Annotated in this window: 56 protein-coding genes and 1 pseudogene (2 of these 57 cut by a window edge); 16 read left to right on the plus strand and 41 right to left on the minus strand. The window is 62.0% G+C overall.

The window, feature by feature from the left end; all coding sequences use genetic code 11:
• Together DBR44_RS12190 and phnF are read right to left on the minus strand one after the other, a co-directional pair.
• Nucleotides 1-79: the 5' portion of a DUF1045 domain-containing protein gene (locus DBR44_RS12190; RefSeq protein ID WP_124644304.1), read on the minus strand. Its footprint begins 608 nt before the window's first position; the window shows 79 of its 687 coding nt (coding positions 1-79); it begins with the start codon at nucleotides 77-79; its stop codon lies off the left edge, out of view.
• The gene (gene phnF, locus DBR44_RS12195; RefSeq protein WP_124644305.1) at nucleotides 79-801 is read right to left on the minus strand and encodes a phosphonate metabolism transcriptional regulator PhnF; all 723 of its coding nucleotides are present in this window, start codon (nucleotides 799-801) and stop codon (nucleotides 79-81) included. The genes DBR44_RS12190 and phnF overlap by 1 nt, the downstream gene beginning before the upstream one ends.
• 160 nt (nucleotides 802-961) lie before the next feature.
• Here phnF and phnG point away from each other — a divergent pair, with 160 nt between their 5' ends.
• The 8 genes from phnG to DBR44_RS12235 are packed head-to-tail and all read left to right on the plus strand — an operon-like array spanning nucleotide 962 to nucleotide 7,242.
• Entirely contained in the window at nucleotides 962-1,402 is a 441-nt protein-coding gene (gene phnG / locus DBR44_RS12200; protein ID WP_124644306.1) for a phosphonate C-P lyase system protein PhnG, read from the plus strand.
• Nucleotides 1,399-1,977, plus strand: a complete 579-nt coding sequence (phnH, locus tag DBR44_RS12205) for a phosphonate C-P lyase system protein PhnH (RefSeq protein ID WP_199731038.1) — start codon at nucleotides 1,399-1,401, stop codon at nucleotides 1,975-1,977. The genes phnG and phnH overlap by 4 nt, the downstream gene beginning before the upstream one ends.
• Nucleotide 1,978: 1 nt before the next feature.
• The gene (locus DBR44_RS12210) at nucleotides 1,979-3,076 is read left to right on the plus strand and encodes a carbon-phosphorus lyase complex subunit PhnI (protein WP_124644307.1); all 1,098 of its coding nucleotides are present in this window, start codon (nucleotides 1,979-1,981) and stop codon (nucleotides 3,074-3,076) included.
• Complete coding sequence (locus DBR44_RS12215) at nucleotides 3,069-3,923, plus strand: alpha-D-ribose 1-methylphosphonate 5-phosphate C-P-lyase PhnJ (protein ID WP_124644308.1); 855 nt, start codon at nucleotides 3,069-3,071, stop codon at nucleotides 3,921-3,923. Before DBR44_RS12210 ends, DBR44_RS12215 begins: the two co-directional genes overlap by 8 nt.
• Nucleotides 3,920-4,693: a phosphonate C-P lyase system protein PhnK gene (gene phnK, locus DBR44_RS12220; protein WP_124644309.1), complete on the plus strand. Its 774-nt coding sequence runs from the start codon at nucleotides 3,920-3,922 to the stop codon at nucleotides 4,691-4,693. The genes DBR44_RS12215 and phnK overlap by 4 nt, the downstream gene beginning before the upstream one ends.
• Nucleotides 4,694-4,697: 4 nt before the next feature.
• Nucleotides 4,698-5,399: a phosphonate C-P lyase system protein PhnL gene (phnL, locus tag DBR44_RS12225; RefSeq protein WP_124644310.1), complete on the plus strand. Its 702-nt coding sequence runs from the start codon at nucleotides 4,698-4,700 to the stop codon at nucleotides 5,397-5,399.
• Nucleotides 5,400-5,422: 23 nt separating this feature from the next.
• Nucleotides 5,423-6,571: an alpha-D-ribose 1-methylphosphonate 5-triphosphate diphosphatase gene (locus tag DBR44_RS12230; protein ID WP_124644311.1), complete on the plus strand. Its 1,149-nt coding sequence runs from the start codon at nucleotides 5,423-5,425 to the stop codon at nucleotides 6,569-6,571.
• Nucleotides 6,571-7,242: a phosphonate degradation HD-domain oxygenase gene (locus tag DBR44_RS12235; RefSeq protein WP_124644312.1), complete on the plus strand. Its 672-nt coding sequence runs from the start codon at nucleotides 6,571-6,573 to the stop codon at nucleotides 7,240-7,242. The genes DBR44_RS12230 and DBR44_RS12235 overlap by 1 nt, the downstream gene beginning before the upstream one ends.
• Here DBR44_RS12235 and DBR44_RS12240 read toward each other — a convergent pair.
• The 16 genes from DBR44_RS12240 to DBR44_RS12315 all read right to left on the minus strand — a co-directional run bounded on the left by DBR44_RS12240 (nucleotide 7,206) and on the right by DBR44_RS12315 (nucleotide 19,645).
• Nucleotides 7,206-7,466: an acyl-CoA-binding protein gene (locus DBR44_RS12240; protein WP_124644313.1), complete on the minus strand. Its 261-nt coding sequence runs from the start codon at nucleotides 7,464-7,466 to the stop codon at nucleotides 7,206-7,208. The two genes, DBR44_RS12235 and DBR44_RS12240, sit on opposite strands and share 37 nt — an antisense overlap.
• Before the next feature lie 161 nt (nucleotides 7,467-7,627).
• Nucleotides 7,628-8,419, minus strand: a complete 792-nt coding sequence (locus DBR44_RS12245; RefSeq protein ID WP_124644314.1) for a hypothetical protein — start codon at nucleotides 8,417-8,419, stop codon at nucleotides 7,628-7,630.
• 27 nt (nucleotides 8,420-8,446) lie between these two features.
• Nucleotides 8,447-9,184, minus strand: coding sequence for a DsbC family protein (locus DBR44_RS12250; RefSeq protein WP_124644315.1), 738 nt, complete (start codon nucleotides 9,182-9,184; stop codon nucleotides 8,447-8,449).
• 15 nt (nucleotides 9,185-9,199) lie between these two features.
• A complete protein-coding gene (locus tag DBR44_RS12255; RefSeq protein WP_124644316.1) occupies nucleotides 9,200-10,348 on the minus strand; it encodes a UbiH/UbiF family hydroxylase in 1,149 nt (382 codons plus the stop codon).
• 10 nt (nucleotides 10,349-10,358) lie between these two features.
• Entirely contained in the window at nucleotides 10,359-11,555 is a 1,197-nt protein-coding gene (locus DBR44_RS12260; protein ID WP_124644317.1) for an FAD-dependent oxidoreductase, read from the minus strand.
• A 2-nt stretch (nucleotides 11,556-11,557) separates the two neighbouring features.
• On the minus strand, nucleotides 11,558-12,853 hold the full coding sequence (locus DBR44_RS12265; RefSeq protein ID WP_124644318.1) for an aminopeptidase P N-terminal domain-containing protein: 1,296 nt from the start codon (nucleotides 12,851-12,853) through the stop codon (nucleotides 11,558-11,560).
• A 168-nt stretch (nucleotides 12,854-13,021) separates the two neighbouring features.
• Nucleotides 13,022-13,747: a YebC/PmpR family DNA-binding transcriptional regulator gene (locus DBR44_RS12270; protein WP_124644319.1), complete on the minus strand. Its 726-nt coding sequence runs from the start codon at nucleotides 13,745-13,747 to the stop codon at nucleotides 13,022-13,024.
• 74 nt (nucleotides 13,748-13,821) lie between these two features.
• Complete coding sequence (gene fliR, locus DBR44_RS12275) at nucleotides 13,822-14,598, minus strand: flagellar biosynthetic protein FliR (protein ID WP_124644320.1); 777 nt, start codon at nucleotides 14,596-14,598, stop codon at nucleotides 13,822-13,824.
• Between the two features lie 11 nt (nucleotides 14,599-14,609).
• Entirely contained in the window at nucleotides 14,610-14,879 is a 270-nt protein-coding gene (fliQ, locus tag DBR44_RS12280) for a flagellar biosynthesis protein FliQ (RefSeq protein WP_103523979.1), read from the minus strand.
• On the minus strand, nucleotides 14,876-15,376 hold the full coding sequence (locus tag DBR44_RS12285; protein WP_124644321.1) for a GNAT family N-acetyltransferase: 501 nt from the start codon (nucleotides 15,374-15,376) through the stop codon (nucleotides 14,876-14,878). Before DBR44_RS12285 ends, fliQ begins: the two co-directional genes overlap by 4 nt.
• Nucleotides 15,377-15,381: 5 nt before the next feature.
• The gene (gene fliP, locus DBR44_RS12290) at nucleotides 15,382-16,125 is read right to left on the minus strand and encodes a flagellar type III secretion system pore protein FliP (protein ID WP_124644322.1); all 744 of its coding nucleotides are present in this window, start codon (nucleotides 16,123-16,125) and stop codon (nucleotides 15,382-15,384) included.
• On the minus strand, nucleotides 16,125-16,595 hold the full coding sequence (gene fliO, locus DBR44_RS12295) for a flagellar biosynthetic protein FliO (RefSeq protein ID WP_124644323.1): 471 nt from the start codon (nucleotides 16,593-16,595) through the stop codon (nucleotides 16,125-16,127). The genes fliP and fliO overlap by 1 nt, the downstream gene beginning before the upstream one ends.
• A complete protein-coding gene (fliN, locus tag DBR44_RS12300; protein WP_124644324.1) occupies nucleotides 16,595-17,044 on the minus strand; it encodes a flagellar motor switch protein FliN in 450 nt (149 codons plus the stop codon). Before fliN ends, fliO begins: the two co-directional genes overlap by 1 nt.
• Nucleotides 17,041-18,045: a flagellar motor switch protein FliM gene (gene fliM, locus DBR44_RS12305; RefSeq protein WP_103523974.1), complete on the minus strand. Its 1,005-nt coding sequence runs from the start codon at nucleotides 18,043-18,045 to the stop codon at nucleotides 17,041-17,043. The genes fliN and fliM overlap by 4 nt, the downstream gene beginning before the upstream one ends.
• Before the next feature lie 3 nt (nucleotides 18,046-18,048).
• On the minus strand, nucleotides 18,049-18,579 hold the full coding sequence (locus tag DBR44_RS12310; RefSeq protein ID WP_124644325.1) for a flagellar basal body-associated FliL family protein: 531 nt from the start codon (nucleotides 18,577-18,579) through the stop codon (nucleotides 18,049-18,051).
• Between the two features lie 106 nt (nucleotides 18,580-18,685).
• Nucleotides 18,686-19,645, minus strand: a complete 960-nt coding sequence (locus DBR44_RS12315) for a flagellar hook-length control protein FliK (RefSeq protein ID WP_158613607.1) — start codon at nucleotides 19,643-19,645, stop codon at nucleotides 18,686-18,688.
• A 223-nt stretch (nucleotides 19,646-19,868) separates the two neighbouring features.
• Here DBR44_RS12315 and DBR44_RS12320 point away from each other — a divergent pair, with 223 nt between their 5' ends.
• From DBR44_RS12320 to DBR44_RS12330, 3 genes are read left to right on the plus strand one after another with little or no spacing between them, the layout of a single operon-like run.
• Nucleotides 19,869-20,882: an iron ABC transporter substrate-binding protein gene (locus DBR44_RS12320; protein ID WP_124644327.1), complete on the plus strand. Its 1,014-nt coding sequence runs from the start codon at nucleotides 19,869-19,871 to the stop codon at nucleotides 20,880-20,882.
• Nucleotides 20,883-20,886: 4 nt separating this feature from the next.
• Complete coding sequence (locus DBR44_RS12325; protein ID WP_124644328.1) at nucleotides 20,887-22,497, plus strand: iron ABC transporter permease; 1,611 nt, start codon at nucleotides 20,887-20,889, stop codon at nucleotides 22,495-22,497.
• Complete coding sequence (locus DBR44_RS12330) at nucleotides 22,494-23,534, plus strand: ABC transporter ATP-binding protein (protein WP_124644329.1); 1,041 nt, start codon at nucleotides 22,494-22,496, stop codon at nucleotides 23,532-23,534. The genes DBR44_RS12325 and DBR44_RS12330 overlap by 4 nt, the downstream gene beginning before the upstream one ends.
• Nucleotides 23,535-23,557: 23 nt before the next feature.
• Here the strand turns inward: DBR44_RS12330 and fliJ are convergent, their stop codons facing one another.
• The 14 genes and pseudogenes from fliJ to DBR44_RS20090 form a co-directional block, all read right to left on the minus strand.
• Nucleotides 23,558-24,007: a flagellar export protein FliJ gene (gene fliJ / locus DBR44_RS12335; RefSeq protein WP_124644330.1), complete on the minus strand. Its 450-nt coding sequence runs from the start codon at nucleotides 24,005-24,007 to the stop codon at nucleotides 23,558-23,560.
• 11 nt (nucleotides 24,008-24,018) lie between these two features.
• A complete protein-coding gene (gene fliI, locus DBR44_RS12340) occupies nucleotides 24,019-25,410 on the minus strand; it encodes a flagellar protein export ATPase FliI (protein ID WP_124644331.1) in 1,392 nt (463 codons plus the stop codon).
• The gene (locus tag DBR44_RS12345; protein WP_124644332.1) at nucleotides 25,394-26,209 is read right to left on the minus strand and encodes a FliH/SctL family protein; all 816 of its coding nucleotides are present in this window, start codon (nucleotides 26,207-26,209) and stop codon (nucleotides 25,394-25,396) included. Before DBR44_RS12345 ends, fliI begins: the two co-directional genes overlap by 17 nt.
• Nucleotides 26,187-27,185 carry a flagellar motor switch protein FliG gene (fliG, locus tag DBR44_RS12350; RefSeq protein WP_059286226.1) on the minus strand — a complete coding sequence of 333 codons (999 nt, stop codon included), beginning with the start codon at nucleotides 27,183-27,185 and terminating at the stop codon, nucleotides 26,187-26,189. Before fliG ends, DBR44_RS12345 begins: the two co-directional genes overlap by 23 nt.
• Complete coding sequence (gene fliF, locus DBR44_RS12355; RefSeq protein ID WP_124644333.1) at nucleotides 27,178-28,938, minus strand: flagellar basal-body MS-ring/collar protein FliF; 1,761 nt, start codon at nucleotides 28,936-28,938, stop codon at nucleotides 27,178-27,180. The genes fliG and fliF overlap by 8 nt, the downstream gene beginning before the upstream one ends.
• A gap of 60 nt (nucleotides 28,939-28,998) precedes the next feature.
• Complete coding sequence (gene fliE / locus DBR44_RS12360; RefSeq protein WP_089085233.1) at nucleotides 28,999-29,319, minus strand: flagellar hook-basal body complex protein FliE; 321 nt, start codon at nucleotides 29,317-29,319, stop codon at nucleotides 28,999-29,001.
• A gap of 2 nt (nucleotides 29,320-29,321) precedes the next feature.
• Complete coding sequence (locus tag DBR44_RS12365; protein WP_124644334.1) at nucleotides 29,322-30,695, minus strand: sigma-54 dependent transcriptional regulator; 1,374 nt, start codon at nucleotides 30,693-30,695, stop codon at nucleotides 29,322-29,324.
• Nucleotides 30,696-30,704: 9 nt separating this feature from the next.
• The gene (locus tag DBR44_RS12370; protein ID WP_124644335.1) at nucleotides 30,705-31,394 is read right to left on the minus strand and encodes a chemotaxis protein CheB; all 690 of its coding nucleotides are present in this window, start codon (nucleotides 31,392-31,394) and stop codon (nucleotides 30,705-30,707) included.
• Nucleotides 31,395-31,476: 82 nt separating this feature from the next.
• On the minus strand, nucleotides 31,477-31,971 hold the full coding sequence (locus tag DBR44_RS12375) for a low molecular weight protein-tyrosine-phosphatase (RefSeq protein ID WP_124644336.1): 495 nt from the start codon (nucleotides 31,969-31,971) through the stop codon (nucleotides 31,477-31,479).
• A gap of 57 nt (nucleotides 31,972-32,028) precedes the next feature.
• Nucleotides 32,029-33,039 carry a 23S rRNA (adenine(1618)-N(6))-methyltransferase RlmF gene (rlmF, locus tag DBR44_RS12380; protein ID WP_124644337.1) on the minus strand — a complete coding sequence of 337 codons (1,011 nt, stop codon included), beginning with the start codon at nucleotides 33,037-33,039 and terminating at the stop codon, nucleotides 32,029-32,031.
• A 90-nt stretch (nucleotides 33,040-33,129) separates the two neighbouring features.
• Complete coding sequence (locus DBR44_RS12385) at nucleotides 33,130-33,846, minus strand: ABC transporter substrate-binding protein (RefSeq protein WP_124644338.1); 717 nt, start codon at nucleotides 33,844-33,846, stop codon at nucleotides 33,130-33,132.
• A 95-nt stretch (nucleotides 33,847-33,941) separates the two neighbouring features.
• Complete coding sequence (locus DBR44_RS12390; protein ID WP_158613608.1) at nucleotides 33,942-38,120, minus strand: PAS domain S-box protein; 4,179 nt, start codon at nucleotides 38,118-38,120, stop codon at nucleotides 33,942-33,944.
• A gap of 210 nt (nucleotides 38,121-38,330) precedes the next feature.
• Nucleotides 38,331-38,738 carry a methyl-accepting chemotaxis protein gene (locus tag DBR44_RS19630; protein WP_255424586.1) on the minus strand — a complete coding sequence of 136 codons (408 nt, stop codon included), beginning with the start codon at nucleotides 38,736-38,738 and terminating at the stop codon, nucleotides 38,331-38,333.
• Nucleotides 38,739-38,758: 20 nt separating this feature from the next.
• A pseudogene (locus tag DBR44_RS20090) lies at nucleotides 38,759-40,531 on the minus strand (methyl-accepting chemotaxis protein); the annotation flags it as partial.
• Between the two features lie 420 nt (nucleotides 40,532-40,951).
• Here DBR44_RS20090 and DBR44_RS12400 point away from each other — a divergent pair.
• A complete protein-coding gene (locus DBR44_RS12400; protein WP_158613609.1) occupies nucleotides 40,952-42,529 on the plus strand; it encodes a methyl-accepting chemotaxis protein in 1,578 nt (525 codons plus the stop codon).
• A gap of 166 nt (nucleotides 42,530-42,695) precedes the next feature.
• Here the strand turns inward: DBR44_RS12400 and DBR44_RS12405 are convergent, their stop codons facing one another.
• Together DBR44_RS12405 and DBR44_RS12410 are read right to left on the minus strand one after the other, a co-directional pair.
• Nucleotides 42,696-43,304, minus strand: a complete 609-nt coding sequence (locus DBR44_RS12405; protein ID WP_124644342.1) for a hypothetical protein — start codon at nucleotides 43,302-43,304, stop codon at nucleotides 42,696-42,698.
• Between the two features lie 72 nt (nucleotides 43,305-43,376).
• On the minus strand, nucleotides 43,377-44,312 hold the full coding sequence (locus DBR44_RS12410) for a LysR family transcriptional regulator (protein ID WP_124644343.1): 936 nt from the start codon (nucleotides 44,310-44,312) through the stop codon (nucleotides 43,377-43,379).
• A gap of 99 nt (nucleotides 44,313-44,411) precedes the next feature.
• Between DBR44_RS12410 and DBR44_RS12415 the strand changes: the two genes are divergently transcribed.
• The gene (locus DBR44_RS12415; protein WP_124644344.1) at nucleotides 44,412-45,395 is read left to right on the plus strand and encodes a bile acid:sodium symporter family protein; all 984 of its coding nucleotides are present in this window, start codon (nucleotides 44,412-44,414) and stop codon (nucleotides 45,393-45,395) included.
• Nucleotides 45,396-45,470: 75 nt separating this feature from the next.
• Here the strand turns inward: DBR44_RS12415 and uvrB are convergent, their stop codons facing one another.
• Entirely contained in the window at nucleotides 45,471-47,483 is a 2,013-nt protein-coding gene (gene uvrB / locus DBR44_RS12420; protein ID WP_124644345.1) for an excinuclease ABC subunit UvrB, read from the minus strand.
• 236 nt (nucleotides 47,484-47,719) lie between these two features.
• Here uvrB and DBR44_RS12425 point away from each other — a divergent pair, with 236 nt between their 5' ends.
• Nucleotides 47,720-48,589: a serine hydrolase gene (locus DBR44_RS12425; RefSeq protein ID WP_124644346.1), complete on the plus strand. Its 870-nt coding sequence runs from the start codon at nucleotides 47,720-47,722 to the stop codon at nucleotides 48,587-48,589.
• A gap of 117 nt (nucleotides 48,590-48,706) precedes the next feature.
• Nucleotides 48,707-49,189: a GNAT family N-acetyltransferase gene (locus DBR44_RS12430; protein WP_124644347.1), complete on the plus strand. Its 483-nt coding sequence runs from the start codon at nucleotides 48,707-48,709 to the stop codon at nucleotides 49,187-49,189.
• A 64-nt stretch (nucleotides 49,190-49,253) separates the two neighbouring features.
• Here DBR44_RS12430 and DBR44_RS12435 read toward each other — a convergent pair whose 3' ends face one another.
• The 6 genes from DBR44_RS12435 to DBR44_RS12460 form a co-directional block, all read right to left on the minus strand.
• Entirely contained in the window at nucleotides 49,254-50,483 is a 1,230-nt protein-coding gene (locus tag DBR44_RS12435) for a flagellar assembly protein T N-terminal domain-containing protein (RefSeq protein WP_233578523.1), read from the minus strand.
• Nucleotides 50,484-50,548: 65 nt separating this feature from the next.
• A complete protein-coding gene (locus DBR44_RS12440) occupies nucleotides 50,549-51,202 on the minus strand; it encodes an LPP20 family lipoprotein (protein WP_124644349.1) in 654 nt (217 codons plus the stop codon).
• A 104-nt stretch (nucleotides 51,203-51,306) separates the two neighbouring features.
• Nucleotides 51,307-52,230: a GlxA family transcriptional regulator gene (locus DBR44_RS12445; protein WP_124644350.1), complete on the minus strand. Its 924-nt coding sequence runs from the start codon at nucleotides 52,228-52,230 to the stop codon at nucleotides 51,307-51,309.
• The gene (locus tag DBR44_RS12450; protein ID WP_124644351.1) at nucleotides 52,220-53,128 is read right to left on the minus strand and encodes an EamA family transporter; all 909 of its coding nucleotides are present in this window, start codon (nucleotides 53,126-53,128) and stop codon (nucleotides 52,220-52,222) included. Before DBR44_RS12450 ends, DBR44_RS12445 begins: the two co-directional genes overlap by 11 nt.
• Before the next feature lie 60 nt (nucleotides 53,129-53,188).
• Nucleotides 53,189-53,734, minus strand: coding sequence for an isochorismatase family protein (locus DBR44_RS12455; protein ID WP_124644352.1), 546 nt, complete (start codon nucleotides 53,732-53,734; stop codon nucleotides 53,189-53,191).
• Between the two features lie 110 nt (nucleotides 53,735-53,844).
• Complete coding sequence (locus DBR44_RS12460) at nucleotides 53,845-54,459, minus strand: LysE family translocator (RefSeq protein ID WP_124644353.1); 615 nt, start codon at nucleotides 54,457-54,459, stop codon at nucleotides 53,845-53,847.
• A gap of 224 nt (nucleotides 54,460-54,683) precedes the next feature.
• Here DBR44_RS12460 and DBR44_RS12465 point away from each other — a divergent pair, with 224 nt between their 5' ends.
• A protein-coding gene (locus DBR44_RS12465; RefSeq protein ID WP_124644354.1) for a PLP-dependent aminotransferase family protein crosses the window boundary here: on the plus strand, nucleotides 54,684-55,867 show its 5' portion. Its footprint extends 286 nt past the window's final position; 1,184 of the gene's 1,470 nt are visible here — the first part of the coding sequence; its start codon is at nucleotides 54,684-54,686; its stop codon lies off the right edge, out of view.

A 55,867-nucleotide genomic window follows, 5' to 3' on the forward strand; every position in this document is an offset into this window, starting at 1 on the left:
CATCATGGCCCAGCCAGCTGCAGCCTGCCTGCCACCAGCGGCTGTCGGTGGCAGGTGCCAGGTAAACGGCGTAGCGCATCACTGATCCTCCATCACCAGCTGCACCAGATCACCATTGAAACAGGTGATGCCGTACTGCACCGGCTGGCCATCGGGATCGACATTCAGCGATTTGACATGCAGCACCGGGCGATTCTTGGGAATGCCCAGATAGTCCACCACCTCGCTGTCCGGCAGCCGCGCCGTCACCCGGGTAAAGCGCCGGGTGTAGTCCTGGATGCCGAAGTGCTGCAGGGTAAGGGTGACCGAGCGCTGCTGCTGGTAGATGGCCGGCAGATCGGGAAAACGCGCAGCTGGGAAGAACATGGTGGAGCAGTCCACCACCCGGCTTTCCACCCGGCTCAGCGTCTTGATGCGAAACAGCGTGTCGCCCACATTCACCCCCAGCAGCTCGGCAAGCTCGGCATTGGCTGGCAGGTTGTCACTGGCCACCACGTCGATGTCCGAACTGCGATTCTGCCTGGCCATATTCTGTGAAAAGCGCGTGCGCTTGCTGATGGCGTAGTCGATGGCATTGTCCTGCACAAAAGTGCCGCGCCCCTGCTCCACCCGCAGCAGGCCGCGCTCCACCAGCGTGGCCACAGCCCGCCGTATGGTATGGCGGTTGACGCGAAAGCGCTCCGCCAGCTGCAGCTCGGTGGGTAGTTGCTCACCGGCCTGCAGCTGGCCGCAGGCAATTTCCTCGGCCAGACTGTTTTCGATCTGACGCCATACCGCCACCCCCGAACCGCGTTCAATCATCTTTTTTCTCCGGCACCGCAACAGGTCTAGCGGCGCAATCCAAGCTTCACAAAAACTTCACGCTGGCGTGCTGTTCACTTATCGACTGCCGCTATTATCATGCAGTCGTCTATACGTTTATATGAATTTTTCTTGAAACCAGCACAGGTTCACCACCCACATGGAAACCAAGACAAGACAACACTGGCTCAGCCTGCTGGCGCACAGCCCGGCACCACGGCTGGCCGAACTGCTGCACCAGCATCTGCCGCCAGCTGGCGACATCAGCTGGCTACGGCGCGCCCAGACCGGCCTGGTGATGTTGCAAGGCCGCAGCGGTGGCAGCGGCAGCCGCTTCAATCTGGGTGAAATCAGCGTCACCCGCGCCAGCTGCCAGATCGCCGGCTGGCTGGGGCATGGCTGGGTACGCGGCAGCGATGGCGAGCATGCCGAGCTGATTGCCCAGGCCGATGCGCTGCTGCAAAACCCGCAACACTACCCGTCACTGCAGGCACAGCTGCTGCAGCCGCTGCAACAGGAACTGGCAGCGCGGCGCGAACAGAGCGCCCGTGCCGCAGCGGCCAGCAAGGTCGAGTTCTTTACCATGGTCAGGGGGGAATGATGCTGCAACAAGCTTTCGACAATATGGTGCAGGACTGCCAGCAGGTATTCCGCTGCGCCCTGTCGGCGCTGGCCGAGCCACTGCTGCCGCGCACCCTGCCCTGCCTGCCACCGGCACTGCCGGGGCTCAAGCCGTCCACCAGCGCGCTGCTCTACACCCTGATCGATCAGGATGTGACGCTATGGGCACCAACCCTGCCTGAGGCCACGCTGGCCAGCCTGCGCTTTCATTGCGCACTGCGCTTGGCGGACACGCCGGAACAGGCCGATTTCATCCTGCTGCCAGCCGGCAGCGCACTGCCGCCCTTGTCCAGCCTGCGCGCCGGCAGCCCGGAATACCCGGACCGCTCCGCCACCGTACTGCTGGAAGTGGACGACTTTGCCCCGCAACAGGTGGAAGCCAGCGGCCCCGGCTTCGCCAGCCCGCGCCGTTTTGGCGCAACAGGATTGCCGCCAGCGTTCTGGACGCAATGGCAGGCCAACCATGCCCGTTTCCCGCTGGGCGTGGATGTACTGCTGCTTTCCGCCACCCAGCTGGCCGGCCTGCCGCACAGCACCGTGGTACAGGAGGGTTGACATGTATGTAGCCGTAAAAGGTGGCGAAACCGCCATTGCCCGCTCCTGGGACTTGCTGGCCGCCGCACGGCGCGGTGACAGCGCACTGGCAGAACTGAGCCTCGGGCAAATCCGCCAGCAGCTGCGCCTGGCCGTGGCCAGGGTGATGCAGGAAGGTTCGCTCTACGACGAAGAACTGGCCGCACTGGCCCTGAAGCAGGCCGCCGGCGACACCGTGGAAGCGGTCTTCCTGCTGCGCGCCTTCCGTACCACCCTGCCACGCTTTGCCAGCAGCAAGCCGCTGGATACCGCCGCCATGCGGGTACGCCGCCGCGTGTCCGGCACCTTCAAGGATGTGCCGGGCGGCCAGATACTTGGCCCCACCGCCGATTACACCCAGCGCCTGCTGGACTTCTCGCTGGGCCATGGCAGCGATGTGCCGCCCTGCGCCCTGGCCGATAGCGGCGTACCGCAGCCACTGCCCAGCGTGCTGGAGGTGCTGGCAGCCGAAGGGCTGATCGAAGCCGAGCAACCCTTGCCCGGCGACCCGGAACCGGCCGACCTCACCCGCCAGCCGCTGATGTTCCCGGCCGACCGCGCCACCCGCCTGCAAAACCTGGCGCGTGGAGATGAGGGCTGGCTGCTGGGCCTGGCTTACTCCACCCAGCGTGGCTATGCCGAAAGCCACCCCTTTGCCGGTGAAATCCGCATGGGTGAAGTCAGTGTCAGTGTTTGCCCGGAAGAGCTGGGCTTCGACATCGACATCGGCGAAATCACCCTGACCGAATGCCAGATGATCAACCAGTTTGCCGGCAGCAAGACCGCCCCGCCGCAATTCACCCGTGGCTATGGCCTGAGTTTTGGCGAGGCCGAACGCAAGGCCATGGCCATGGCGCTGGTGGACCGCAGCCTGCGCGCGGAAGAACTGGGAGAAGCTGCCCATGCCCCGGCCCAGCAGCAGGAATTCGTGCTGTATCACAGCGACAATGTGGAAGCCTCCGGCTTTGTCCAGCATCTCAAGCTGCCGCATTACGTCGACTTCCAGGCCGAGCTGTCGCTGATCCGCACCCTGCGCGCCCAGGCCACCCCATCCTCTCCTCAAGAGGCCGCCCATGACTGAAGCCTGTCATAGCCAATGGCAATACAATTTTGCTTTTCTCGATGAAAACACCAAGCGCATGCTGCGCCGTGCCTTGCTCAAGGCGGTGGCCATTCCCGGCTACCAGGTGCCGTTCGGCAGCCGGGAAATGCCGCTGCCCTATGGCTGGGGTACCGGCGGCATCCAGCTGACCGCCAGCATCATCGGCCAGGATGATGTGCTCAAGGTGATCGACCAGGGCGCGGATGACACCACCAATGCCGTCAACATCCGCCGCTTCTTCGCCCGCGTCACCGGCGCGGCCACCACCAGCAGCACGGCGGCAGCCAGCCTGATCCAGAGCCGTCACCGCATACCGGAAACCCCGCTGCGGCCGGGGCAGATCATGGTGTTCCAGGTGCCGGAGCCGGAAGCGCTGCGCACGTTGGAAGCCAGCGAGGTGGAAACCCGCAAGCTGCATGCCCACCAGGAGTACGGGCTGATGCACGTCAAGCTGTACGAAGACATCGCCCGCTTCGGCCATATTTCCACCAGCTACGACTACCCGGTCATGGTCAATGAGCGTTACCTGACATCGCCTTCGCCCATTCCGAAATTCGACAACCCCAAGCTGCACCTGAGCCCGGCCCTGATGCTGTTTGGTGCCGGCCGGGAAAAGCGGCTGTATGCCATTCCGCCCCATACCCGGGTGGAAAGCCTGGCGTTTGATGACCATCCCTTCACCGTGCAGCGCTGGGAGCAGGCCTGCGCCCTGTGCGGCAGCCATGACAGCTATCTGGATGAAATCATCACCGACGATGCTGGAGCCAGGATGTTTGTCTGCTCCGATACCGATTACTGCCAGCAACAGCAGGAGGGCAAGGCATGAGCCAGCCAGTACTGAGCGTGAGCGGCCTGGCCAAGGACTATGGCAACGGGCAAGGCTGCTTTGATATTGATTTCGAACTGTACGAGGGCGAGGTGCTGTGCATTGTCGGTGAATCCGGCTCGGGCAAATCCACCCTGCTGTCCACCCTGGCCGGCCGCCTGAGTGCGGACGCCGGCAGCGTGCGCTTTCACGATCGCGCTGGCAGCAGCCATGAACTGACCACCCTGGCTGAGGCCGAGCGCCGCCGGCTGGCACGCAGCGAGTGGGGCTTTGTTACCCAGCACGCCCGCGATGGCCTGCGCATGAATGTATCGGCCGGGGCCAATGTCAGCGAACGGCTGATGGCGCTGGGCCAGCGCCATTACGGCCAGCTGCGCGAAACCGCCGCCCAGTGGCTGGAAAAAGTGGAAATCAGCCGCGAGCGGCTGGACGACCGCCCCACGGCCTTTTCCGGCGGCATGCAACAAAGGCTGCAGATCGCCCGCAATCTGGTCACCCAGCCGCGCCTGGTGTTCATGGATGAACCCACCGGCGGACTGGATGTCTCGGTACAAGCGCGCTTTCTCGACCTGCTGCGCCGGCTGGTTCACGATACCGGCATCGCCGTCATCATGGTGACGCACGATCTGGGCGTGGCGCGGCTGCTGGCCCAACGCACGCTGGTGATGCAACAGGGCCGGGTGGTGGAAGCCGGGCTGACCGACCAGATTCTGGATGATCCGCAACACCCCTACAGCCAGTTGCTGGTGTCTTCCATTTTGCAGGCCTGAAATCATGAAGCTACTGATTGATGCTCAACAGCTGAGCAAAACCTTTGTCCTGCACCAGCAGGATGGGCTGGCCTTACCGGTGCTGGCCGCTGTCTCGCTGCAAGTGGCGGCGGGCGAATGCGTGGCGCTGACCGGCCCATCCGGTGCCGGCAAAAGCACCCTGCTCAAGGCGCTCTATGCCAACTACCTGGTACAGGCTGGCAGCATCCGCATCCAGCACCAGGGCAGCTGGGTAGACATGACCACCGCCCGGCCGCATGAAATTGCCGCGGTGCGCCGCCACACCCTGGGCTATGTCAGCCAGTTCCTGCGGGTGATTCCGCGGGTGTCGGCACTGGATATCGTGGCCGAACCGCTGCTGGAATGGGGCTACTCGGTGCAGCAAGCCCAGCAGCAGGCAGGCGAATGGCTGGCGCGGCTGAATATCGGCGAACGGCTGTGGCAGCTGCCACCGGCCACCTTTTCCGGCGGCGAGCAGCAGCGGGTGAATATCGCCCGCGGCATGATCGCTCCCCGCCCCATCCTGCTGCTGGATGAACCAACCGCCTCGCTGGATGCGGCCAATCGCGCCGTCGTGGTCGAGCTGATGCGGGAAGCACGCCAGCGCGGTGCGGCACTGGTGGGCATTTTCCACGATGAAGACACCCGCGCCGCCGTCGCCAGCCGCATTTTCGATGTACCGCTGGCCCCCGCCCTGTGCGCCTGAGCCCCGATTGCGAAAGAAGCCCGATGAAACACATACTCAACAATGCCCGCCTGATCCTGGCCGACCGCATCATCGAGCGTGGCGCGCTGGAAATCGACAACGGCCTGATCAGCGCCGTGCATGAACAGCCACTGCCGCCAGCGACACCTGCTTGTGAAGACCTCCACGGCGACGATCTGCTACCCGGCCTGGTGGAAATCCATACCGACAATCTGGAAAAACACCTGATGCCGCGCAACGGCGTGCTCTGGCCTATGCTGCCGGCGGTGGTCACCCACGATGCCCAGTGTGCGGCTGCCGGCATCACCACGGTATTCGACGCGTTGGCGGTGGGCGATCTCGAAGGCGAAAGTGTACGGCTCGATACCCTGCACACCGCCTTTGCCGCCATCAACCTGGGCATGGAGCAAGGCGTATTCCGCGCCAGCCACCTGTTCCACCTGCGCTGCGAACTGGCCTACCCCGGCCTGCTGGAAGAATTGACGCCGCTGATCAGCCATCCCGCCGTGCGCCTGGTGTCGGTGATGGACCACACCCCGGGCCAGCGCCAGTATCGCGATATCGAGCAATACAAGAAGTACTACGGCAAGAAAAAGGTTGGCTGGAATGAACAGACCTTCCTGGAAGCAGTCAGCGAGCGCCAGCGCATGCAGCAGCGCTATGCCGGCCAGCACAAGCAGGCCGTAGTGCAACTGGCGCGCCAGCATGGCATTCCACTGGCCAGCCACGACGATACCGACCTGTCCCACATCAGCGAGGCCGTGCTGGACGGCGTGGCGATTTCCGAATTCCCCACCACGCGCGAAGCCGCCCAGGCCGCGCGCCAGCATGGCTTGCACACGGTGATGGGCGCACCCAATGTGGTGCGTGGCGGCTCGCACTCCGGCAATGTCGCCGCGCTGGAGCTGGCGCAACACGGCCTGCTGGACATCCTGTCCTCCGACTACGTGCCGGCCAGCCTGCTGCACGCCGCGTATTTGCTGGTGGCACAGGCCGGCTGGAGCTTGCCGCAGGCCATTGCCACCGTCAGCCACAATCCGGCGCAGGCCGTGGGGCTGAGCGACCGGGGCCGGATCGCCGTCGGCTTGCGTGCCGACCTGCTACAGGTACGCCGCCACCCCGAAGTACCGCTGGTACAGCAGGTGTGGAATGCTGGACGGAGGGTATTCTGATGCCGGATACCATCGCCACCCTGCGCCGCCTGCTGCAAGAACACGGCCAGCAGCACTATGGCGAGGCCATTACCCAGGCCGACCATGCCATCCAGGCCGCCACGCTGGCGCGCGACTGGGGCTGTGACGAGGAGATGCAACTGGCTGCCTTGCTGCACGATGTCGGCCATCTGCTGGAACACGACGGAGCCACCGCCATGGGTGAGTACGGCGTGCAGGCACACGACCGGCTGGGGGCAGACTACCTGCTGGAGCTGGGCTTCTCCGCCAGAGTCGCCCGGCTGGTGGGCATGCATGTGGCGGCCAAGCGCTATCTGTGCGCCATCGACCCGACCTATCTGCAACAGCTGTCCAGCGCCAGCAGCGCCACCCTGGCTTATCAGGGCGGCCCGATGAGCGCCGCCGAGGTGGAGGCATTCGCCCGGCAGCCGGACCTGCACGACATCCTGCTGCTGCGCAGGCTGGATGAAGCCGCCAAGGATGGCGGCTGGCAGTTGCAACAAGTGGAATGGCTGTGGCCCGTCATGGCAGCGCATCTGGCTGCGCAGCGCATGAAAAACCGCTGCCCGGTAAGGGTTACAGCGGTTTTTCTATCACACGCCAGCCTGGCTGGCGGTGCGGACAGCAGCGGCTGTTATTCAGCCAGCAGCTTTTGTACCACGTCGATATAGCCTTGCTTGGCTTCATCGCTGGACATGCCCTTGAGCTTGTCCCAGGCATCGTGCTTGGCGCGGTTGATGAAGTCCATCATGCCCGGGCGCTCGCCGCTGACATCGCCTTCGCTGGCCTGCTTGTACAGCGCATACAGCTGCAGCAGGGTCTGGTTGTCCGGACGCTCGGACAGCGAGGTAACGTCGGCCTGGGCCTGGGTGAACAGTGCATTCAGATCAGACATGCTTCTTCCTTCGTGATTACTTCGTGATCAGATAACAAGAGCGGTATGTTCCGCTGTCATGGCACGGGCGGCTGCCTTGCGCTGCCGGCCCGCTTCCCGGCTGTGCCGGGATGGCTGAATTTAGCACGAAACAGGCCCTGCTGCTTGAGCTGCGCAGGCCCTCAGTCGCCCGGCATCGCACCATCGCTTTGCGGGCCGATGCGGATCACCTTGAAACTCTTGACCGGATGACCATCGCGGATCGCCGGATAAAACTTCGCCTGACGGAACACTTCCAGCAACGGCCCCTCGACCCCGGCCGGCCGCGCCGACACCAGCTGTACCGCATCCACCCCGCCTTGCTCGTTGATATACACCCGCAAGCTTACCTCGACATCGTCCATGCCCAGGCCATAAGGCTCGACCAGCTGGATAGGCAGCTGCTCCAGCGCCAGCACATCCAGCTGGCGCGCGGCATAGTAAAAATCCAGTCCCAGCTGCTGCGCCTCGGCAGCATCGTCCAGGGACGCGCTGGCAGGGCTGGCTGCCAGCATCGGGCTAGCGTCTGACAGGGGTGGCTGAGGTGTTGCAAGCTGCGATGGCGTGGCAGACGGTGGCGTGGCTGGACTGGCCACGGCAGCGCTGGCCGCATGCGCCAGCCGCGTCTTGGCGGCGGCTGCCAGCAAGAGCTGGGCCCGATGGCGAGGCGCTGGTGGCGGCTGGATGACCAGCCTGGCCACGCTAGCCGGCTTGCTGGCTTGCGGTGGTGGCACGGCCTGCCGCGCTGCCTGCCCCAGCCGCACCGACATGGCTTGCGGCTGCCCGCGCAGACTGCCTTCATGCGTCAGCCGCATGAACAAGGGCAGGTGCAGCAGCAGCGACAGGCTCAGCACCAGTAGCAAGCGGTCGCCTTCCGACAGTGCGGCCCAGCGCCACTGGGCCGGCATCCAGCGCATGCCGGCGGGCAGCTTCATGAAACGGGCCACACTCCGCGATGAGCTTTACTTGGCATCCAGCAGTTTTTCGATGTCGTCCTTGGCAATGGCACCCGGCACCAGCCGGCCATTGGCAAAGATCAGGCCCGGCGTGCCGGAAATGCCCAGTTCATCACCCATGGCTTCGATCTTGTCCAGCGCGCTGGTATCGCACTTGTCGGTGCCGGTGAGTTCCTTGCCATCGCGCATGAACGCGGTCCAGGTAGCCAGACGGTCCTTGGAGCACCAGATCTGGCGTGCCTTGCGCGGGGCATCCGGGTGCAGCTGGGCCAGCGGATAGAGGAAGGTGTAAATGGTGACATTGGTGATGTCCGGCAGGCTTTCGCGCTCCAGCTGCTTGCAGTACGGGCAGTCCGGATCGGTGAACACCGCCAGCTTGCGGGAACCGTTGCCGCGCACTTCCTTGATGGCGTATTTGAACGGCAGCTTGTTGAAGTCGACGCGGTTAAGCTCGGCCATTTTCTTTTCAGTCAGGCTGGACTTGGCTTCGGTATCGATCAGGTCACCGACAAACAGGTATTTGGCCTCGGCGTCGGTATACACGATCTGCTTGCCCTTCACCACCACCTCATACACGCCCTTGACCGGGGTTTCGCTCACGCTCAGCACTTCACGGGTGGGGAAGCGGGTGCTGAAGGCTTTTTTCACCTGCTCGCTGCCATTGGGGGTGGCATTGGCATTGCAGGCGGTCAGGCTAAGCAGCATGGAGGCGGCCAGCGCCAGGGCTTTTACGGTGGTTTTCATTCAGATTCCTTGGGTTCAGAAGCCAATGGCATGACGGGCAAACTGCCGCTTCAGCGGTGTCAGCCGGTTGGTAAGCGTCAGGCCGGTATTGCGCAACCAGGACAATCCCGGCAGGTGTTCGGTGTGAAACAGCCGATACAGGCTGTCACAGGTAAACTGCATGGTTTTCACCGCTTCGCGGCGGGAGCGCTCGTAGCGGCGCAGCAGCATCCAGTCGCCGGCATCGCTGGCACTGGCCAGCATCGCGGCCAGCTGGGCGGCGTCCTGAAAGCCCAGGTTGACCCCCTGCCCGGCCAGCGGGTGCACGGTGTGGGCAGCATCTCCCACCAGTGCCAGCCGCTGGCTTACCACGGCTGCGGGCTGGATCAGGCGTAAGGGAAAAGCAGCGGCCGGACCGAGCAGGCTCAGATGGCCCAGCTGGTGATTGCCGGCTGCCGCTACCCGGGCGCACAGCTGCTCGCCGGAAAGCGCCATCAGCTCATCCGGACGCGGGCTGGACCACACCATGGAAATGCGATTACCCGCCATCGGTAGCCAGGCCAGAATGCTGTCACCGGTAAACCATTGGCGGGCGATATCGCCATGCGGTTTTTCACAGGCAAAATTGGCCACCACGCCGCTTTGGCCATAAGGCTTGATGCTGGCGGCAAGGCCGGTTTGCTGGCGCACCCAGGAATTGGCACCGTCCGCGCCCACCACCAGACTGGCCTGCAGCACACGGCCATCGTCCAGGCTCAGGCTGGCAGTAGTGGCCGTGGTATCCAGGGCCAGCGGCCGCACGCCGGTGAAGCAGTCGACGCTGCTGCTGGCCAGCCGCTGCCACAGGCTGGCCAGCAGCCAGCGGTTTTCCACAATCCAGGCCAGCGCACTGGCACCGGCATCGCTGGCGGCAAACTGGATGCGGCCGCCGGCATCGCCGCGCACATCCATGCTGGCGATGGTGCCGATGCGCGCCATGTCCGGCCAGGCCTGCAGTTGTTCCAGAAAACGGCGGTTGAGCGGGCTGACGGCGTAGATGCGCGCATCCCAGCCCTGTTCCAGATCATCAAAGCGGGCGGCTGATCCTTCCAGCAGGGCAATTTTCTTGCCGCTGTCGGCCAGCGCCAGCGCCAGGCTGGCACCCACCAGCCCGCCGCCCACGATGATCACGTCGTACTGTGTCATGAAGTGCTTTCTATAGCCCGAATACCAGATGGCGGGCAAAGGCGCGTCGCAGCGGCGGTACGCTGTCCAGCGCGCTCATGCCGGCTCCGCGCAGGGCGCTGACCAGGGTGGAGTCGCCGTCAAACAGTTTGATCAGCCCATGGGTAAAGCCGACCACGGCATGGCTGTCCAGCTTGCGGCTGGCGGCATAGACTGCCAGCGCTGCGGCATCGCCCGGATCGCGGATGCCTTCCAGTGCATCGGCCAGGCCGAGAGCATCGCGCAGGCCCAGATTCAAGCCCTGCGCCGCCACCGGATGCATGGTCTGCGCCGCATTGCCAATCAAGACCACCCGGCCGCTGCTGACGCGGTTGACCTGGCGCAGTGCCAGCGGAAAACTGGCACGCGGGCCAATGGCCAGTACCTTGCCCTGGCGCTCGCCAAACGCCTGCTGCAGCTCGGCCATCACCTGTTCGTCAGGCGCTTGTTGCAGGGCTTTGGCATCGTCGTGGCTGCGGGTCCACACCAGCATGTAGTGGTCGCCATGCGGCAACAGGGCAAACGGCCCCTGCCGTGAAAATCGTTCATAGGCAATGCCGGCCGGCGGCTGTTCGGTGGTGACCTCGGCCAGTACCGCGCACTGCTGATAATCGTGCACCAGCCGCTTGATGCCGGGCAGGCTGTCAGCCAGCGCACCGCCCTCGGCCAGCACCACCAGCCGGGCCGTCAGGCTGATGTCGCCATGCACGCCGCTGGTTTTCACCGAGGCATAGCAGCCCAGGCTGTTCACCGCTTCAACGCGGGTTTGCCACCAGACCTGCACGCCGGCCTGCTCCAGCTGGGCATTGATGGCCAGCGTCAGCGCCGGGTAATCCACCACCACGCCCAGGTGCGGCAGTTTCAGGTCGGCGCAGTCCAGCCGGGTACGGCCAAATGCGCCTTGTTGCGATACATGGACGGTGTCGATGACGCTGGCCGGCAAATCATCCGGCCAGGCACCCGCTGCGGCCAGCGCCGTCCGGCTATGCCAGGACAAGGCCAGTGCGCGCGCGTCGGTCAGCGGCGCATCCTTGGCCCTTGCCTCCACCAGCAGTACGCGGCGACCTGCTGCGGCAAAACGCAGCGCGGCCAGCGCGCCCACCGGCCCACCACCCACAATGATGATGTCGGCATGCTCGCCGCCATCGTGGCCACACGGGAGACCAGTTTGCTTGTCTGTAGCTTTCATGTTCAGACGCCCTGCATCAGTATTTCAATTTCGTCGATTTCTTTGGGTACGTCGGCGGTATACACCTCGCGGCCATCTGCGGTCACCAGCACATCGTCCTCGATGCGGATGCCGATATTGTGCAAGGCAGCGGGGACATTATCGGCCGGGCGGATATACAGACCGGGTTCGATGGTGGTGCACATGCCGGGCTGGTAGCTGCGCCACTGGCCGCCAAGCTTGCGCTGGCCGACATCATGCACGTCCAGGCCGATCATGTGGCCGATGCCATGCATGTAGAACTGGCGGAAGGCGCCGGATTCGATCACGCCATCCACCGTGCCGGTCAGCAGCTGCAAATCCAGCATGCCTTGCACCAGCACCTTGAGCGCGGCGTCGCCAGGGGCATTCCACAGCGCATCAGGCTTGACCGCAGCGATGCCGGCCAGTTCCGCCGCCAGCACGATTTCATACACATCACGCTGGGCAGCACTGAACTTGCCATTGACCGGAATGGTACGGGTAATGTCGCCAGCATAGCCGTTCAGCTCGCAACCGGCGTCAATCAGCAACAGCTCGCCATCGTTCAGCCGCGCATTATTGGCGGCATAGTGCAGGGTGCAGGCATTGGCACCGCCGGCAACAATGCTTTCATAGGCAGGATAGCGCGCACCGTGGCGGATAAAGGTGTGGAGGATTTCCGCTTCCACCTGGTATTCCATCATGCCCGGTCGCGTGGTACGCATGGCTTGCAGATGGCCCTGCGCGGACACCTGGCCGGCACGGCGCAGCATGGCACGTTCGCCAGCGTCCTTGACCATGCGCATCTCATCCAGCGGCCAGCGCAGGTCGTGATAGAGCGCCGGCGGCTGCTCGCCACTGCGATAGCGCTGGCGCACACTTTCCAGCCAGCCGTTGACGCGCACGTCAAAAGCCGCATCACGGCCGACATTCCACCACAGCGCCTGTTGACCGCTGAGCAGGTCGGGCAGACGCAGGTCCAGTTCGGCCAGCGGGTAGGCTTCGTCAAAGCCAAAGGCTTCGCGGGCACCATCCGGCCCGAAGCGGAAACCCTCCCACACCTCGCGCTCAATATTCTTTTCACGGCAGAACAAAATGGACTTGCCCAGGGCAGCATCCAGCACCAGCACGGCTTCCGGTTCGGCAAAACCGGTCAGGTAGAGGAAATGGCTGTCGGCGCGATAGGGATAGTGGTTGTCGGCATTGCGCACCGCTTCGGGCGCGGTGGGCAGAATGGCAATGCCCTCCCCCATCTGCAGCATCAGGCGGCGGCGACGCTCGGCATGGCTCTGGTACATGGAAGATTCTTTCGCAGGATGGTGAGCCGGCGCACAACGCCGGCATGGCTGAAGTTTACACTGTGGCAGCGCGGCTGCCGATGCTGATGCTGATGCTGATGCGCGGCAAATGACGGACATGAAAAAGGCTTGCCGGCAGGCAAGCCTTGCAGTGACAGCAGCGGCCGATCAGTCCAGCAGCGTGGCCGAGGTGTACACGTCCTGTACGTCGTCCAGGTCTTCCAGCGCATCCAGCAGCTTTTGCATGCGCATGGCGTCTTCGCCGGCCAGTTCGGTTTCGTTTTGCGGCTTCATGGTGACTTCGCCCATTTCCGCCTTGAAACCCTTGTCTTCCAGCGCCTGTTTCACATCGCTGAATTCGTAGGGGCCGGTAATCACCTCGATGGAACCGTCGTCATTGGTGATCACGTCTTCGGCACCGCACTCCAGCGCAGCTTCCATCAGTGCGTCTTCGTCCACACCCGGTGCAAACACCAGGAAACCGCAATGGCTGAACTGGAAGGCCACGCAGCCGTCGGTACCCATATTGCCGCCGTACTTGGAGAAGGCATGACGCACATCGGCCACGGTACGGGTCTTGTTGTCGGTCAGGCAGTCCACCATCACGGCAGCACCGCCGATGCCGTAGCCTTCGTAACGGCATTCAACATAGTCAACGCCTTCCAGCTGGCCGGTGCCGCGCTTGATGGCGTTATCGATATTGTCCTTGGGCATGGATTCGGCCTTGGCCTTGTCCACTGCCAGCCGCAGGCGCGGGTTCATGTTGACATCGCCGCCGCCCATCTTGGCAGCAACGGTGATTTCCTTGATCAGACGGGTGAAGATCTTGCCGCGCTTGGCATCCTGACGACCCTTGCGGTGCTGGATGTTAGCCCATTTGCTATGACCTGCCATAATTGCCTCAATCTCGTGTGGCCCGACCGGGCCGGTTTAATGCCAGAAAAGTTGGCCGCTATTCTAGCAGAAAGCTATTTCGCCTTCAGCATGGCCAGCATGAAGGTGAAGGCCTGGCCATAAATCTGTTCGATGGCCGGCACCATCAAGGGCAGCGTGAGATAGATGGTGATGAAACCTATCATCAGCGTCAGCGGGAAGCCGAAGGTGAAAATATTGAATTGCGGGGCCGCGCGCGTCATCACGCCGATGGCCAGGTTGGTGACCAGCAAGGCGGCGATCACCGGCATCGACAGCCACACGCCCCAGGAAATGATATGGCCGCCCCACAGCACCAGCGCCTTCAGACCCTGGGCCGGCATGCTCATGCCGATGGGCAGCACCTGGAAGCTTTCCACCAGCGTGGACAACACCACCTGGTGGCCATCGAAAGTGAGAAACAGCAGAAACACGAACATCGACAGCAGCTGGGACACCACCGGCACCTGGGCCGCGTGCATGGGGTCGAAGAACATGGCAAAACCCAGACCGGTCTGCGCACCCATGATGAAGCCGGCCATTTCCACTGCGGTCATGGTCAGGCGCATGACAAAACCCATGGCCAGGCCGATGAGCAATTGCTGGAACAGGATGGCGATGCCGGCTGCGGAAATCACCGGTACGGCGGGGGTGGGTGGCAGCAGCGGCACCACCAGTATGGTCAGCATCAGGGCGAAGCCGGCCTTGAAACGGCGCGGCACGCCACGGTAGGCATACAAGGGTTCGACCAGAAACAGGCCGATGATGCGGGCAAACGGCCAGGCAAACATGGCGACCAGCACATTGATCTGCGCATCAGAAATGCTGAACATGGCGCGCCGGCTCAGCCGATGACGCTGGGAATGCTCTGAAACAGCCGGGTGGTGTACTCCACCAGGGTGTTGAGCATCCACGGTCCGGCCAGCACCAGCACCAGGAACATGGCCAGCAGCTTGGGGATGAAGGTCAGCGTCATTTCATTGATCTGGGTCGCGGCCTGCAGCACGCTGACCAAGAGACCCACCACCAGCGACACCAGCAGTACCGGGGCCGAGACGATGATCAGGATGTACAGCGCATTCTGTACGATATTGATGACGAGTTCCGGACTCATGCTTCGCTCCTTGCTGCAGCAGGCTCTTGCCAGCCGCCCTTGGCCATCAGCCAGTTTTCCAGCGCAATACCGTCGCGCTCGACGCGATTGGGCCTGAGCACCGCATAGCCGGCCCGCTCCAGCACCGGTTTCGCAGCATGGCTGGCCCAGGCATGCAGGGCAGTCACGCCGGCAGTGGCAGCGGCGGTCTCAAGGTGGTGAATCATCTGCAAGGCCAGCCCGCGCCGCTGCGCCCAGGGAGCAACATAAAGCATGTCGAGCTCGCCCGCCTGTGTCAGCCAGGCAAATGCCAGCAAGTGGCCGCCATCGCGGATGCCCACGCTCCAGGCAGTTGCCAGCCGGCCTTCCCAGGCAAGGCGGCTGTCTTCATCCCAGATACCGGCCCAGGCCAGGCGTGCCGGCAGGGAATAACAGTCATCCGGCAAGTTCGCCACACAGTCCGCCAGCAGGGCATGACAGTCGGGCAGATGTTCGGGCTGCAGTGTGAAGTTTTCCATGTCGGCTAGCCGGTATAAAAGCTTTGTACCAGCGAACCCATCAGCAGGGTCCAGCCGTCCACCAGCACAAACAGCATCAGCTTGAATGGCAGGGAAATGGTGACCGGCGACACCATCATCATCCCCATCGCCATCAGGATGCTGGCCACCACCAGGTCGATGATCATGAAGGGAATGAACACCATGAAGCCGATCTGGAAGGCGGTTTTCAATTCACTGATGACATAGGCGGGAATCAGCGTCTTCATCGACACATCAGCCTTGCTGGCCGGCTTTTCCGAACGCGAAATCTCGACGAAGAAGGCCAGATCCTTTTCGCGCGTCTGGCTAAGCATGAAAGCCTTCATCGGCTTGCTGGCTTCGTCCACCGCCTGATTGAAGCTGATCTTGTCATCAGAAAACGGTGCCCAGGCCTTGCTGTATACCTGATCGAAGGTGGGCCCCATCACAAACAGGGTCAGAAACAGCGACAGCCCCAGAATCACCTGATTGGGCGGCGACTGCGTCACCCCCATCGCCTGGCGCAGCAGGGACAGCACGATGACGATACGGGTAAAGGCCGTGGTCATCAGCAGCATGGCCGGGATAAAACCCAGCGCCGTCATGAACAACAGCATCTGCAGCGACAGCGAATAATTCTGACCGCCACCAGCCCCGGGGGTACTGGTCATCAAGGGCAGGCCGGTGGCCTGGCTGAACAATGGCAGGACCAGCCACAAGAGTGGCAATAGTCTAAAGAAAGGTTTCATTATTTGTTTACGGCTTCGGATTGCTGACGCCCCTTGTCCATGGCGGCCTTCAGCCAGCGGGCAAAGGGTTCGCCCGGCGGCACGACCTCGGCACCGGCATCGGGCGGGCGGTCCATCTTGGTCAGCAGATTGACGCTATGGCTGGTGACACCCAGTACCAGCCACTCCCCCTCCAGCTCGACGATGACCACTTTTTCCCGCTGGCCAACCAGCACGCCGCTGACCACGCGCAGGCGGTTGGAGCCGCCCAGCATGCCGCCCGACATGCGGCGAAACAGCCAGGCCAGGCCGACAATCGCCCCCAGCACCACGGCCAGGCCAAGAATCACCTGCAACAGGCTGGAAAAAGGTGTCGGGCTTGAGGCAGCCACCAGCACCGCCGGAGCCGATGCCGCAGCGGCGGTAATGCCGGAAGCCGACAGCAGACAGAACGCTGCCAGCCGGCCTGACAGGCGGCAGGATAGGCGCATTACTTCTGCAGGCGGCGGATGCGTTCCGCCGGGGTAATGATGTCGGTCAGGCGGATACCGAACTTGTCGTTCACCACCACCACCTCACCCTGGGCGATCAGGCAGCCGTTGACCAGCACATCCATCGGCTCGCCAGCCAGCCCGTCCAGTTCCACCACCGAGCCTTGCGCCAGCTGCAGCAGGTTGCGGATGGCGATCTTGGTGCGGCCCAGCTCTACCGTCAGCTGCACCGGGATGTCGAGAATCATGTCCAGATTGCTGGGCACGTTCAACGAGGACTCGCTGCCGGCCCCCAGTTCCTGGAACAGATTGGTTGCCGGCTGCACCGAGGCCGCACTCTGTTCGGCATCGGTGGTTTCCTGCTCCGCCATGGCGGCGGCCCAGTCATCCATGGATACTTCGTCGTCGGCCGCCCCGGCGGTCTGGCCTTCTTCTAGCTGCTCAGTCATTGCTTGTTGTCTCCTGCGGGCTCGGCGAATTCACCAGCCCCGGCCAATACCTTGTCTACCTTGAGGGCGTATCGCCCCTGCACGGTGCCATAGTGGCACTCCAGTACCGGAATGCCGGACACGTCGACCACGACAGCCTCCGGCACATCCAGCATCACCACGTCACCGTTTTTCAAATTGAGAATCTGCCCCAGCGTGACCTTGGTTTCGGCCAGGGTCGCCACCAGTTCCACTTCGGCCGCCTGTACCTGGTGCGTCATCAGGCTGACCCAGCGGTTGTCCACTTCGGTACGGTCGGCCTGCATGGTGCTGGACAACACGTCGCGAATCGGCTCGACCATGGAGTATGGCAGACAGATGTGAAAATCGCCGCCCCCGGCACCCAGCTCGATATGGAAGGTCATGGCCACCACCACTTCGGTGGGGGTGGCGATGTTGGCGAACTGGGTATTCATTTCCGAGCGCAGGTAAACGAATTCGATGGGGTGTACCGGTTCCCAGGCTTTCTGGCATTCGGAAAACACCACCTCGAGCAGGCGGCGGATGATGCGCTGCTCTGTCGGGGTGAAATCACGCCCTTCCACGCGCACATGGTAGCGCCCATCGCTGCCAAACAGATTATCGACGATCAGGAAAACCAGATCCGGGTCAAAAATCAGCAGCCCGGTACCGCGCAGCGGTTTGACATGCACCAGGTTGAGGTTGGTGGGAACCACCAGATTGCGAATGAATTCGCTGTACTTCTGCACCCGTACCGGGCCCACGGAAATTTCCGCATTGCGCCGGATGAAATTGAACAGGCCTATACGCAGGTTGCGGGCAAAACGTTCGTTGATGATTTCCAGCGTCGGCATGCGGCCGCGCACAATGCGCTCCTGCCGCCCGATATCGTAGCCGCGGACACCTTGCGAGTCCTGCGCGCTGTCATCATCTTCGTCCTCGCCGGTGACGCCCCTGAGTAGGGCGTCCACCTCTTCCTGGGACAGGATATCGTCGCCCATCGCTTACTGCTTCTGAATGATGAAGGAAGTGAAGAGTACGCTTTGCACCGGCTCTTCTTCGCCAGCATCCATGGACTCGTTGATGATCTGCTTCACCTGCGCCTTCAGCTTCACCTTGCCATCCGGGGTGGCCAGCTCGGTGGCCGACTTGGACGACAGCAGCAGAATCAGCGCACTGCGAATCTTGGGCATGTAGTCAGTGAATTTTTTCTTGGCTTCTTCATCGCCCAGTTCAGCCTGCATGTCCACTTGCAGCAGGCTGCCATCACCACCAGACAGATTGACAACAAAGGTTTCCAGTTTTTCGAAGATAGGCGGGCCTTCTTTTTTCTTCTTCGGTTTTTCTTTGGTTTGTTCGGTCTGTGCGGCCCCGTCATGCGGCTTGTTCATATTGCTGAACATCACATAGGCGAGACCGCCCATGCCGGCCAGTACCAAGACCAGCAGGATAACCACCACCAGCATCAGCTTGTTGCCCCCGCCCGCTTTTTTCTCGCCCTTGTCCGCTTTTTCCGCTTTTTTGTCTTCTGCCATGGGTCATCAGTCCGTACGTTAGGTTTATAGGGAAAGCTTAAGCCATTTCCCTATTTTATTTTCCAGATTTCCGCACGAACTGAATAGAGCCCCCTTTTGAGCAAAATCAGGCAAAGATACTGAGTATCCCTCGTGCGGACTGGATGGCTGCCAGCGTGTCGTCTTCATCGTTGCCAGCGGCATTCTGGCGGCGGCCATTCTGGTTCTGGTTGAATTGCTGTTGCCGATTCCCGGATTGTCCGCTGGAAACCTGTGCATCGGCAAGAGCTATACCACTGGAAGCCATCATGGAAACCAGTTTCGGCATGTTGTTTTCGATTATTTCACGGGTTGCCGGCACGGCTGAGGTAAAAATCACCTGCGCCTGGTCATTGCCATTCATTTTCAGCGTGACTTCCACCGGCCCCAATTGCGGTGGATTGACCTGAATGGTGGCCTTGTCCATTTTCATGCTGACCATGGACATCACCTGATCCCCCAGGGCCTTTGACCAATTGGGGTCGGTCATCGGCTGGGAGATGGTCAACATCTTGGTCTGGCTGGCCTGTGCGGTCTGCGCCGCCTGGTTGGCACTTTGGCTGGCCGATGCCAGTTGATCGGCATTGGGCGGCAAGAATTGCTGCGCAGTGCCGTCATTGGCCGGCAATTCTTGCGCTGACAGGCCGTGCTGACGCTTCAGTGCCGCCGCACCCTGCAGCAGTGGATCAATAGCCACGTCCTTGATTGTGGCAGTCGCAACATCACCAGGCGTGGTACTGACGGCAGGCTTGTCCTGTACCGGCTGCACCGGCAAGGCCGCCTGCAGCATGGGCAAGGCGGCGAGCAGCATATTGGGAGAGGTATCGGCGGCACTTGCATCATCAGACGCCGCAGAATCCTTGCTCTGCTTGCCTTTGCTGTCGTCGCTGCTGCCAGCGGACTGGCCGGACAAGGCATTGCTCAGGTTGCCGATCTGCGCTCCCAGCAAGCTGGCAAACAGGCCGCCACCATCTTGCGGACTGGCGTCCACCTGCCCTTGCGGCATGGCAGTTTTGGCGCTGGTCGCCGGAATTACGGTAATCGTCATGGCCGAAACCCCTAGGAAAGATGCAGGCATAGCAGCAATTAGCATGCCAGCTGCAGACTGACAGCGCGCAGCCGGCCAAATCATCATCAATTAATTTTATTAATGCGAATCATTATCTTTTGCATTACAATGAGTGCCTTCCAGCGTCAGCGCCGACGATGAATCCAAGTATTGTCGCCGGCCCGGCCTTTCCTTTCAGTTTTCAGCAAGGAGCACCGTCCAGATGTCCAGCCCTTCCTCCCGCTTTGCCAAAATCACCCTGTTGCTCGCCAGCCTGTTTGCTGGCAGCGCCCACGCCGCCCCCAGCGCCGAAGGTATCGTGGTGTATAACGCCCAGCATGAAAGCCTGACCAAATCCTGGGTGGAAGGCTTCACCAAGGAAACCGGCATCAAGGTAACGGTGCGCAATGGCAGCGACAGCGAAATGGGCAACCAGATCGTGCAGGAAGGGGCTTCCTCGCCGGCTGATGTATTTCTGACCGAGAATTCGCCGGCCATGGTGCTGGTAGACAATGCCAAGCTGCTGGCACCGCTGGCACCGGCCACGCTGGCCCAGGTTGACCCCGCTTACCGCCCGGCCCAGGGCAAATGGGTGGGCATTGCCGCGCGCTCCACCGTATTTGTTTACAACAAGAACCGTCTGAACCAGAAAGAGCTGCCCAAGTCGCTGCTGGATCTGGCCAAACCGGAATGGAAAGGCCGCTGGGCTGCGGCTCCGGCCGGTGCCGACTTCCAGGCCATTGTCAGCGCCCTGCTGGAACAAAAAGGTGAGGCAGCCACGCTGGCCTGGCTGAAAGCCATGAAAACCAACGCCCTGCCCTACAAGGGCAACAGCGTGGTGATGAAGGCGGTGAATGCCAGCCAGATCGATGGCGGCGTGATTTATCACTATTACTACTTCGGCGACCAGAGCAAGACGGGTGAAAACAGCAAGAACACCGCGCTGCACTACTTCAAGCAACAAGATCCGGGTGCTTTTGTCAGCCTGTCCGGTGGCGGCGTGCTGGCTTCGAGCAAACACAAGGAAGAAGCCCAGGCCTTCCTGAAATGGGTTACCGGCAAGGGTGGTCAGGACATCCTGCGTACCGAGAATTCTTTTGAGTACGCCGTGGGCCTGGGCGCACAGTCCAACCCCAAGCTGGTGCCGCTGAAGAATCTGGATGCGCCCAAGATCGATGCTTCCCGCCTGAACAGCCGCAAGACGGTTGAGCTGATGACCCAGGCCGGCCTGCTGTAACACCATGCCCAGCTCGTCATCCAGCACATCGGCTGCCACCGCGGTAGCCGATGTTACCCACCCAGCCACCACTCCGGGCCTGCAGCTGCCGGGGCGGCGGCTGCCACTGTGGCTCAGCGGCAGTTCGCTGCTGGTCTCACTGCTGGCGCTGCTGCCGCTGGCCTTCATCATCGTCATTTCCATCCAGACCGGCTGGGAGACGGTGGCCAGGCTGGTATTCCGCCCGCGCGTGGGTGAATTGCTGTTCAACACCAGCCTGCTGGTGGTGCTGACGCTGCCGCTGTGCGTGGCGCTGGGCATTGCCATGGCCTGGCTGACCGAGCGCAGCGACTTGCCGGCCCGACGCGTGTGGTCGGCACTGGCCATTGCCCCACTGGCCGTACCCGCCTTTGTGCACAGCTATGCCTGGATCAGCCTGCTGCCCGCCTTCAACGGCCTGGCGGCGGCTGTGCTGTTGTCTGTCATCGCCTATTTCCCGTTTATCTATCTGCCGGCCGCCGCCGCGCTGCGGCGCATGGACCCGGCATTGGAAGATAGTGCCGCGGCGCTGGGCCTGGCCCCGTGGGCGAGATTCCGGCGTGTCACCCTGCCGCAACTGCGCCTGGCGATCTGGGGCGGTGGTTTGCTGGTCAGCCTGCACCTGCTGGCCGAGTATGGCTTGTATGCCATGACCCGCTTCGACACCTTCACCACCGCGATTTTTGACCAGTTCCAGTCCAGCTTTAACGGCCCGGCCGCCAATATGCTGGCGGGCGTGCTGGCGCTGTGCTGTCTGCTGCTGCTCAGCGCGGAAGCCGCCACCCGTGGCAATGCGCGTTACGCCCGCGTAGGTTCGGGCTCGGCACGCCAGACAGTACCAACCAGGCTGGGCTGGCGCTGGGGCCTGCCGGCCCTGCTGCTGTGCCTGGCAACGGCAGCACTGACCCTGGGCGTGCCGCTGCTGACACTGGGCCACTGGCTGTGGTCTGGCGGACGCGAAGCATGGCAGAACGATGCGCTGTGGCCAGCGCTGCGGCAGACCTTGCTGTTTGGCGCCGCCGGAGCCCTGCTCACGGTGCTGGCAGCCATCCCGCTGGCCTGGCTGTCCGTGCGCGCCCCCAGCCGCCTGCAACGCCTGCAGGAGGGCTGCAATTACATCACCAGCTCCCTGCCCGGCATCGTTACTGCGCTGGCGCTGGTGACCATTACCATCAACTTTGCCCGGCCGCTGTACCAGACAGTGCTGACCATCCTGCTGGCCTATTTGCTGATGTTCCTGCCACGCGCCCTGATCAGCCTGCGCGCCGGCATCGCCCAGGCACCGGCCGAGCTGGAATACGCGGCACGCAGCCTGGGCTGCACACCCGGCAAGGCATTGTGGCGGGTCACCCTGCGGCTGGCCGCACCCGGTGCGGCTGCCGGCATGGCCATGGTGTTTCTGGCCATCAGCAACGAGCTGACCGCCACCCTGCTGCTGGCACCCAACGGCACCCGCACCCTGGCCACCGGCTTCTGGGCCATGACCAGCGAAATCGACTACATTGCCGCTGCGCCCTATGCGCTGCTGATGGTGCTGCTGTCGCTGCCGCTGACCTGGCTGCTCCATCACCATTCCAAACGGACTGCTGGACGATGACCTCCCTGCATCTGCACGAACTGAGCAAACACTACGGCAGCGTCAAGGCTGTCGACCATGTTTCCCTGCATGCCACCGCCGGCAGCCGGCTGGCGATTGTCGGCCCTTCCGGATCGGGCAAGACCACCCTGCTGCGCATGATCGCCGGCTTCGAGTTTCCCGACAGCGGCAGCATCAGCCTGAACGGCCAGACCCTGGCCGCAGATGGCCGCGCCCTGCCCGCTCATCTGCGCCGCATCGGTTATGTGGCGCAGGATGGCGCACTGTTTCCCCACCTGACGGTGGCCGACAATATCGGCTTTGGCCTGTCAGACAAGGGACCTGCCCGCCAGCAGCGCATCGCCGAGCTGGTAGAGATGGTGGCGCTGGAGCAGCACATGCTGCAGCGCTGGCCGCATGAACTGTCTGGCGGCCAGCAGCAGCGCGTGGCGCTGGCCCGGGCACTGGCACAACAGCCACAGCTGATGCTGCTGGATGAACCCTTCTCGGCACTGGACACCGGCTTGCGCGCAGCCATGCGCAAGATGGTGGCGCAGCTGCTGGGCGAGGCCGGCATCAGCGCCATTCTGGTCACCCACGACCAGGCCGAGGCGCTGTCCTTTGCCGACCAGCTGGCCGTGATGCGTCAGGGAAGGCTGATCCAGTCCGGCACGCCACAGCAGCTATACAGCCAGCCGGCCGACGAGATTACGGCATTGTTTCTGGGCGAGGCACTGATCCTGCCGGCACAGATCAAGGCTGGCCGGGCGCACTGTGCGCTGGGGGAGATTGCCATCAATGACGGACAGTTCTGTGGCGAGGGCAGCATCATGCTGCGCCCGGAGCAACTGTCGCTGCAGGCCGAGGCTGACGCCGCGCCAGCGGTGATGGCACAAGTGGTGGAGTGTGATTTTGGCGGCCATTCCAGCCTGCTCAGCCTGCAATTGCCACAACTGAGCAGCCCGCTGCAGTTGCGTAGCGCCAGTTGGCCGCTGCCAGCATGTGGCAGCATGGTGGGGCTGACGGTGCAAGGCCGCGCCCATTTGCTGCAGGCCTGAGCCAGTGACAACAGCGGCGAGGCTCAGTCCTCGCCGTGGGTCTGGTCCCAGAAGCGGCGGGTGGCAAATTCATCGGTGGTTTTCTGCTCGCGCCGCGCCTGCACCAGCTGTTCGCGCTCGCGCTCCCGCTCCAGCAGCTTTTCATAGGCCTTGAGCTTTTTATGCTCGTTGCGCCAGGCCTGGCGTTCCATGATGAAACGCTGCTTGGCGAATTCGGTATCGCCCTGCTGGATACGTACGGCTTCGTCGAGCCGGCCAAGGAATTTCTGAAAGTCCTGCCACTGGGCAATGCTCATGCCCTTCATGCCGCCGGTGGTTAAGCGCTCGCGGTATTCATTGCGGAAATTTTCCAGCTGCTCCTGCCGGTTCATTGCCTCCAGCACCTTGGCCTGCGCCTGACGCATGCGTTCGGCGGCGGCGGCCTGTTTGTCCTCGGCCAGCTGGATCAGAAAAGTGTATTTGCTTTGCGCCATGGCTTAGCCGCTTACGACAGCACACTGTCCAGTTGCAACTGGCTGGTGGTGTAGTCCTGTGACTCGTGCATGGGCTGGGTCAGAAAGCTGGTCATCTGCAACTGGCGACGCATGGCTTCGTCCAGCACCGGGTCCGAGCCCGGTACATAGGCCCCCACGCTGATCAGGTCGCGATTGCGCTGATAACGCGAATACAGCTGCTTGAAATAGCGCGCCTGGTCCATCTGTTTGGGCGGCACCACATCCACCATCACCCGGCTGATGGACTGCTCGATATCGATGGCCGGATAGTGCCCGGCCTCGGCCAGTTCGCGCGACAGCACAAAGTGGCCATCCAGAATGGCCCGTGCCGAGTCGGCAATCGGGTCTTGCTGGTCGTCGCCTTCGGACAGCACGGTATAGAAGCCAGTGATGGAACCACCACCGTTGGCGGCATTACCGGCGCGCTCGATCAGCTGCGGCAGCCGGGCAAATACTGACGGCGGGTAGCCCTTGGTCACTGGCGGCTCGCCGATGGCCAGGGCGATTTCGCGCTGGGCCATGGCATAGCGGGTGACAGAGTCCATCAGCAACAGCACATCCTTGCCCTGCGCGCGGAAATACTCGGCCAGTGCCGTGGCATAAGCCGCACCGTGCAGACGCATCAGCGGCGGCATGTCAGCCGGGGCGGCCACCACCACGGCGCGGGCGATGCCCTCCTCGCCCAGAATGTTTTCGATGAAGTCCTTGACCTCGCGACCCCGCTCGCCAATCAGCCCCACCACCACCACATCGGCGCGGGTAAAGCGCGCCATCATGCCCAGCAGTACCGACTTGCCGACGCCCGAGCCGGCAAACAGGCCCAGCCGCTGGCCACGCCCGACAGTCAGCAGGCCGTTGATGGCGCGTACGCCCACATCCAGCACCTGCTTGACCGGCGAACGGTCCAGCGGATTCATCGGCTGGCTATGCAGGGGGAAATAGGCTTCGGGATGGATGGGGCCCTTGCCATCCAGTGGCCGGCCCAGAGAATCGAGAATACGCCCCAGCAGGCTTTCACCTACCGGCACCTGGCGGCCGGCCGGGCCATTGACGCGAGCGGACACCACATTCTGCCCGTAACAGGGCGGGTGTAACGGTGCCAGCGGACGCACCGGCGTGCCGGGCAACAGGCCGTGGACATTGGCCAGCGGCATCAGATAGACGCGGTCGCCGGAAAAACCCACGACTTCCGCTTCCACCACATGCTTGTCGGCCAGTTCTACCTGACAGGCGCTGCCTACCGGCAGCTTGATGCCGGTGGCCTCCATCACCATGCCGGTGACGCGCAGCAGCCGGCCGCAGGGTTGCCACAGCGCAGCCTCTTGCGCGGCGCGGCCGCAATCGCCCAGAAAGGCGCGTTGTCGATCAATCAGCGAGGTCATCTTGTGCGGCATCCAGCCCCAGGGCACTACTCAGCGCGGCCAGCCGTGACGCCAGCCGCAGGTCCAGCTGCAGCGACGAGGTATCGATGATGCAACCACCGCGCTGGATATGCGCGTCCTCTATCCATTGCCACTGGGTTTCCGGTGTTTCCTGCTGCAAGAATGCACGGGCGGCGGCCAGATCGGCCGGATTGACCCGCAGGCGCGCCTGACTCATGGTGGCGGGCAATTCGCCCAGCACCTGGCGCAGCTGCGCGACGATGGCGGTGTCGCTGTGGGCGATGTGTTCGCCAGCCAGCCGCTCGGCCAATTGCATGGCCAGCTTAAGCAACGAGCCGGAGAGTTCTTCTTCCATCCGTGCCAGTTCGCGGGCGAAATTGCCGGACAGCTCCTGCAGCGGCGTCCACAACTGGGCAAACTGTTCGCTGGCCTGGTCGTGCCCCAGCTGCATGCCGCGTGACAGCCCTTCGGCATGGCCTGCCTGCACGCCTTCGTCGTAGCCGGTTTGCCAGGCTTCCTGATGAATGGCTTCCAGTTCGGATGCGGTGGGATAGCCAACCGCCTCTTCCTGCGCGGCGGCTTCCGCCGCGGCTGCTGCGGCATCGGCCTGGTCTTCGGCCATTTCAGCCGCAGCGGCGGTGGGGGCCTGTTCCAGGTGACGGCGCAAGGCATCCAGCCCGGCCAATTGGCTCGGGCTGAATTCGCCATCGTCATGGGTTAGCTCGGCCGGGGTCCAGCTGCTCCAGCCTTGCAGTTGCTCGCCCGGAATAATCGGATTATTCGACAAGGCCTTCGTCACCACCCTTGCTGCCTAGCACGATCTGGCCATCGTCGGCCAGTTTGCGTACGACTTTGAGGATTTCCTTCTGCTCGGCTTCCACCTCGGACAGTTTGACCGGCCCCTTGGATTCCAGATCGTCCCGCAGCATTTCGGCAGCTCGCTGTGACATATTGCGGAAGATCTTGTCCTTAAGCTCGGCACTGGTGCCCTTGAGTGCAACCACCAGCGAATCCGACTGTACTTCGCGCAGAATGGTCTGAATCGAGCGGTCGTCGATGTCGAGGATGTTCTCGAACACGAACATCTTGTCCTGGATGCGCTGCGCCAGCTCCGGGTCGTACTCGCGAATGTAGTTGAGCGCCGAGCCTTCCACATTGGAACCCATGAAGTTGAGGATTTCCGCGGTAAGGCTGATGCCGCCGGAAGCACTCTTCTTGATACGGTCCGAACCGGACAACAGCTGGGTGAGCACATCGTTCAGCTCGCGCAGGGCCTGTGGCTGTACGCCTTCCAGCGTGGCTGTACGGATCAGTACCTCGTTGCGCAGCCGCTCGGGGAAGAAGGCCAGAATGGAGCTGGACAGGTCCGGCTCCAGATGGACCAGAATGGTGGCGATGATCTGCGGGTGCTCGTGACGGATCAGATCGGCCGCAGAGGACGGGTCCATCCACTTCAGGCTTTCGATACCGCTGTGGTCGTTGCCCTGCATGATCTTGTCCAGCAGGTTGGCTGCCTTGTCCGGCCCCAGCGCCTCGATCAGCACATTGCGCAAGTATTCGTCCGAAGCGCCGATGCTGGCGCGCGCCGCGCATTCTTCGCGGAATTTGCCGACGATGTCGTCGATCTGGTCGTAGCTGAGATTATTGATGGCCGCCATGGCCAGCGAAATCTTCTGCACTTCCTTCGGCCCCAGATACTTGAACACCTCTACCGCCTCGGCCTGACCCAGGCTGAACAGCAGGACGGCACTGCGATGCACACCGTTATCACTCATCGGAGCTGATCCATTCCTTGATGATCTGGGCGGCCATGCGCGGATCAGACTTCACCAGCTCTCGCGCGGCTTCCAGATTAAGGTTGTACTGACGCATCTGGGCGTCCTTGGGACTTTCCGGCGTGCCATCGGGATTGGTGCCCGCCACGGCCTTGCCACCAGCGGTTGCAGCCGCCGCAGCGCCACCTTCATCATCCCCGGCTACCGCCAGCAGACGACCACCGGCATCGGTAGCCGGACGGCCATCGGCACCCTTCTTGCCGGCTTCCACCGGCTTGACCAGGTCCTTGACGATAGGCCGCACCACACCAAACAGCAGATACAGCACGGCTATGGTCAACAAGGCGTATTTGATCAGGCTGGAGGCATTGCTGCTCAGATAATCGGTGACTTTTTCCTGCATGGTGACCGGCACGGCGGCATCGGCAAAGGCGGCATTCACCACATTCAGCGTATCGCCGCGCTGACTGTTGTAGCCCATGGTTTCCTTGACCAGATTATTGATCTGCTGGATTTCCTGGGCGGTCAGCGGCGTCGGTTTCACCTCGCCGGCCTTGTCGGGCATCTTGCGATAATTGACCACCACGGCAGCGGACAGGCGCTTCACCACACCTTGCGGCATCTTGGTGTGCTGGATGGTCTTGTCCACTTCGTAATTGGTGGTGATGTCGCGTTCCAGCGCACCGGACTGCCCCATGGCCTGGCCGGACAAGGTGGCGGTCCCCGGAGCCGCCCCCGGCGGCAGGGTGATCGGCGCCGAAGCGGATGACGGCGGCTGATTGGACAAGGCTCCCGGCACGCCACCCGCGTTGGCCGCACCACTGCCCAGCCGTTCGACGATCTGCTGGCTACGGGTGGCCGAGGGATTCGGCGTGGAGTTGGGGCGGTAGCTTTCTGAAGTCTGCTCCACTTCGGAGAAGTCCACATTGGCCGTTACCTGGGCGTGGATATTGCCCTGGCCAAAAATGGGCTCAAGAATACTTTCGATACGTTTGACATAGCCATCCTCCACCTGACGCACATAGCCCAGCTGGGTCTGGTCCATGCCGGCGGTGTCTTTGTCGGACAGCTTGGACAGCATATTGCCGTCCTGATCGACCACGGTGACGTTCTTCACCGGCAGATTGGGCACGGCACTGGACACCAGATGCACGATGCCGGCCACCTGCCCCTGGTCCATGGTGCGGCCACGGAACAGATTGAGCATGACCGATGCGGTGGGCTGCTGCTGGTCGCGCACAAAGACGCTTTGCTTGGGGATGGCGATATGGATGCGGGCCGTTTCCACCGAGCCGATGGCTTCGATGGTGCGCGCCAGCTCACCCTCGATGGCGCGCTGATAGTTGACTTGCTCGGCAAACTGACTGATGCCGAATTTCTGGTTGTCCATCAGCTCGAAGCCGACGCCACCCGCCTTGGGCAACCCCTGGGCCGCCAGCCGCAGACGGGCATCGTAGACCTTGTCTGACGGCACGGACACGGTGCCGCCATCGCCCAGCTGATAGGGAATGTTCATTTGCTGCAAGGCAGCCGTAACCTGACCGCCGTCGCGGTCGGCAATATTGGAAAACAGGATTTTGTAGCTGGGCTGACGATTGAGCACCGCCGCGCCGACAATGACAGAGAAAAGGGCGGCCAAGGCCACCAGGAAGAGGATTTTTTTATTGTTGGGAAGCGACTTGAAACGATCAGACGCATCGTTAAGCCGGGTTCGCCAAACAGGAGTCGCGTTTTGTTCTGCCAGATCAGCCATACAGTGGTTTTAGTTTCAAGCGCAGCCACTGCCGGCAACATGGATATGTATTCGGCCAGGCTACACCTGGGTATTCATGATTTCCTGATAGGCGGACACCAGCTTGTTGCGCGCCTGGACCATTGTCTGGAACGACAGGCTGGCTTTCTGCAAGGAGACCATCACGTCCTGCAGGTTAACCCCCTCATCTCCCAACTCGAACTGCTTCTGCATTTCCTGCGAAGTTTGCTGAGCAGAATTGACCTGCTCAATCGTGGATTTGAGAACATCGGCAAAGTCAACTTGCGACGCGTCCTGCGACTGCGCGGCCGGCTTGCCGCCAGCCAGGGCCGACGCGGCCCGCAGCTCGCTCAACATCTGGTCTACATTATTAATCGACATGGCTACTCCGTACTGCGTACGTCCAGGTCATCCGGGTCCACTTCCTGGCCATCTTCCTCGCGGTAGCGCTGCAATTTGTAGCGCAAGGTGCGTTCGCTGATGCCCAGTTTTTCGGCGGCGAGTTTCTTGACTCCTCCAACTGCAGCCAGTGTATCCAGAATATGACGTTTTTCCAGCGTTTTCATATCTGATTCTGCAGACATGATAGGCGGAACGGTGGTTTCTGTCCGGGTAAGCGGTGTCGAACCGGAAACATCATCCAGCAACAGGTCGCCGGCAAGAATTGCCGGCCCGGCGGCAAGAATCACCGCCCGCTGCATGACGTTTTCCAATTCGCGGATGTTACCTTCCCAACTATAGGCCGTCAAATGACGTTCAGCCTCTTCGGAAAGGCTTAATCCGGAACGCCCGGCGGCTTCAGCGTACTTCTTAAGCACAAGCCGTGCCAGCGGCAGGATGTCCTCGCGCCGCTCGGCCAGCGCCGGAATGCGCAGCGGGAATACGTTCAGGCGGAAATACAGGTCTTCGCGAAAGCGCCCGGCTTCCACCTCGCCCGCCACATCGCGGTTGGAGGTAGCCAGCACGCGGATATCCAGCTTGATGGTGCGGGTGCTGCCCACCCGCTCTACTTCGCGCTCCTGCAATACCCGCAGCAGCTTGGCCTGCAGCGACAGCGGCATTTCGGTGACTTCATCCAGCAGGATGGTGCCGCCCTGCGCCTGTTCGAACTTGCCGGGCAAGGCCTGGGCTGCGCCGGTAAACGCGCCTTTTTCGTGGCCGAACAAGGTGGACTCGAGCAGATTGTCCGGGATAGCGGCGCAATTCACCGCCACAAACGCCCCTTCATGGCGGCGCGAATGACGATGAATGTAACGCGCCAGCACTTCCTTGCCGGCACCGCTGGGGCCGGTGATCATCACGCTGGCATCGCTGCCGGCTACGCGGCTGGCCAACGCCAGCAGCTGACGCATTTGTGGCGATTCGGCGATGGTTTCATCGCGCGCGCTGTCCGGCAGCTGCAGGATGTGTTTTTCCACCTCGGCAATCAGGCTGGCTGGCTCGAAGGGTTTCAGCAGGTAGTGGGTGGCACCGGCCCGCAGCAACGCAATGGCGCGCTCGATGATGCCGTAGGCAGTCATCAGGATGAAGGGCACGCCGGGATAACGAATTTTTACTTCTTCAAACAGGCTGTAGCCATCCATCGGTGCCATCTGGGCATCGGAGATGATCAGCCCCACCGGGGTTTTCTTCAGTTGCAGCAGGGCTGCGCTGCCATCACCGGCTTCCAGCGTGGGATAACCTGCCAGGCTGAGGGTGTCGACAATGGCTTCGCGCAGGTCAGCGTCGTCTTCGACTACAAGAATGGGCAACTTCATCGCGGGTTTCTATACGGTTGGCTGGCGTTGGGCGACCAGCGCGACAAGACGGCTGGCGATGGAGGTGAGCGGCAATATTTCGTGCTGGCTCTTGAGCGCAATGGCTTCCTTGGGCATGCCAAACACCACGCAGCTGGCTTCGTCCTGGGCAATGTTGTAGGCCCCGGCTTCTTTCAGTTCCAGCATGCCTTGCGCACCGTCGCGCCCCATACCGGTAAGGATGACGCCGATACAGTTCTTGCCGGCCAGATTGGCGGCCGAGCGGAACAGCACATCGACCGAGGGCCGGTGGCGATTGACCGGCGGGCCTTGATGCAGCGAGGTGGCATAACCGATGGTGGGAGCCGACTTGAGCAGCAAGTGCGAGTGACCGGGGGCGATATACACCGTGCCGGCTTGCAGCCGTTCGCCATCCTCGGCTTCCTTGACCTGCAACTGGCACAGTGAATCAAGCCGGGCAGCAAAAGATTTGGTAAACAGCTCGGGCATGTGCTGCGTCACCAGAATGGGCGGCATGGTGGCTGGCAGCGCGCTGAGCAGCACGCGCAAGGCTTCGGTGCCACCGGTGGACGAACCCACCACGATCACGGTCTGGCGGGCCAGCGGGGTGCGTCCGGTCTGGCGTGGCAGGATGACATCTGCGTTATGGCTGGGTACCACTTCCATTGGTGCCAATGGTTCCCGCGAAAACTGTCCCATTTATTTCCTTGCAAACATGCCGGCCATGCCAGCTTTATACAGGTGCCTAGCTTAAAGCCCCACCCGTCTTATGCCAAGATAATCAGTCGGCCGCCGCGCGCAGCGTTTGCCGCAGCCGGTCGACCCAGAGCGCACTCGCCTGTTCGATCAGGTCCAGTACCCGGTCAAAACCGCCGGGGCCGCCATAGTAGGGATCGGGGACCTCCAGTGCCGGCACATGATCCAGCGGAGCCAGGATGAAGTCGAGCCGGGCCAGGCTGTCTGGCGGGCACTGTGCGCGCAAGGCGGTCATATTGGCCCGATCGGCCGCCAGAATCAGGTCGAAACGCTGAAAATCGGCCGCACTCACCTGCCGGGCACGCTGTGCCGACAGATCATAGCCGCGGCGCAAGGCCGCCTTGCAGCTGCGCGGGTCGGGTGCTTCTCCAAGATGGTAGGCATGGGTGCCGGCCGAATCCACAGTCACCTGCCCGGCCAGGCCAGCCTGCTGCAAATGGGCGCGCAACACTCCTTCGGCCGTGGGCGAACGGCAGATATTGCCCATGCAAACCATCAAGACTGCGTAATGTTGCTTCATGTCTGGCGCTACTCCGTGCTGGCCGCATTGCTGCCACCTGCTTTCACCATAAACCAATCAACGCCGGCTGGCAGCCGGGGCTTTGTCCTGCGCGGTCCAGTAACGGGCCGCCCAGGCCTGCTGTCCGGCGACATCCCAGAAACTCCAGGCCAGCAGCCGGCTGCGCTTCTGCCCCTGTGCCATGTCCAGCACCCGGCTTTGCTTGACGCCGGCCTCACGCAAGACGTGGCGCAAGGCCGGCAGACTATCGGCGCTGGACAGCAGGCTGGTGAACCAGCAGCAACGCCGGGCGAAGCGCACACTTTCGCTAATCATGCTGGCAACAAAAGCCTGTTCGCCACCGGGATAGCACAATTCGTTTTCCTGGCCGCCGAAGTTCAGCAGCGGCTGTTTGCCCTGATTAGGCCCGGTCTTGCCCAGATTGCGCCATTTGCGCTGGCTGCCGGCGGCAGCTTCCGCCCGCGAGGCATGAAAGGGCGGATTGCACATGGTCACATCGAAATGCTCGCCGCTGGCGATGATGTGGCTGAACATCTGATCGGTGTGCGGCTGGTGGCGCAATTCGATATGCGCGGCGAATTGCGGATTGGTCGCCAGGATGGCCTGGCAATTGGCCAGCGCCACCTTGTCGATATCGGCGCCGACGCAGCTCCAGCCATATTCGGCATGGGCGAGCAAGGGATAGATGGCATTGGCCCCCACACCGATGTCCAGCAGCCGGATCTCCTCGCCTTGCGGCAGGCGGCCTTGCTGGCATTCCGCCAGCAGGTCGGCCAGGCAGTGCACATAATCGGCACGCCCCGGTATGGGCGGACACAGATAGGCGGCCGGGATGTCCCAGTCGCGAATGCCGTACCAGTCGGCCAGCAAGGCGCGGTTCAGCAGCTTGACGGCTTGCGGATTGGCAAAGTCGATGCTGGGCAAGCCATGAGCATTGGGCCGCACATGGTTTTTGAGTGCGGGACAGGCGATCAGCAGCCGGGAAAAATCATACTGGCCCCGGTGACGGTTGCGCGGGTGCAGGCGGGGGCCTGGCGACCGCGCCTGGGCATGCGGCTTGGCTGGCATGCAGGCTCCTTGATACAGCAATACGGCGAAAAGCCGGCATTGTGCCAGCAATCGGCAGCGGCGTCCGATCCGCGCCTGCCTGCACAGGACTCAGGGCTGTGCATGAACAGCCGCTTCATCATAACGGGCTTCGATCTCGCGGTAGGCTCCGCTCTGGCGCAGCAGGGCCAGGCCGCGGTCAAAATTGTCGCGCTGCCACTGGTAGCGAAAAGCCATCTGATACGGAGTGGGCGCAAACAGCTGGTAAACGGTTACCGCCGGGAGCCGCCCCTGTTCGGCGCTCATCTCTTGGGTGAAATGACTGATGATGCGCCAGTCGCCCACAATGACATCGACGCGGCCGGCATACAGCAGCCGGTTGCGGATTTTCTGATCGCCCTCTTCCCGGTAACGGGTATTGGTACTGGCCATGGCTTCGAATGACGGGCCAAGCAGCTGGCGCGCACGCTGGAAGCTGCTGATGGAATAACGCTGCAAGTCGCTGATGTTGTGAATCGTCAGCTGGCGTTGGGCCAGGGCAACCACCACATTGTGATATTCCAGATAGGGCTGGGAAAAATAGGCATGCAGCCCGCTGTAGGGGTTGGTGGTGGCAATGCCATCCAGCCGGCCTTGCTGCAACATGCTCTGCAAGCGCTCCATGGGCGCAAAGAAAGGCTGTACCTCCATGCCGGCACGCCGCGCGGCCGCCACCACGATGTCCAGCTCCAGTCCACGGCGCTCGGCCTCGAAGATATAAGGTGGCTTGTTGCTGCCAAAGCCGATCTGCAATACCACGCCATTGGCCGGCAAGGCCTGCGCCGGCATGCACAACCACATCCAGCACCACGCTATCAACACACTGCCCAGTTTTGTCATCACCTGAACTGCCCTGCCCTGCTCTACGCCAGTTGCCGCCATCATCAGATGACCGGCCCGTCGCCCAGTTGTCGCCACAGTCCCTGCAGTTGCCACTGCCGGCACCACCCTTCCAGTTCGGCTGCCGGCATGGGCCGGGCAATACCATAACCCTGCACCAGACGGCAGCCCATCTGCAGCAATACCGCGCCATGCGCCATGGTTTCCACGCCTTCGGCGATCACCTGCCGCTGAAATACTTCTGCCAGCTGGATGACACTGGCGACAATGCCCAGATCGTCGGCATCGTCCAGCATGTTGGAGACAAAGCTCTGATCGATCTTTAGCGTATCCAGCGGCAGCTTGCGCAAATAGGTGAGCGAAGAATAGCCGGTACCGAAGTCGTCCAGGGCGAAGTGCACGCCCAATGCACGGCATTGCTGCAGCACGGCCAGGGCCTGATCCATATCGGCCAGTGCCGCCGACTCCAGTACCTCCAGCTCCAGCAATGAGGGCTGGAGCTGCGGGTAGCGCTGCAGCGCCTGTTGCAGATGATGGTAAAAATCGGCATGCAACAGGTAATTGGCGCTAACGTTGATGCTGATGGCCATGTCCAGGCCCTGCTCCTGCCAGCGGGCGGCTTGCGCCACGCCCTCATCCAGCACCCAGCGGCCAAATGCGGTTTCCAGCTCGCTCCCCTGCAAGGTGGGCAGGAAGGCTGCCGGGGCCAGCACGCCGCGCTCGGGGTGCTGCCAGCGTATCAGCGCTTCCACGCCGATGATGCAGCCGCTGCCCAGATCGACCTTGGGCTGGTAATACAGCAGGAATTGTTGCTGCTGCAAGGCCAGTGCCAGCGACTCCAGTGTGCGGCGGTGCAGCTGGGCCTTGCGGTCGCTTTCCGGGTCGAATAGCTGGTAGCGGTTCTTGCCGGATGTCTTGGCCTGATACATGGCCTGATCGGCGTGTCGCAGCAAGGTGTCGGCATCGGCATCGTCCAGCGGGTACAAGGTGACGCCCACACTGGCACTGGTACAGATGGCAGCTGCCGCCAGCTTGACTTCCTGTCGCACGGCACTGAGCACGCGGTCGAGCACCGGGATGCATTCCTCACTGCCCTCAAGCCCCGACAGCAGCAGGACGAATTCGTCACCACCCAGCCGCGCCAGCGTGTCGTCGGCACGCAGCACCGACTGCAAGCGCTCGGTCACCGCGATCAGCAACTGGTCGCCGGCTTCGTGGCCGTGCAGGTCGTTGATGGCCTTGAAGCCATCCAGATCAAGAAAGCACACCGCACAAGACTTGCCGCTGCGCCGGCTGCGGATCAGGGCCTGCTCCAGCCGGTCGGACAGCAGGCGGCGATTGGGCACGCCGGTCAGCGGGTCGAAATTGGCGATGCGATTCAGCTCGGCTTCGTGCGCCTTCAACTGGGTAATGTCGGAGAAAATACCGATATAGTGCTGAATCTGGCCAAACTGGTCGCGAACCACCGAGATCGACAGCAGCTCGGCATACAGATCGCCATTCTTGCGCCGGTTCCAGATTTCGCCACGCCAGAAATCATGCTGCTGCACCATGGACCACAGCTCCTGATAGAAAGCTGGCCCGTGCTGGCCCGAAGACAGCATGGCCGGCGAGCAGCCGATGGCTTCCTGTTCGCTGTAGCCGGTGATGCGGGTAAACGCCGCATTGACCTTGGTCATCAGCCGTGCCGGCGAGACCACCATGATGCCTTCGTAGCTGCTGTCGAACACGATGGCAGCCTCTTTCTGTGCCAACGCGTAAATCTTGTGCTCGGTGATGTCGGTATGCGTGCCGGACATCATCAAGGGCCGGCCCTGGCCATCCTGCTCCACCACCCGTCCCCGCGACAGTATCCAGCGCCAGCCACCGGCCAGGCTACGGCAGCGCATTTCCATTTCATAAGCCGGGGTCTGCCCTGCCAGATGGCGCTGCAAGGACGCCTCCACCTGGGGGTAATCTTCCGGATGGATATGCCCCAGCCAGACCTGGCGCGTGATGTCGCCGCTGTCTGGCGGGTAGCCCAGCATTTCCTTCCAGCGCTTGCTGACCTGGAAATCGTCGGTCTGGACATTCCAGTCCCAGTACCCCTGATCGGAGCCTTCCAGCACACGCGCCAACTGTTGCTCGCGCTGCAGCAGCGTCTGTTCCGCCTGCTTCTTTTCGGTCAGATCACGGCCGAAGGCCATGTAGCGGCCATCCTGCATGTGCACCGTGGTCAGCTCGGCCAGCACCTCGCTGCCATCCAGCCGCTGCAGCGTCCATTCACTGCGAATGAAGTGCTGCTGCTCCAGCTGACGCAGATGCCCCGGCAAGACGGGCAGGCTGGCCGGCGCCAGCAGGTCTTCCAGATGCATCTGTTGCAGCTGGGCCTGGTCGTGACCGGTCATGCGGCAGGCCGAAGGATTGGCAAACAGGTATTGGCCCTGCTCGTCGGCAATCCAGATGGCATCACCCGCCTCGTTCAGCACAAAGCGCAAATCCTCATCCAGCCGGCGCCGCTCGGTGATGTCGGACAGCGTGCCGACCAGCCGCTGCACTTCGCCGATTTCATTGCGCTCCACCGCCCGCCCACACACCCGCACCCAGCGCAATTCACCGCTGCGGGTGATCAGCCGCACATCAAATTCCATCAAAGCGGTTTCACCACGCAAATGCGCCTGCAAAGCCTGCTGCCACACACCCAGATCATCCGGCAGCAACAGTTGCTTGAAAAAGCCGATATCGTGCGTGTCGTCTTCCGGCCGGTAGCCGGTGAGTGCGTAATAGCGGGCAGAGCGATAGATATGGCCACTGCGCAGATCCCAATCCCAGAAACCGTCGCTGGTGGCCTCCACCACCTGCTGCAGCCGGCGCTCGCTGCTGCGGATCTGCATGGTCAGCCGCATGCGCTCGCTGACATCCTGCACCGTGCCTTGCAAGCGCACTATCCGTCCAGCGCTGTCATGCACCGCTTCGCCCCGCACGGTGATCCAGCGCTGTTCGCCATCGGGCCGCAGCACTTCCGCATCACACTGGTAGGGCTGGCCATCCTGCAGGCACTGCTGCACCAGGGCAGACAAAACGGCCCAGCTTTCGGCGGTGAAATAGGTGCAGACTTCGGGGTAGACTGCCGGTGGCAATGCCGGAGAGCGCCCATACAGGTGATACACCTCGCTGGACCAGACATGCTGATCACTGGCCAGATCCCAGCTCCAGTTGCCAATACCCGCCAGGCGCTGCGCCGCACGCAAGGCGGCCTCGCTCTCCTGCAACTCCTGTTCGGCCTGCTTGTGGCGGCTGATGTCACGTGCAATGCCGAACAGGCCAACAACCTGACCCTCGGCATCAAATATCGGCCCCTTGCTCACCTGAAACACCAGCGCGGCACCATCCTGCAAGCGCAGGAATTCTTCGTGGGTGTGCAGGCTGCCGTCACGCATGATGGCATCGTCCAGCGCCATCAGCTCGGCGGCAGAGGCCGCATCAAACAAGGCATGGTCATCCTCGCCGATAATGGCGCTCACCTCGCGGCCCACCATGCGCGCGGCAGCGGCATTCACCATCAGGTAGCGCCCTTGCCGGTCCTTGACGAAAATCGCATCCGATGTGCCCGTCACCACGGCTTCCAGCAGATTGCGGTGCGATTCATTGCGTTTGGCCAGCTGGCGCAGCAAGCCGCTGAACAAGCTGACGGCACCGCCGCACAAGGCGAGAAAACCCCATTGCAAGGTAGTGAACGGTTCGGCGGCACTGCTGTGAAAATGCGGCGTGGCCAGCCAGTCGACCCCGGCAACCGTCAGCGCGGTAGCCAGCAACCCTGGCCCCAGCCCGCCCAGCAAGGCGCTGAGGATGATGGGCAACATGAACATGATGAGCATGGGCCGCTGATACACGCTGATGGGCAAGAGATAACGCAAGCCCAGCACCGCCAGTGCCAGCAGCAGGGCAAACAGGTAGCCCAGCCAGGGCGCAATACGGCCATGGCCCATGCGCTCGGCCCAGTTTTCCAGCAAACCAGATGCCGGTGAAGGCTCTGCCGCTGGCACGGCACGCAGGGAAAAGAACAGCATGACGGCGGTCATCAGGACAAACACGCCACCTTTATAGGTGGAGAGCTGCAGCATGGTGTCGGCATCGGCCAGCAGGCTGAGCAGGCTGTCCGATAGCAGAATCCACAGCATGGCCAGCACGCCATAGGCCACGACGACCAGGCGGATATAACGATTACGAACAGACGCGACCATGCCAGCCATTGCCTTGAGCGGTGAAGGGGCTGCTTCGAGATGGCCGGCCCGGCCCCGACAGCCTTGCTGTCAACGGGCGGGCTGGCCAAGCAGAAATATCGTGTAAAAAACCGCTGATTATTTATATATTTTCATCAAAAAATCCATCTTTCGATAGAAAATCATTAAAACCCTGATTTTCCCTGCTAATTTTCTACAACTGTGGCCGGTTTAGCTCAAACGGAAGCGTGCCACGATGGCGTGAATATGTTCGACCTGGCTGTCCAGTGCGCTCAGCGCCTGATTGGTCGCATCCACCTCGCTACGGGTTTCCGAGGCATTGCCGGCAATGCCGCTGACATCATTGGCCACCTCGGCACAGCTTTGCTGCTGCACCGCCACTTTCTGGCTGACACTGCCCACCAGTTGCACTACCTGATCAGACTGCAGGCTGATGCTCTTCACCGCATCGCCAGCCTGGCTGATATTGTCCACGCTGGTACTGACACTGGCCTCGACTGCCTGCATGTCGCGCACCGCCACCTGCACCTGGCTGCCGATGGATTTGACAATGGTGTCGATTTCGCCGGTAGAACGACTGGTGGAGTCGGCCAGCTTGCGTACCTCGTCCGCCACCACGGCAAAGCCACGGCAAAGCCACGGCCAGACTCGCCGGCGCGCGCGGCTTCGATGGCAGCATTCAGCGCCAGCAGGTTGGTCTGATCCGCCAGCGACTCGATCACCCCGACAATCTTGGTAATGGCGGAACTCGAATCCTGCAACTGATGCAGGCATGTTGCCGTCTGGCCGACGGCGGCAGCCACCGAACGGATATCCCCCAACGCAGTCTGGATGGCCGCGTTGTTCTGTCTGGCCTGCACGGCGGATTCGCTACACAGCGCGGCGGCTTGTCCGGTTTTTTGCAGGATGTCGAGCATGCCGCCATTGAGCTGCTGCAATTCCTGGTCGATATGCTGCGAAGCGCGCTCACCCGCCTCGGCCACCGCAGTCAGATGCTGCGAGGCGCTACCCATATTGCGATTGGCCATCACCACCTGCTGCAGGCGCTGCTCCACTTCCAGCATGCTGTCCTGCAAGGCTTGCAGCAGATTGTTCAGCGCCATGCCCGCCCGGGCGGCCTGTTTGCTGCACAAGCCCTCCACCCGGCAGGTCAGGTCGAAATGGTCAGCCACCGCAATCATGGTTTTTTCAATGCGCCGCAAATCGTAAATCTGCTTGAAGGTCAGGTATTGCCGGTACACCACGAACAGGCCGAACAACAACAGCAAGCCCATGACCAGCGCCACACTCAGCATGGTATTGCGCTGACTGGCTTGCAGCGGTGCCAGCTTTTGCGCCAGCTGCGCCGGCGTCAGGTGGTAGTACACCAGCCAGGCCTTGTCGCTGTGTATCTGCAAGGGCAGGCTGAGCATGGCTCCACCCTGGGCCTCGGCATTGCTCTTGCCAGCCAGCAGATCCGGCAGCACGGTGTTGCGCCGGTCGAAGATGCGGATGCCGCGCTCGGCATTCACCAGCGCGAAACCGGCGGCCTCGGCCGGCATTTTCAGCCCGGTCTTGGCGGCTTCTTCGCGGTCTTTGCCGGTCAGGACCAGATAGGGCAGGTCCAGCAGCGCCGCCTCGAAGACATTGCCACGGACAATGGCGGAAATGACCCCGATGAACGCATGCTCGTTGTTGTACACCGGCACCGAATACAGAAAGCCGGAGGCGTCGTACACATTGCACTGTGCTTTGGAGTAGTACTGGGTATTGTCGCAGGTGCGCATCAGCGGCGAGGTGGCCGCCGGAATATCATCCAGCACCTTGAAATTGAAGCGTGGATAGGCGGCTTTCAGTTCGGCCAGCTGGCGCGGGAAATAGCTGTACTCCTCGTCTTCCAGTTGTTCTGGCTGGTCCGGATCCTTGCTCTTGGCTTCGTCTTCTTCTTTCTTGCCGGCCTCTGGCTCCAGCCGCACGGTGTCAAACATGAAAAACGGCACCTGGCCTTTTTTGTAATCCAGCCCGTCCATCACCGCATACACCTCGGAGACGCGGGTGCGGCTGACCATATTGTTGAAAATCTGCTGGACCGTATTGAAGGCATCCGCAGTAAAGCGGTGGCCGGCCACCACATCTTCCTTTTCGTCTGCCCGGTTGCCGCCATGGATCTGCCGCACACTCGGCAGCAGGCTGATGGTGCGGCTGTTTTCGTACATGGTGTTGAACATGTCCTGCAATTGCCGGCGCTTGCGTTCCAGCTGCGGCATGGCTTCCTGCTGGATCACCTGCTGGCGGGCCTCTGTCAGCCGTTCGGCATACAGATGCCGTAGCCACCACTGACTGGCGACAAACAGCACGGCAAACAGCAGCAGCAGCCAGAACAGGCGGATGTAAAGAAATACTCTCCAGGGCGACAAGCGCGTTTTTGTCATGTCAACTCGTTTTCTTATTAAATATGACAAACAGAAAAATGCTGTTAAGAGAGTTATAGAAGACTTTTAGCCAGCATCGGCTGATTTCCCGATTGGCCTCAGCCAATACCTAGCCTGCGCTCGCCTTCTCATTACAAATCCCATCAAATAAAAATGATTTAATTTAAAAACAGCCCCTACACGGGCAGCAGAAAGTGCCGACTTCACAGCACACCAGGCAGAAGAAAACCCCACATAACATTCCGCCTTGCGCTACCGCAACATTTTGATGACATTCAAATATAAAATCAGTGCCGGCACTTACATGCTATAGAGTAGAAGCACAGCCGCCAGCATGAGCCGGCAGCGCCGCTCCCATCAGGGATAGGCAGCTTGCAGCACTCAGGCAGCAGAAAAATGACAGGTTTGAAAGGGGAAAAGATGAGCATCGCCAGAAAAATGCAGCTACTCAGTGCGATTACGATTCTGGGCTTTATTGCCATCGGTGTGGCAGTGTTCATCAGCCTCAGCAATTTGCAGAGCAACCAGAATGATCTGACCCGACGTACCGAGCATGTGCAGCGCCTGCTGGAGGTCAAGGCCAGCGCCCTTTCCACCATCCAGCTGGATCCCACCACGGTGGAAACCGCCAAGATTTTTGCTGATGCCGAAAAGAACATCGAACTGCAACTGGAGCAGTTGGAAAAGCTGGCACGCCGACCAGCCATCCGCGAACAGGCCCAGCATCTGCGCTCGCTGTGGCAGCGCTATGACCAGGACTCGCATGCGCTGATGAGCCAGGCCAAGACCGATGCCAAGGCGGCCAACGATCAGTTGATTCCCTTGTACAACAAGGAGTTCGTGCCACTGCAACAGGAAGTGGAAGCCGCCATCAGCAGCATGAGCCGCGATTGCGCGGCTTCCAAAGCCAAGGTGGCCGAGCTGCTGGCCATGCAGTTCTGGCTGGTGCTGGCACCGCTAATGGTATTGGCCTGCTGCTTGCTGCTGTTTGTGACCAGCATGTCACGTGGCCTGCGAAATACCCTGCAGCCCATGCTGCAAGCCTTGCAGCAACTGAGCACCGGGCAGTTGGCAACCCGGCTGCCGGCCGCAGGCAAGGATGAGCTGGCGGCCATCGCCCAGGCGGTCAACCAGTTCATCGAACACACCCATGCCATGGTGCAGCAGTTCCAGCAGGGGTCGCAGCAGCTGTCTTCCTCTGCCGTCGTGCTCTACGGCACGGCCAGGGAAATCGTCAGCAGCGTGGATAGCCAGAACGAAGCAGCCGCATCAATGGCAGCGGCGGTGGAACAGATGTCGGTCAGCGTGAACCATGTGGCCAACAATGCCGGCACCGCGCTGCAGCTGTCGCATAATGCCGGCGAGATATCACGCCAGGGCGGGCAGATCATCCATGATGCCGCCGCAGAAATGAGCCATATCGTCAGCGCGGTGCACAGTGCCAGCGATACGGTGCAGGAGCTGAACCAGCACTCGCGCAATATTTCTGCCGTGGTGCAGGTGATCAAGGAAATCGCCGATCAGACCAATCTGTTGGCCTTGAATGCCTCGATCGAGGCGGCACGCGCCGGCGAACAGGGGCGTGGCTTTGCCGTTGTGGCCGACGAAGTGCGCTCGCTGGCGGAACGCACCAGCAGCTCGACCCAGGAAATCGGCAAGATGATCAGCCAGATCCAGGGCAGCACCAACACGGCAGCCAAGGAAATGGAGCAAGTGGTGCTACGGGTGGGGAGCGGCGAGCAGCTGGCCAAGCAGGCTGGCGAGCGCATGAGCGAAATCCAGAGCGGGGCCGAGCAAGTGATTCATGCCATCAATGCCATCTCTACCGCCCTGCAACAGCAAAGTGCCACCAGCCATGAAATTGCCGCCCAGGTGGAAAAAGTGGCCAAGATGACCGAGGACAATCATGGCGTAGCCCGTCACACCTCACAGTCGGCCGGCGAACTGGAACAGCTGGCGGGTCAGATGCAGGGGGTGGTCAGCCGCTTTCGCACCTGAGAACCCGTTCATAGTCTGCTGCGCTTTGGTGATACCGCGTTAAAAACGTCTGCGGAATGCTCATTTACTCTAGGTAAACTCCGCTTCCTTAGCCGTTTTCGCCTTGTCTCACTCTAGCTCGCGAGACTTTGAACAGGCTCTGACCGGCTCACCCCTCAGGACGGCACTACGCCCCTGCTCCGGGGCAAACCGCCGACTGCAGGTTCAAGCCTTGCTGCTCCACACGAAAGCTGGCCTGACGCCGCCCGTCCTGCTGGTGCAGCGTGACAATATAAATACTGTCGAAATCAGCAGACTGCCATGCCGGCACCTGTGCCGGGTCGGCTCCATTGCGGCTGAGCAAGCGCTCCGCCAGTTTGGCTACCAGCCGATGCTCCCAGGCAACAAACACGGTGGCATCGGCGTATTGCGGCTGGCCGAGCGCCGTTTCCAGCCCGGCCAGATCGTCCAGTCCGTAATCAGTATTCACCGGCAAACCCAGACGGATGGCAGTGGGCTCAATGGTGGCCAGCGGCCGGATATAGTTGTATTCCACCCCGCCGTCCTTCTTGCGTACTCCAGGATTGGGTGCAAACAGTGCGGCCGGCCGATCAAACTTGCCTTGCAGCACTGCCGGCAGCGCCAGTGCGCGATTTAGCCCCTGACAGCTAAGCTGCCCCAGGCCAGCCGCCGGTTTCTCCGCATGGCGGAACAGCACGATGGTTTGATCTGCCTGGCTGGCGGCATGCCAGAGCAGCCCCAGGGCCAATGCCAGCAGGCGAGCGTGTTTTTTCATTGCACTTGTCCGGGTAAGTCCGCCATCACCATGACAGCGGATTCATCAAAGCAGCCGCGCCCAACCACAAGCTCAGACGGCGACGGCACGGCCAGCCTGTGTAGCGCTGGCGATTTCCTGCAATTGCGGCCCCAGTTGCAAGGCCAGCTGCCACAGGCGCTCCGCCACCGGCGACAGCGAGCGCTGGCGGCGGCGTATCAGCATGATGGTGCGGCGCTGCTCGGGCACTAGTGGACGCACGACCAGACGCGAGCCCGCTGGCAGCGGCAGCGCCAGACCGGGCGACACGCTGATGCCGATGCCGGCCTGCACCATCTGGAAGACCGAGCTGGAATGCCCCAGCTGCTGCACCACCGGGCAATGTGCGCCCTGGCTGGCCAGAATGCGGTCGATGATGGGGCGACTGCCCGAATTGTAATCCAGCAACACCAGCGGCTGGCCATCCAGTTCCCCCCAGTTCAGCGTGGACTTGCCGGCCAGCGGGTGATCGTCGCGACAGATCAGCCAGAAGCCATCGTCCAGCAAGGGCTGGCATTCCAGTTCATCCATGGCATCCGGTTCCACCACGATGCCGAAATCCACTTCGCCGCTGCGCACGCTGTCGATGTTCAGCCGCTGTACCTGGTCGTGCAGCACTGGCCGGATATGCGGATACTGCTGCGCGCAGTGTGCCAGCAAGGCTGGCATCAGGCTGGCCGACAAGGTGGGGCTGCTGGCGATGTGCACCGTGCCATGCGCCTGCTCGCCCTCCTTGCGCGCCTCCTCCAGCAAGAGTTGCAGTTCGTCCAGCTGCCGTCCCAGCTGGCCGGCAAAACGCAAGCCGGCGGCGGTCAGCTCCACTTCACGCGTGGTGCGGTCCAGCAGGCGCATGCCCAGCTCGGCCTCCAGTTCACGCACGCAGCGGCTGACCGCCGGCTGGGTCAGGCCGATTTCATCACCGGCACGGCTGAAACTGCGCAAGCGGGCCACCGCACGAAACACCTGCAACTGCCGCAAACTGATATTCATAATAAAAAATCATGTATTGATCCGATAAATGAATTTGTAGTCTGAATCGTTTGCGGTTTCAATAGCAAGCTGATTCCTTGTCGTAATACGAGTGGCCTCATGCTGAAAATGATCGATTCCTTCACCCTGGCGCTGATTGCCACGGTGACACTGGCCAGCCTGCTGCCCTGTCAGGGCGAGGTGGCACAGGTCCTGAACCTGATTACCACCCTGGCCATCGGCCTGCTGTTTTTCCTGCACGGTGCCAAATTGTCACGCGAAGCGGTGATTGCCGGGGCCACCCACTGGAAGCTGCACCTGACGGTACTGGCCTGCACCTTCCTGCTGTTTCCGGCCTTGGGTCTGGCGCTCAAGCCGCTGCTCGGCCCGCTGGTCACGCCAGAGCTGTATCTGGGCGTGCTCTATCTGTGCATGCTGCCGTCCACGGTGCAGTCGTCCATCGCCTTTACCTCGATGGCACAGGGCAATATCCCGGCCGCCATCTGCAGTGCCACCGCATCCAATATCTTCGGCATTTTCATCACGCCGCTGCTGGTGGGCATGCTGGTGATCAGCCATCACGGTAGCGATCAGGGCATGGGGTCGATTACCGACATCGTGCTGCAATTGTTGCTGCCCTTTATCGCCGGCCAGATCGCCCGCCGCTGGATGGGCGGCTGGGTGGACAAGCACAAGCCCTTGCTACGCTATGTCGACCAAGGCTCCATCCTGCTGGTGGTCTACACTGCCTTCAGTGCGGCGGTCATTAGCGGCCTGTGGCAACAAACCCCGCCGCAATCGCTGCTGGGCCTGCTACTGGTATGCGGCCTGCTGTTGGCCATCCTGCTGGGGCTGACTGCCTACTCCAGCCGCAAGCTGGGTTTTGACCGTGCCGACCAGATCACCATCGTGTTCTGCGGCTCGAAAAAGAGTCTGGCCAGCGGTGTGCCCATGGCCAAGGTGCTGTTTGCCGGCCATGCCATCGGCTCCATCGTGCTGCCCTTGATGCTGTTTCACCAGATCCAGTTGATGACCTGCGCGGTGCTGGCCCAGCGCTACCGCAAGCAGCAACTGGCAGCACAGGCGGCCAGTCAGCCGGCCTGACCCGCTGCCTCCCAATAGAAAAGCCCCCGCCGACGCCATGTCGGAGGGGGCTTGTTGCTGCGTAGCCTGGTTTACTTACAGGTCGCCGATGAACATTTTTTCCTTCAGCGCCTTCAGTTCGTCGCGCACATGCGCGGCTTTTTCGAACTCCAGATTGCGCGCGGCCTCCATCATTTCCTTTTCCAGCCGCTTGATTTCCTTGGCCAGCGTCTTTTCGTCCATCATGGCCACCTTGGCCTCGTCCACCAGCCGCTTGCGCTGGTCTTCCACGCTGTAGACGCCGTCGATGATGTCCTTGATCTTCTTGTTGATGCCCTGCGGCACGATGCCGTGTTCGGCATTGAAAGCCAGCTGCTTGTTACGGCGGCGTTCGGTTTCATCCATGGCACGACGCATGGAATCGGTAATGCGGTCGGCGTACAGCAGCGCCTTGCCGTTGAGGTTACGCGCGGCGCGACCGATGGTCTGGATCAGCGAGCGGTCCGAACGCAGGAAGCCTTCCTTGTCAGCATCCAGAATCGCCACCAGGCTCACCTCCGGAATATCCAGCCCCTCGCGCAACAGGTTGATGCCAATCAGCACGTCGAACATGCCCAGACGCAGGTCGCGGATGATTTCCACCCGTTCCACGGTGTCGATGTCGCTGTGCAGATAGCGCACCTTGATGCCGTGCTCGGTGTAGTAATCTGCCAGCTGTTCGGACATGCGCTTGGTGAGCGTAGTCACCAGCACCCGCTCGCCCAGCTCCATGCGCAAGCGGATTTCCGACAGCAAATCATCCACCTGGGTGGCTACCGGGCGAATCTCGATCACCGGATCAACCAGACCGGTCGGCCGCACCACCTGCTCCACTACCTGCCCGGCATGCTCTTTCTCGTAAGCGGCCGGGGTGGCCGAAACAAAAATGGTCTGCGGCATCAGCTGTTCGAATTCGTGGAATTTCAATGGCCGGTTGTCCACTGCCGAGGGCAGGCGGAAGGCGTAGTCCACCAGATTGCTCTTGCGCGCGGCATCACCCTTGTACATCGCGCCCACCTGCGGCACGGTGACATGCGATTCATCGATGAACATCAGCGCATTTTTCGGCAGGTAGTCGATCAGTGTCGGCGGTGCATCGCCCGGCGCACGGCCGGAAAAATGGCGCGAGTAGTTTTCGATGCCCTTGCAGAAGCCCATTTCATACAGCATTTCCAGATCAAAGCGCGTGCGCTGTTCGATGCGCTGCGCCTCCACCAGCTTGCCTTCCTTCAGATACCACGCCACGCGCTCGGCCAGTTCCAGCTTGATCTTTTCGCAGGCCTTGAGCACGGTATCGCGCGGCGTCACATAGTGGCTGGAGGGGAAAACGGTAAAGCGCCCTACCCGCTGTTTGGTCACGCCTGTCAACGGATCGAACAGGGTGAGCGTTTCAACCTCATCGTCAAACAGGCTGACACGCAGGGCGGTATCGCTGCTTTCTGCCGGAAAGATGTCGATCACGTCGCCGCGCACGCGGAAGGTGCCGCGGCCGAAATCGACATCATTGCGGTCGTACTGCATGGTGGTGAGGCGGCTGATGATGCTGCGCTGCGGGGTGCTTTCGCCCTCTTTCAGATGCAGGATCATCTGGTGGTAGTCGGAGGGGTCCCCAATACCGTAGATGGCGGATACCGTGGCCACGATGATGCAGTCCGGCCGCTCGAGGATGGACTTGGTGGCCGACAAGCGCATCTGCTCGATGTGTTCGTTGATGCTGGAGTCTTTTTCGATGAACAGGTCGCGGCTGGGGACGTAGGCTTCCGGCTGATAGTAGTCGTAGTAGGAAACAAAATACTCGACCGCGTTTTCCGGGAAAAACTCGCGCATCTCGCTGTACAGCTGCGCCGCCAGCGTCTTGTTGTGGGCCATGATGATGGCAGGCCGACCGGTGCGGGCGATGACATTGGCCATGGTGAAGGTCTTGCCGGAACCGGTGACCCCCAGCAGGGTCTGGTAGGACAGGCCGTCGTCCAGCCCCTCTACCAGCTGGGCAATGGCGGCGGGCTGGTCGCCAGCCGGGGCGAAGGGCTGGTGCAGGCGAAACGGGCTATCCGGAAATGTAAGCAGCATGGCTTTTCTGAGCGGGTTCAAGTCGGTCGATTTTACGCCGATAACGTTTTTAACTCACTCCCGCTGCGTAATTGATTTTTACCTGCAAAATTGCCTGCCTGAGAGGCAAAACATTGTTTAAAATACAAGCAGCCCGATCACGAGGCGAGATGAAGAATCCTTGCGCATCAATATGATGAAAGCATGATTTCTGACAGGCTGTATCTCCAACGACAAGACACGGGAGTGTATCTCTTATGCTGAGAAAATTTGCCGCCCTGCTGGTTTCCGCCGCCCTGGCGATGCCGGCAGTGGCCGCGCCGCCACCGGGCGTCATGGTTGCCAGCCAGATGGCCGACCATGCAGCACCGCGCCTGAGTTCGCACTCGGTGCTGGTACTGAACGGTGCCACCGGCGAGCCGCTATACGAAAAGAACATCCATCAACGCATGCCGATTGCCTCCATCAGCAAGCTGATGACCGCCATGGTGCTGCTGGATTCAGGCGTATCGCTGGAACAGGAGGTTTCGGTATCCGATGCCGAAATCGATCGTCTGAAAAATACCACCTCGCGGCTGGCCGTAGGCACTACCCTGCCGCGCAAGGAAATGCTGTTGCTGGCACTGATGTCCTCGGAAAACCGCGCCGCCGCCACGCTGGCCCGTACCGCCCTGCCGGGTGGCACGGCGGCCTTCGTCGAGCGCATGAACCGCAAGGCACGTAGCCTGGGCATGAACGAAACCGTGTTCTACGACCCCACCGGCCTGGATCTGCGCAACACCTCCACCGCCGGTGATCTGGCACGCATGGTGAAGGCCGCCCACAGCTACCCGCTGATCCGCGCCTTTACCACCACGCCGGAACACCAGATCGTCTCGGTACGCAACCGCGTGCTGCAGTACCGCAACAGCAATGCGCTGGTGCGCGAAGGCAACTGGGACATCAGCATCCAGAAAACCGGTTACATCCAGGAAGCTGGCCGCTGCATGGTGATGCAGGCCACGGTCGGTTCGCAGCCCTTGATCATCGTACTGCTGGCTGCCGGCGGCAACTCGGCCCGCGTCAACGATGCCCGCAACATCAAGACCTGGCTGGAGGCCCACCCGGGTAACTGGCTGGCCGGCTGATCGCCGCTTATTGGTATTCTTGTTGGTATTCCTGACACGCAGGGCCGGGCAAACCGGCCCTTTTCATTGCACTTGACGTATTGAAGCGGGCTGTTCCGCTCGAACCAGGAGTTGCTTGTGAGCATAGAAATTCGCCCCGCCACCCGCGCCGATGCCGCGCTGATCCTGCATTACATCCGTGAGCTGGCCATCTATGAAAAAGCCGAACAGGAAGTGGTCGCCAGCGTGGCCGATATCGAGGAGTCGCTGTTTGGTGCCGATGCCAGCGCCGAAAGCCTGATCTGCCTGCAGCACGGTCAGCCCATCGGCTACGCGGTGTATTTTTTCAGCTATTCCACCTGGCTGGGCAAATCCGGCCTGTATCTGGAAGACCTGTACATCACCCCCGCGGCACGCGGCAGCGGTGCGGGTAAACGGCTGCTGCGCCATCTGGCGCAACTGGCCGTGGCCAAGGGCTGCGGCCGCTTCGAATGGAGCGTGCTGGACTGGAACCAGCCGGCCATCGATTTCTACGAATCCTTTGGCGCAGCCGCCCAGTCCGAATGGGTACGCTACCGCCTGGCCGGCGACACCCTGCTGAAGTTTGCCGAACAGGCCTGAAGCCAGGCCTGCCGCATGACAAAGCCCCGCACGCTGGCGGGGCTTTGTCATGGTGGTGAGGGATTTAACGCCTGGTCATGAAACGGACGTAATCCCCCTCCTCCACCTTGAGCCGGGCGCTTTGCACCTGGGCGATGGAGAAATTGGGCTGCACCTGGGTAATGCTGATGGTGCCGGACAAATCCTCCGGCACACCCAGTTCGCGCACGCCGCCGCCACTGCGCAGAATCTGCGCCGAGCGCGGCTTGTACAGCAGCATCTGGTCGCCCACCTTCATGCCATCCAGCCCGCCCACATTGATGAACAGCTGACGGCCATCTTCCACTTTCACCACCTTGGCCGACAGCGGAATGCAGCTGACCAGATCCACCAGCTGGCGGCTCGCCTGATCCAGCAGGCCATCCACCGCCTTGCCGTAATCACCCTGCCAGAAAGCGGTGGTGGCAAACGGGGCCGGCAATTGCGCTACCACCTTGCCCTGGGCTACGCGGCTGAAGCGCTGGTCGGCCAGTACTGCGCCGGTCAGCGCGTCATACACCCACAGTTCCATGTCAAACTGCCGTGCCGATGGCGTGTACTTGAGCGCACCGCCAAACAGCCCGGCCAGCGGTCCGGTGTAATACGCGCCCTGCTGGCTGGTATTGTTGGATTCATACATGGTGTGGCGCAGGCTCTTGCCCACCACTGCGGTAGACAGTACCCGTCCGGCGATGACGAACTGCACGTCCTCGCGCCGGCCCAGCTCGCGCACGGTATCCCAGCCGGCCACCGGTTCGTCGGCAGCCATATTGCTCAGCACGGTCAGGTGGCTGGCATTACGCACGTCAAACGGCCCCTGCTGGCGCAGGCGGCGCGCCATCTCGCCGGGCAGCGCCGTGGCCAGATCCTGCAGGTCATTGGCCTCGGCAGGGTTGGCCACATAGAAATAGGTGGTCAGCAGCTTGCGACGCAGACTACGCCCCGCCGGCATGCCGCAGCTGGCGTTTTGCGTCGGCTTGGGCGCACTGCCTACCGGTCCGCTTGCGCTGGCTTGCGGGTCTATGCTCAGCCGCACGTGATACACGCCATCGCTGTTGTACTCCTGCAGGATCTTGACCTTGCCCTGCAGCGATGGCGCAGACAGCACGCTGCTTTCGCTGACATTGCCGGACTCCATCAGCTGCAGCGATTGCAGCTCGGCGCCATTGCTGATGGCAGCCTGCTGCAAGGCATCGCGAATCGCCATTTCACGCGCAGCCGGACTGCCGGCATCCATGGCGGCCATGCCCTCGGCGGTAATCGGCGCGGCCCACACAGGGGCACACAAAGCAAAAGCCGCCCCAAGGGCGGCAACTTTGCAGGTAAGCAAACGTATCGTCATCAGTGGGCTACGTAAAAATTGCTTTCGTAACGCGAGGCTCCGCAGTTGCCCTCGGTGCACTCGACACCGGCAACACCATTTTGCTGGGCTGCCTTCATCACACTACCAGTTTTTTCCAGGGCGTTCTTGTATTGCTTGTAGAAATCCTGATCCAGGGTGATTTCGGCCACGGCTTCGCTGGTGCCGTCCGGCAGCAAATTGGTGGACACCATGCGCACACCGCGCAGATAGGCATCCACATAAGTGCGGAAGCCGTCGCTGGTGGCCACCATATTGGCCACCGAGCTGTTACCCACCAGCTTCATGCCCTGCACCTGTTCCGCAATGGAGCGGTAAGCATCCAGCCGGGCGGCACGCATCGACAGCAGCTTGCGCTGGGACGGGGTCAGCGCCGAGGTATAAGGCGCGGCACCATTGCCGGTGGCACGGATGATCACCGGCGCATAGGGATTCACTTCTTTCACCACCACTTTGGGGGCTTCCGGTTCGATGCCGGGGCCGGCATAGCCAACGCCGGTAAAGCTGCCGCTGCTGGCTGGCGGCTCGGCCAGTGGGCGCATGGCTGACTCGGCGGCGGGCTGGCTGGCGGAGGCGCAGGCAGTCAGGCCCAGCAACAGGGATACGGCGGCCATACGGCGAGTGCAGGTGTTCATGGCGATTACCATTTCTACTTGTTCTGGATGCGGATTGCGGAGGGTCCATCCCGCAGCGTCAGCATTATATCGGCTGGCAACAGGTAAACTTGAGTTAATTTTTGTCAGCCCGCAGGGGCCGACTGCAGGGCGCGCTGCCATTGCCGGGCCGAGGAAAAACCTGCGGCCAGCGCGGCCTTTTCCTTGGACAGGCCGGCGGCACGCCACTGCCCGGCCAGGGCAGCCCGCAGCGCCAGATGATAATCGTGTACCGAAACTCCAGCATGTTCGCGGAACAGCCGCGACAGGTGGCGTGGGCTGACATGCACCAACCCGGCCAGCGCCGGCAGGCTCCAGTCATCCTGCGGCTTGGCGGCAATCAGGTCCTGCACCTTGTGCACCGCCGGATGCAGGTGATTGCGATGGGCCAGCCAGGGCGAGAGCTGGGCATCCTGCCCGGAGCGGCGGAAGTACACCACCATTTCCCGCGCCACATCGCGGGCAATGGCCGGCGAAGCCAGCTGGCTGATCAGGTAGAGCGCCAGATCGATACCCGCGGTGATGCCGGCACTGGTCCACAAGCGGCCATCCTGCACGAATACCCGGTTTTCCTGCACCCGGGCGCTGGCATCGCTGGCTTGCAGGCGCGCAATCAGGCTGTGATGAGTGGTGCACTGCCGCCCCGCCAGCAAGCCGGCGGCACCGGCCAGCAAGGCGGCAGAACAGATGGTGGCCAGCAACTGCCGCTGTGGATCGATGCGCGTAGCCAGCCAGCGCACGATCTGCCGCGCCTCGGGCATGGCATAAGCCTCGGCCGAGCAGTCGGCACCGGGGATGATGATCAGGCTGTCATCCGGCAATTGCTGTGGCAGCACAGCCATGCCGCCCAGCGGCAAGCCCAGCGAGCAGCGCACCTCCGGCTCTACCGCCGCGTAATGCAAGCTGAAATCCGCGCCAAATTCGGTGGCAATACGAAAAGCCTCGGCCGGGCCGGCAAAATCCAGCAGCATGAAACGCGGCGGCAGGACAAACCAGACCTCACGCGCCATGGGCCACCGCCCCGCGCCGCCAGCGCGCCAGCACCATGCCGCCAAACACGTTCACCACCAGACCCGCCAGCAACATCACGCTGCCTGCGGCCTGCAACAGGCTGAGTCGCTCCCCCAGCAGCAGGGCCGAGGTGAGCACCCCCACCACCGGCACCAGCAGGGAAAACGGCGCGACCTTGTTGGCCGGATGGCGGCTGAGCAGGCGGCTCCACATGCCATAGCCCAGCAGCGTGGCCATGAAGGAAAGGTAGGCGACCGCCAGGAAAGAACCCGCCGAGAAATGGCGCAGCGCCAGCTCCATGCGCGCCGGCCCTTCCAGCCACCACGACATGGCCAGATAAGGCAGCGGCGGCACCAGGCTGGACCACACCACCAGGTTTAATGGCTGCACCGTGTGGCCGGCCTTGCCCATCAGCCGCACGATGATGTTGGACGAAGCCCAGCAGACCGCCGCCGCCAGTGTCAGACCAAAGCCGATGGCGGTCATGCTGCCGCCCTTGGCCAGGCCAATCAGCGCGAGGCCAGCACAGGCACACAACAGGCCCAGAATCTGCGCCGCCTGCCAGCGTTCATGCAGCATCAGCCCGGCCAGAATCAGGGTAAAGAATGCCTGCGATTGCAGCACCACCGAGGCAAGGCCAGCCGGCATGCCCAGCTTGATGGCGGAAAACAGGAAGGCAAACTGGCCAAAGCCCACGCACAAGCCATAAGCCACCACCCAGCCCCAGGGCAGGCTGGGCCGGCGCACCAGCAGCACGGCAGGAAAAGCCGCCAGCATGAAGCGCAAGGCTCCCAGCAGCAGTGGCGGCACATCGGCCACACCGTACTTGATCACCACGAAATTGACGCCCCAGATCAGCACGATGGCCAGCGCCTGCAAAACATCCTTCAAGGGCATGAAACTTGCTCCGTAACAGCAGTCGGCCGCCATGGCCTGCTTGCCAGATAAATGGGTCGCCTACAGCCGCGCCAGCGCCTGCTCCACCGTGACGATGTCGGCAAAGCGGCCGGCCAGCACCAGCTCGGTTTTTTCGCGGATTTCATCGGCACTAAACACCCTGCCGCTGAGCGGGTGACGCATGGCAAAGGTGAGCGTGGCCTCGCTGACAAAATCCACCGCAAAGCCCAGATCGGATGCCACGCGGGTGGTGGTTTCGCAGCACTGCTCGGTACGGATGCCCGACACCAGCAGCTTGCCGATGCCACGCTCGGCCAGCCAGGGCTGCAGGCCGGACTCCAGCAGGGCATTGTGCACGTGTTTGATGAAGATGGCATCCGGTGCATCCGGCAACCACGCCATGGGCCGCACCAGCCCGCTGGCAGCGGCAAACGGGCCGTCGCCATCCTCGTGCAAGACATAGACCACCGGCACCCCGGCAGCGCGCGCGCCGGCAATCAGTGCCAGCAGCCTGGCTCGAAACGGCGGCAAGGCCGCCTCGTCCCAGTAGTCGCGCTGTAAAAACGAATCCTGTACATCAATTACCAGCAGGGCTGCCTTGCTCATGATAGAGGTCCTTGGGAGAAATATGGACACAGTCTATCGACCGCATGATCCGCACAGCAGGCCTGTCACAGACAAGATACTGTCAAATCCGGACAAGCCGGCATGCTGTATCAGAGTGGCATGGCATGGCGCAGCTCATCCAGCAGCAGATACACGGCGGTGCCGGCCATCAGCAGCCCCATGCTGAGGTTGAACAGCAACAGGCCACGCGCCGCAGACAGCAGGTGGCGCAAGCGCTCACCCAGCCAGGCCCACAGGCTGATACAGGGCAGATTGACCACGGCAAAGATGACGGCCAGCAGCAAGGCTGCGCTCAGGCGCTGGCTGCCATCGGCCGGCATGAACAGAATGGCGGCATTGAGCACCATCACCCAGGCCTTGGGATTCACCCACTGGAACAGGGCCGCCGCGATGAAACTCATCGGCCGGCCCTCGGCCACGCCTTGCGGCGAGCTGGAGCGGGCGATCTTCCACGACAGCCATAGCAGATAGATACAGCCGGCCACCGCCAGCGGCAGCCGCGCTGCCTGCAGCCATTGCAAGGCCCAGGCCAGCAGGCTGGCGGTGATGAACACCTGCGCCGCACAGCCCAGGCTGATACCCAGCATGTGCGGCAGGGTGCGACGAAAACCGTAATTGACGCCGGAACTGGCCAGCATCAGATTGTTGGGACCGGGCGTGATGGACATCACGCCCACATAGGACAGCAAGGCGACTTCCAGCATGTCAGGGCTCCGGTGTGCATGCGCCGGCCACAGTGCGGCGCTTCCCCATCATGCTAAGGCGGGTGAGTCACATGGTGACAGCTGCAATAATCCACTATTGTCATGGTGACAGTGTCAGGTTTATTGTAACTGTCACCACAGACTATGCCGGGCACTGTCACTGTCGCTCCGGCAGCGGCTGCGGCATTGTCTGCCTGTTACCTGTCTTGCCCGGACTCCTTGCCATGCCCAGCTCACCCCAGCCCCGCAGCAGCGCTGCCAGCGCCACGCTTTACCAGCAACTGGCCGAAGACCTGTCACTGGCGATTGCCCGTGGCACGCTGCCACCCGGCTCGCGCCTGCCTTCGGTGCGCCGCACCTCGCAAAGCCGGCAACTGAGCCTGAATACCGTAGTGGCCGCTTACCGCGTGCTGGAAGACCGTGGGCTGATCGAGGCCCGGCCACAGTCCGGCTACTATGTGCGCGCCCGCCTGCCCTCGCCGGCACGCTCGGCCATGATGCAAAGCAGCGTGGCCAAACCGACCGAGAACAAGGTACTGGACCTGATCGGCACCGTGCTGGATGCCCAGCAGACGCCCGGCTTCATCGACCTGGCACTGGCCTGCCCGCGCGGCAGCGACTTCTACCCCGGCAACAAGCTGGCACGGCTGATGGGCCAGATATTGCGGCGCCAGCCCGGCATGGTCAGCACCTATGCCCTGCCGCCCGGCTCGGAACGGCTGCGGGTACAGATTGCCCGCCGCAGCATGGAGCTGGGCATGGCCTTGCAGGCGGAAAACATCATTCTCACCAATGGCTGCATGGAGGCGCTGCAGCTGGCACTGCGCGCCGTCACCAAGCCGGGCGATGCCGTGGGGCTGGAATCGCCTACCTATTTCAATCTGCTGCCGCTGTTTGCCAGCCTGGGCCTGAAAGCCGTGGAGATTCCCACCGACCCTCAGCATGGGCTGTCGGTGGATGCGGTAGAGCTGTTGCTGTCGGAAGGCCGCATCAGCGCGCTGGTGGCCATGCCCAACATTCACAATCCGCTGGGCTGCAGCATGCCGCTGGAAGCCAAGAAGCGGCTGGCGCGGCTGGTGAATCACTATCAGGTGCCGCTGATCGAGGACGGCCTGTATGCCGAGCTGCAATTCAGCGACACCCAGGCACCCGCGGCCAAGGCCTTTGACGAAGATGGCTGGATCATCTTCTGCACCAGCTACACCAAGACACTGGCCCCGGATTTCCGCATCGGCTGGATGGAAGGTGGACGCTTTGGCACGGCCTTGCGCAAGCTGAAGTTTGCCTCCTCGGTGGCCCAGCCCATGGTGCTGTCGGAAACGCTGGGCGCGTTTCTGGAGTCTGGCGGCTACGACCATCACCTGCGCGCACTCAAGCGCCACTACGCCCAGCATGTGGAAAAAGTGCG

Origin of the sequence: Aquitalea sp. FJL05, from assembly GCF_003852595.1 — a bacterium.
Taxonomy (GTDB): domain Bacteria; phylum Pseudomonadota; class Gammaproteobacteria; order Burkholderiales; family Chromobacteriaceae; genus Aquitalea; species Aquitalea aquatilis.

Bases quoted from the DNA above. Each gene is read 5' to 3' on its own strand.
- DBR44_RS12400 (WP_158613609.1), top strand. From the start codon at position 40,952: ATGAGCATCGCCAGAAAAATGCAGCTACTCAGTGCGATTACGATTCTG.
- phnK (WP_124644309.1), top strand. From the start codon at position 3,920: ATGAGCCAGCCAGTACTGAGCGTGAGCGGCCTGGCCAAGGACTATGGC.
- fliE (WP_089085233.1), bottom strand. From the start codon at position 29,319: ATGTCGATTAATAATGTAGACCAGATGTTGAGCGAGCTGCGGGCCGCG.
- fliJ (WP_124644330.1), bottom strand. From the start codon at position 24,007: ATGGCGCAAAGCAAATACACTTTTCTGATCCAGCTGGCCGAGGACAAA.
- fliI (WP_124644331.1), bottom strand. From the start codon at position 25,410: ATGACCTCGCTGATTGATCGACAACGCGCCTTTCTGGGCGATTGCGGC.
- DBR44_RS12365 (WP_124644334.1), bottom strand. From the start codon at position 30,695: ATGAAGTTGCCCATTCTTGTAGTCGAAGACGACGCTGACCTGCGCGAA.
- DBR44_RS12310 (WP_124644325.1), bottom strand. From the start codon at position 18,579: ATGGCAGAAGACAAAAAAGCGGAAAAAGCGGACAAGGGCGAGAAAAAA.
- fliP (WP_124644322.1), bottom strand. From the start codon at position 16,125: ATGAAACCTTTCTTTAGACTATTGCCACTCTTGTGGCTGGTCCTGCCA.
- DBR44_RS12410 (WP_124644343.1), bottom strand. From the start codon at position 44,312: ATGAATATCAGTTTGCGGCAGTTGCAGGTGTTTCGTGCGGTGGCCCGC.
- DBR44_RS12235 (WP_124644312.1), top strand. From the start codon at position 6,571: ATGCCGGATACCATCGCCACCCTGCGCCGCCTGCTGCAAGAACACGGC.
- rlmF (WP_124644337.1), bottom strand. From the start codon at position 33,039: ATGCCAGCCAAGCCGCATGCCCAGGCGCGGTCGCCAGGCCCCCGCCTG.
- DBR44_RS12250 (WP_124644315.1), bottom strand. From the start codon at position 9,184: ATGAAAACCACCGTAAAAGCCCTGGCGCTGGCCGCCTCCATGCTGCTT.
- DBR44_RS12265 (WP_124644318.1), bottom strand. From the start codon at position 12,853: ATGTACCAGAGCCATGCCGAGCGTCGCCGCCGCCTGATGCTGCAGATG.
- DBR44_RS12460 (WP_124644353.1), bottom strand. From the start codon at position 54,459: ATGCTGGAAGTCGCCTTGCTGTCCTATGTGGGCGTGATGTCCATCACG.
- DBR44_RS12245 (WP_124644314.1), bottom strand. From the start codon at position 8,419: ATGAAGCTGCCCGCCGGCATGCGCTGGATGCCGGCCCAGTGGCGCTGG.
- DBR44_RS12270 (WP_124644319.1), bottom strand. From the start codon at position 13,747: ATGGCAGGTCATAGCAAATGGGCTAACATCCAGCACCGCAAGGGTCGT.
- fliQ (WP_103523979.1), bottom strand. From the start codon at position 14,879: ATGAGTCCGGAACTCGTCATCAATATCGTACAGAATGCGCTGTACATC.
- DBR44_RS12440 (WP_124644349.1), bottom strand. From the start codon at position 51,202: ATGAACACCTGCACTCGCCGTATGGCCGCCGTATCCCTGTTGCTGGGC.
- fliM (WP_103523974.1), bottom strand. From the start codon at position 18,045: ATGGGCGACGATATCCTGTCCCAGGAAGAGGTGGACGCCCTACTCAGG.
- DBR44_RS12255 (WP_124644316.1), bottom strand. From the start codon at position 10,348: ATGACACAGTACGACGTGATCATCGTGGGCGGCGGGCTGGTGGGTGCC.
- fliO (WP_124644323.1), bottom strand. From the start codon at position 16,595: ATGCGCCTATCCTGCCGCCTGTCAGGCCGGCTGGCAGCGTTCTGTCTG.
- DBR44_RS12215 (WP_124644308.1), top strand. From the start codon at position 3,069: ATGACTGAAGCCTGTCATAGCCAATGGCAATACAATTTTGCTTTTCTC.
- phnF (WP_124644305.1), bottom strand. From the start codon at position 801: ATGATTGAACGCGGTTCGGGGGTGGCGGTATGGCGTCAGATCGAAAAC.
- fliN (WP_124644324.1), bottom strand. From the start codon at position 17,044: ATGACTGAGCAGCTAGAAGAAGGCCAGACCGCCGGGGCGGCCGACGAC.
- DBR44_RS12455 (WP_124644352.1), bottom strand. From the start codon at position 53,734: ATGAGCAAGGCAGCCCTGCTGGTAATTGATGTACAGGATTCGTTTTTA.
- DBR44_RS12285 (WP_124644321.1), bottom strand. From the start codon at position 15,376: ATGGAAAACTTCACACTGCAGCCCGAACATCTGCCCGACTGTCATGCC.
- DBR44_RS12370 (WP_124644335.1), bottom strand. From the start codon at position 31,394: ATGGGACAGTTTTCGCGGGAACCATTGGCACCAATGGAAGTGGTACCC.
- fliG (WP_059286226.1), bottom strand. From the start codon at position 27,185: ATGAGTGATAACGGTGTGCATCGCAGTGCCGTCCTGCTGTTCAGCCTG.
- DBR44_RS12325 (WP_124644328.1), top strand. From the start codon at position 20,887: ATGCCCAGCTCGTCATCCAGCACATCGGCTGCCACCGCGGTAGCCGAT.
- DBR44_RS12210 (WP_124644307.1), top strand. From the start codon at position 1,979: ATGTATGTAGCCGTAAAAGGTGGCGAAACCGCCATTGCCCGCTCCTGG.
- DBR44_RS12375 (WP_124644336.1), bottom strand. From the start codon at position 31,971: ATGAAGCAACATTACGCAGTCTTGATGGTTTGCATGGGCAATATCTGC.
- DBR44_RS12330 (WP_124644329.1), top strand. From the start codon at position 22,494: ATGACCTCCCTGCATCTGCACGAACTGAGCAAACACTACGGCAGCGTC.
- DBR44_RS12315 (WP_158613607.1), bottom strand. From the start codon at position 19,645: ATGACGATTACCGTAATTCCGGCGACCAGCGCCAAAACTGCCATGCCG.
- phnH (WP_199731038.1), top strand. From the start codon at position 1,399: ATGATGCTGCAACAAGCTTTCGACAATATGGTGCAGGACTGCCAGCAG.
- phnG (WP_124644306.1), top strand. From the start codon at position 962: ATGGAAACCAAGACAAGACAACACTGGCTCAGCCTGCTGGCGCACAGC.
- DBR44_RS12405 (WP_124644342.1), bottom strand. From the start codon at position 43,304: ATGAAAAAACACGCTCGCCTGCTGGCATTGGCCCTGGGGCTGCTCTGG.
- DBR44_RS12425 (WP_124644346.1), top strand. From the start codon at position 47,720: ATGCTGAGAAAATTTGCCGCCCTGCTGGTTTCCGCCGCCCTGGCGATG.
- uvrB (WP_124644345.1), bottom strand. From the start codon at position 47,483: ATGCTGCTTACATTTCCGGATAGCCCGTTTCGCCTGCACCAGCCCTTC.
- DBR44_RS12240 (WP_124644313.1), bottom strand. From the start codon at position 7,466: ATGTCTGATCTGAATGCACTGTTCACCCAGGCCCAGGCCGACGTTACC.
- DBR44_RS12415 (WP_124644344.1), top strand. From the start codon at position 44,412: ATGCTGAAAATGATCGATTCCTTCACCCTGGCGCTGATTGCCACGGTG.
- DBR44_RS12450 (WP_124644351.1), bottom strand. From the start codon at position 53,128: ATGCCCTTGAAGGATGTTTTGCAGGCGCTGGCCATCGTGCTGATCTGG.
- DBR44_RS12385 (WP_124644338.1), bottom strand. From the start codon at position 33,846: ATGCCGGCGCAGGCCTTGCCGGCCAATGGCGTGGTATTGCAGATCGGC.
- DBR44_RS12445 (WP_124644350.1), bottom strand. From the start codon at position 52,230: ATGGCGCGTGAGGTCTGGTTTGTCCTGCCGCCGCGTTTCATGCTGCTG.
- phnL (WP_124644310.1), top strand. From the start codon at position 4,698: ATGAAGCTACTGATTGATGCTCAACAGCTGAGCAAAACCTTTGTCCTG.
- fliF (WP_124644333.1), bottom strand. From the start codon at position 28,938: ATGGCTGATCTGGCAGAACAAAACGCGACTCCTGTTTGGCGAACCCGG.
- DBR44_RS12230 (WP_124644311.1), top strand. From the start codon at position 5,423: ATGAAACACATACTCAACAATGCCCGCCTGATCCTGGCCGACCGCATC.
- fliR (WP_124644320.1), bottom strand. From the start codon at position 14,598: ATGTTCAGCATTTCTGATGCGCAGATCAATGTGCTGGTCGCCATGTTT.
- DBR44_RS12260 (WP_124644317.1), bottom strand. From the start codon at position 11,555: ATGAAAGCTACAGACAAGCAAACTGGTCTCCCGTGTGGCCACGATGGC.
- DBR44_RS12390 (WP_158613608.1), bottom strand. From the start codon at position 38,120: ATGGTCGCGTCTGTTCGTAATCGTTATATCCGCCTGGTCGTCGTGGCC.
- DBR44_RS12320 (WP_124644327.1), top strand. From the start codon at position 19,869: ATGTCCAGCCCTTCCTCCCGCTTTGCCAAAATCACCCTGTTGCTCGCC.